This is a genomic window from Rhodococcus sp. C3V (assembly GCF_029269915.1).
Classification (GTDB): domain Bacteria; phylum Actinomycetota; class Actinomycetes; order Mycobacteriales; family Mycobacteriaceae; genus Rhodococcus_F; species Rhodococcus_F qingshengii.
The window spans coordinates 1-57,671 of sequence record NZ_JARJBE010000010.1; the positions used below are offsets into that span (position 1 = coordinate 1).

Annotated in this window: 53 protein-coding genes (1 of these 53 running past the window's edge); 25 read left to right on the forward strand and 28 right to left on the reverse strand. The window is 62.9% G+C overall.

What is annotated here, in order from left to right; genetic code table 11:
• Positions 1-70: 70 nt before the first annotated feature.
• The 4 genes from P3G66_RS23485 to P3G66_RS23500 are packed head-to-tail and all read right to left on the reverse strand — an operon-like array spanning position 71 to position 3,607.
• Entirely contained in the window at positions 71-889 is an 819-nt protein-coding gene (locus tag P3G66_RS23485) for an alpha/beta fold hydrolase (RefSeq protein ID WP_003944129.1), read from the reverse strand.
• A 53-nt stretch (positions 890-942) separates the two neighbouring features.
• Entirely contained in the window at positions 943-1,857 is a 915-nt protein-coding gene (locus tag P3G66_RS23490; protein WP_003944127.1) for a DUF5926 family protein, read from the reverse strand.
• Between the two features lie 11 nt (positions 1,858-1,868).
• Positions 1,869-2,633 carry a glycerophosphodiester phosphodiesterase gene (locus tag P3G66_RS23495; protein WP_003944175.1) on the reverse strand — a complete coding sequence of 255 codons (765 nt, stop codon included), beginning with the start codon at positions 2,631-2,633 and terminating at the stop codon, positions 1,869-1,871.
• Positions 2,630-3,607, reverse strand: coding sequence for a DUF4328 domain-containing protein (locus tag P3G66_RS23500; protein ID WP_230359366.1), 978 nt, complete (start codon positions 3,605-3,607; stop codon positions 2,630-2,632). The genes P3G66_RS23495 and P3G66_RS23500 overlap by 4 nt, the downstream gene beginning before the upstream one ends.
• A 415-nt stretch (positions 3,608-4,022) precedes the next feature.
• Between P3G66_RS23500 and P3G66_RS23505 the strand changes: the two genes are divergently transcribed.
• Positions 4,023-5,798, forward strand: a complete 1,776-nt coding sequence (locus P3G66_RS23505) for a hypothetical protein (protein WP_276117165.1) — start codon at positions 4,023-4,025, stop codon at positions 5,796-5,798.
• Between the two features lie 21 nt (positions 5,799-5,819).
• Positions 5,820-6,749, forward strand: a complete 930-nt coding sequence (locus P3G66_RS23510; RefSeq protein ID WP_003944174.1) for an LLM class F420-dependent oxidoreductase — start codon at positions 5,820-5,822, stop codon at positions 6,747-6,749.
• A gap of 15 nt (positions 6,750-6,764) precedes the next feature.
• Here the strand turns inward: P3G66_RS23510 and P3G66_RS23515 are convergent, their stop codons facing one another.
• The 3 genes from P3G66_RS23515 to P3G66_RS23525 form a co-directional block, all read right to left on the reverse strand.
• On the reverse strand, positions 6,765-7,295 hold the full coding sequence (locus tag P3G66_RS23515) for a hypothetical protein (protein WP_003944143.1): 531 nt from the start codon (positions 7,293-7,295) through the stop codon (positions 6,765-6,767).
• A 177-nt stretch (positions 7,296-7,472) separates the two neighbouring features.
• Complete coding sequence (gene msrA / locus P3G66_RS23520; RefSeq protein WP_020905733.1) at positions 7,473-8,186, reverse strand: peptide-methionine (S)-S-oxide reductase MsrA; 714 nt, start codon at positions 8,184-8,186, stop codon at positions 7,473-7,475.
• A complete protein-coding gene (locus P3G66_RS23525) occupies positions 8,125-9,303 on the reverse strand; it encodes an acyltransferase (RefSeq protein ID WP_276117166.1) in 1,179 nt (392 codons plus the stop codon). Before P3G66_RS23525 ends, msrA begins: the two co-directional genes overlap by 62 nt.
• 260 nt (positions 9,304-9,563) lie before the next feature.
• On the opposite strand from P3G66_RS23525, the gene P3G66_RS23530 reads away from it, so the two are divergent.
• Positions 9,564-10,187 carry a superoxide dismutase gene (locus P3G66_RS23530; RefSeq protein WP_003944189.1) on the forward strand — a complete coding sequence of 208 codons (624 nt, stop codon included), beginning with the start codon at positions 9,564-9,566 and terminating at the stop codon, positions 10,185-10,187.
• Here P3G66_RS23530 and P3G66_RS23535 read toward each other — a convergent pair.
• From P3G66_RS23535 to P3G66_RS23550, 4 genes are all read right to left on the reverse strand, one after another.
• On the reverse strand, positions 10,184-11,533 hold the full coding sequence (locus tag P3G66_RS23535; protein WP_007735988.1) for a hypothetical protein: 1,350 nt from the start codon (positions 11,531-11,533) through the stop codon (positions 10,184-10,186). The genes P3G66_RS23530 and P3G66_RS23535 overlap by 4 nt on opposite strands.
• Positions 11,534-11,576: 43 nt before the next feature.
• Complete coding sequence (locus P3G66_RS23540; RefSeq protein ID WP_007735985.1) at positions 11,577-12,725, reverse strand: AI-2E family transporter; 1,149 nt, start codon at positions 12,723-12,725, stop codon at positions 11,577-11,579.
• Between the two features lie 4 nt (positions 12,726-12,729).
• On the reverse strand, positions 12,730-13,302 hold the full coding sequence (locus tag P3G66_RS23545; RefSeq protein WP_003944155.1) for an HdeD family acid-resistance protein: 573 nt from the start codon (positions 13,300-13,302) through the stop codon (positions 12,730-12,732).
• 156 nt (positions 13,303-13,458) lie between these two features.
• Positions 13,459-14,808 carry a DUF1254 domain-containing protein gene (locus P3G66_RS23550; RefSeq protein WP_003944160.1) on the reverse strand — a complete coding sequence of 450 codons (1,350 nt, stop codon included), beginning with the start codon at positions 14,806-14,808 and terminating at the stop codon, positions 13,459-13,461.
• A 165-nt stretch (positions 14,809-14,973) separates the two neighbouring features.
• Here P3G66_RS23550 and P3G66_RS23555 point away from each other — a divergent pair, with 165 nt between their 5' ends.
• Both P3G66_RS23555 and P3G66_RS23560 read left to right on the forward strand, forming a co-directional pair.
• Entirely contained in the window at positions 14,974-15,501 is a 528-nt protein-coding gene (locus P3G66_RS23555; RefSeq protein WP_003944138.1) for a hypothetical protein, read from the forward strand.
• A 294-nt stretch (positions 15,502-15,795) separates the two neighbouring features.
• Positions 15,796-16,509, forward strand: coding sequence for a TMEM165/GDT1 family protein (locus P3G66_RS23560; protein WP_007735982.1), 714 nt, complete (start codon positions 15,796-15,798; stop codon positions 16,507-16,509).
• A gap of 3 nt (positions 16,510-16,512) precedes the next feature.
• On the opposite strand, the gene P3G66_RS23565 is transcribed toward P3G66_RS23560, so the two are convergent.
• Complete coding sequence (locus P3G66_RS23565; protein ID WP_047272740.1) at positions 16,513-17,547, reverse strand: Lrp/AsnC family transcriptional regulator; 1,035 nt, start codon at positions 17,545-17,547, stop codon at positions 16,513-16,515.
• A 99-nt stretch (positions 17,548-17,646) separates the two neighbouring features.
• On the opposite strand from P3G66_RS23565, the gene P3G66_RS23570 reads away from it, so the two are divergent.
• From P3G66_RS23570 to P3G66_RS23580, 3 genes are read left to right on the forward strand one after another with little or no spacing between them, the layout of a single operon-like run.
• A complete protein-coding gene (locus P3G66_RS23570; protein WP_276117167.1) occupies positions 17,647-18,855 on the forward strand; it encodes an MFS transporter in 1,209 nt (402 codons plus the stop codon).
• Between the two features lie 13 nt (positions 18,856-18,868).
• Positions 18,869-20,131: an amidohydrolase gene (locus P3G66_RS23575; RefSeq protein ID WP_276117168.1), complete on the forward strand. Its 1,263-nt coding sequence runs from the start codon at positions 18,869-18,871 to the stop codon at positions 20,129-20,131.
• Positions 20,132-20,164: 33 nt separating this feature from the next.
• Positions 20,165-21,616, forward strand: coding sequence for an amidase (locus P3G66_RS23580; RefSeq protein ID WP_276117169.1), 1,452 nt, complete (start codon positions 20,165-20,167; stop codon positions 21,614-21,616).
• Between the two features lie 12 nt (positions 21,617-21,628).
• Here P3G66_RS23580 and P3G66_RS23585 read toward each other — a convergent pair whose 3' ends face one another.
• Both P3G66_RS23585 and P3G66_RS23590 read right to left on the reverse strand, forming a co-directional pair.
• Positions 21,629-22,642, reverse strand: a complete 1,014-nt coding sequence (locus tag P3G66_RS23585) for an ABC transporter substrate-binding protein (protein ID WP_276117170.1) — start codon at positions 22,640-22,642, stop codon at positions 21,629-21,631.
• Complete coding sequence (locus tag P3G66_RS23590; RefSeq protein ID WP_050655965.1) at positions 22,639-23,661, reverse strand: ABC transporter substrate-binding protein; 1,023 nt, start codon at positions 23,659-23,661, stop codon at positions 22,639-22,641. The genes P3G66_RS23585 and P3G66_RS23590 overlap by 4 nt, the downstream gene beginning before the upstream one ends.
• A 166-nt stretch (positions 23,662-23,827) precedes the next feature.
• Here P3G66_RS23590 and P3G66_RS23595 point away from each other — a divergent pair, with 166 nt between their 5' ends.
• The 4 genes from P3G66_RS23595 (at position 23,828) to P3G66_RS23610 (ending at position 27,003) form a co-directional block, all read left to right on the forward strand.
• Positions 23,828-24,550, forward strand: a complete 723-nt coding sequence (locus P3G66_RS23595; RefSeq protein WP_042920615.1) for a GntR family transcriptional regulator — start codon at positions 23,828-23,830, stop codon at positions 24,548-24,550.
• Entirely contained in the window at positions 24,547-25,197 is a 651-nt protein-coding gene (locus tag P3G66_RS23600; RefSeq protein WP_276117171.1) for a sterol desaturase family protein, read from the forward strand. The genes P3G66_RS23595 and P3G66_RS23600 overlap by 4 nt, the downstream gene beginning before the upstream one ends.
• 144 nt (positions 25,198-25,341) lie before the next feature.
• On the forward strand, positions 25,342-25,500 hold the full coding sequence (locus P3G66_RS23605; protein ID WP_003944172.1) for a hypothetical protein: 159 nt from the start codon (positions 25,342-25,344) through the stop codon (positions 25,498-25,500).
• A gap of 90 nt (positions 25,501-25,590) precedes the next feature.
• A complete protein-coding gene (locus tag P3G66_RS23610; RefSeq protein WP_276117172.1) occupies positions 25,591-27,003 on the forward strand; it encodes an amidase in 1,413 nt (470 codons plus the stop codon).
• Between the two features lie 19 nt (positions 27,004-27,022).
• Here the strand turns inward: P3G66_RS23610 and P3G66_RS23615 are convergent, their stop codons facing one another.
• Genes P3G66_RS23615 through P3G66_RS23635 form a run of 5 tightly spaced genes read right to left on the reverse strand, consistent with a single transcriptional unit; the run spans position 27,023 to position 32,681 of the window.
• The gene (locus P3G66_RS23615) at positions 27,023-29,221 is read right to left on the reverse strand and encodes an acyl-CoA dehydrogenase (RefSeq protein ID WP_065456361.1); all 2,199 of its coding nucleotides are present in this window, start codon (positions 29,219-29,221) and stop codon (positions 27,023-27,025) included.
• A gap of 4 nt (positions 29,222-29,225) precedes the next feature.
• A complete protein-coding gene (locus P3G66_RS23620; protein ID WP_276117173.1) occupies positions 29,226-30,092 on the reverse strand; it encodes an SDR family oxidoreductase in 867 nt (288 codons plus the stop codon).
• Between the two features lie 41 nt (positions 30,093-30,133).
• Entirely contained in the window at positions 30,134-31,009 is an 876-nt protein-coding gene (locus P3G66_RS23625) for a MaoC/PaaZ C-terminal domain-containing protein (protein WP_276117174.1), read from the reverse strand.
• Positions 31,010-31,016: 7 nt separating this feature from the next.
• Positions 31,017-31,448 carry an SRPBCC family protein gene (locus P3G66_RS23630; protein WP_030535858.1) on the reverse strand — a complete coding sequence of 144 codons (432 nt, stop codon included), beginning with the start codon at positions 31,446-31,448 and terminating at the stop codon, positions 31,017-31,019.
• A 42-nt stretch (positions 31,449-31,490) separates the two neighbouring features.
• Positions 31,491-32,681 carry a lipid-transfer protein gene (locus tag P3G66_RS23635; protein WP_007735955.1) on the reverse strand — a complete coding sequence of 397 codons (1,191 nt, stop codon included), beginning with the start codon at positions 32,679-32,681 and terminating at the stop codon, positions 31,491-31,493.
• Between the two features lie 102 nt (positions 32,682-32,783).
• Between P3G66_RS23635 and P3G66_RS23640 the strand changes: the two genes are divergently transcribed.
• Both P3G66_RS23640 and P3G66_RS23645 read left to right on the forward strand, forming a co-directional pair.
• A complete protein-coding gene (locus P3G66_RS23640; protein WP_276117175.1) occupies positions 32,784-33,467 on the forward strand; it encodes a TetR/AcrR family transcriptional regulator in 684 nt (227 codons plus the stop codon).
• Between the two features lie 104 nt (positions 33,468-33,571).
• A complete protein-coding gene (locus tag P3G66_RS23645; RefSeq protein ID WP_276117176.1) occupies positions 33,572-34,015 on the forward strand; it encodes a GNAT family N-acetyltransferase in 444 nt (147 codons plus the stop codon).
• Here the strand turns inward: P3G66_RS23645 and P3G66_RS23650 are convergent.
• The 3 genes from P3G66_RS23650 to P3G66_RS23660 are packed head-to-tail and all read right to left on the reverse strand — an operon-like array spanning position 33,993 to position 36,719.
• Positions 33,993-35,450 carry an HNH endonuclease signature motif containing protein gene (locus P3G66_RS23650; RefSeq protein ID WP_276117177.1) on the reverse strand — a complete coding sequence of 486 codons (1,458 nt, stop codon included), beginning with the start codon at positions 35,448-35,450 and terminating at the stop codon, positions 33,993-33,995. The two genes, P3G66_RS23645 and P3G66_RS23650, sit on opposite strands and share 23 nt — an antisense overlap.
• A 35-nt stretch (positions 35,451-35,485) precedes the next feature.
• Entirely contained in the window at positions 35,486-36,136 is a 651-nt protein-coding gene (locus P3G66_RS23655; protein WP_276117178.1) for a DUF6308 family protein, read from the reverse strand.
• Positions 36,129-36,719 carry a hypothetical protein gene (locus P3G66_RS23660; RefSeq protein WP_030535862.1) on the reverse strand — a complete coding sequence of 197 codons (591 nt, stop codon included), beginning with the start codon at positions 36,717-36,719 and terminating at the stop codon, positions 36,129-36,131. Before P3G66_RS23660 ends, P3G66_RS23655 begins: the two co-directional genes overlap by 8 nt.
• Before the next feature lie 158 nt (positions 36,720-36,877).
• On the opposite strand from P3G66_RS23660, the gene P3G66_RS23665 reads away from it, so the two are divergent.
• A complete protein-coding gene (locus P3G66_RS23665) occupies positions 36,878-37,645 on the forward strand; it encodes an SDR family NAD(P)-dependent oxidoreductase (RefSeq protein ID WP_003944195.1) in 768 nt (255 codons plus the stop codon).
• A 55-nt stretch (positions 37,646-37,700) separates the two neighbouring features.
• Here P3G66_RS23665 and P3G66_RS23670 read toward each other — a convergent pair whose 3' ends face one another.
• Together P3G66_RS23670 and P3G66_RS23675 are read right to left on the reverse strand one after the other, a co-directional pair.
• Positions 37,701-40,028: a bifunctional diguanylate cyclase/phosphodiesterase gene (locus tag P3G66_RS23670; protein WP_276117179.1), complete on the reverse strand. Its 2,328-nt coding sequence runs from the start codon at positions 40,026-40,028 to the stop codon at positions 37,701-37,703.
• A gap of 138 nt (positions 40,029-40,166) precedes the next feature.
• Positions 40,167-41,723 carry a TM0106 family RecB-like putative nuclease gene (locus P3G66_RS23675; protein ID WP_058227446.1) on the reverse strand — a complete coding sequence of 519 codons (1,557 nt, stop codon included), beginning with the start codon at positions 41,721-41,723 and terminating at the stop codon, positions 40,167-40,169.
• Between the two features lie 124 nt (positions 41,724-41,847).
• Here P3G66_RS23675 and P3G66_RS23680 point away from each other — a divergent pair, with 124 nt between their 5' ends.
• From P3G66_RS23680 to cysC, 8 genes are all read left to right on the forward strand, one after another.
• On the forward strand, positions 41,848-42,501 hold the full coding sequence (locus P3G66_RS23680; protein ID WP_003944178.1) for a DUF6474 family protein: 654 nt from the start codon (positions 41,848-41,850) through the stop codon (positions 42,499-42,501).
• Between the two features lie 14 nt (positions 42,502-42,515).
• The gene (locus P3G66_RS23685) at positions 42,516-43,031 is read left to right on the forward strand and encodes a hypothetical protein (RefSeq protein WP_003944165.1); all 516 of its coding nucleotides are present in this window, start codon (positions 42,516-42,518) and stop codon (positions 43,029-43,031) included.
• Positions 43,032-43,083: 52 nt separating this feature from the next.
• Positions 43,084-43,758 carry a YcnI family protein gene (locus tag P3G66_RS23690; protein ID WP_276117180.1) on the forward strand — a complete coding sequence of 225 codons (675 nt, stop codon included), beginning with the start codon at positions 43,084-43,086 and terminating at the stop codon, positions 43,756-43,758.
• The gene (locus tag P3G66_RS23695; protein WP_003944137.1) at positions 43,758-44,276 is read left to right on the forward strand and encodes a copper resistance CopC family protein; all 519 of its coding nucleotides are present in this window, start codon (positions 43,758-43,760) and stop codon (positions 44,274-44,276) included. Before P3G66_RS23690 ends, P3G66_RS23695 begins: the two co-directional genes overlap by 1 nt.
• 4 nt (positions 44,277-44,280) lie before the next feature.
• A complete protein-coding gene (locus P3G66_RS23700; RefSeq protein ID WP_214887208.1) occupies positions 44,281-45,222 on the forward strand; it encodes a CopD family protein in 942 nt (313 codons plus the stop codon).
• 122 nt (positions 45,223-45,344) lie between these two features.
• Positions 45,345-46,154, forward strand: a complete 810-nt coding sequence (locus tag P3G66_RS23705) for a Stf0 family sulfotransferase (protein ID WP_007735934.1) — start codon at positions 45,345-45,347, stop codon at positions 46,152-46,154.
• Positions 46,151-47,065 carry a sulfate adenylyltransferase subunit CysD gene (gene cysD, locus P3G66_RS23710; protein WP_047272728.1) on the forward strand — a complete coding sequence of 305 codons (915 nt, stop codon included), beginning with the start codon at positions 46,151-46,153 and terminating at the stop codon, positions 47,063-47,065. The genes P3G66_RS23705 and cysD overlap by 4 nt, the downstream gene beginning before the upstream one ends.
• Entirely contained in the window at positions 47,065-48,945 is a 1,881-nt protein-coding gene (gene cysC, locus P3G66_RS23715) for an adenylyl-sulfate kinase (RefSeq protein ID WP_276117181.1), read from the forward strand. The genes cysD and cysC overlap by 1 nt, the downstream gene beginning before the upstream one ends.
• Here cysC and P3G66_RS23720 read toward each other — a convergent pair.
• From P3G66_RS23720 to P3G66_RS23735, 4 genes are read right to left on the reverse strand one after another with little or no spacing between them, the layout of a single operon-like run.
• A complete protein-coding gene (locus P3G66_RS23720; protein WP_003944134.1) occupies positions 48,942-50,312 on the reverse strand; it encodes a sulfatase in 1,371 nt (456 codons plus the stop codon). The genes cysC and P3G66_RS23720 overlap by 4 nt on opposite strands.
• Positions 50,313-50,368: 56 nt before the next feature.
• Positions 50,369-53,566: a carboxyl transferase domain-containing protein gene (locus P3G66_RS23725; protein ID WP_276117182.1), complete on the reverse strand. Its 3,198-nt coding sequence runs from the start codon at positions 53,564-53,566 to the stop codon at positions 50,369-50,371.
• The gene (locus P3G66_RS23730) at positions 53,563-55,260 is read right to left on the reverse strand and encodes an AMP-binding protein (RefSeq protein ID WP_276117183.1); all 1,698 of its coding nucleotides are present in this window, start codon (positions 55,258-55,260) and stop codon (positions 53,563-53,565) included. Before P3G66_RS23730 ends, P3G66_RS23725 begins: the two co-directional genes overlap by 4 nt.
• 25 nt (positions 55,261-55,285) lie before the next feature.
• On the reverse strand, positions 55,286-55,921 hold the full coding sequence (locus P3G66_RS23735; protein WP_019746323.1) for a TetR/AcrR family transcriptional regulator: 636 nt from the start codon (positions 55,919-55,921) through the stop codon (positions 55,286-55,288).
• A gap of 150 nt (positions 55,922-56,071) precedes the next feature.
• On the opposite strand from P3G66_RS23735, the gene P3G66_RS23740 reads away from it, so the two are divergent.
• Together P3G66_RS23740 and P3G66_RS23745 are read left to right on the forward strand one after the other, a co-directional pair.
• On the forward strand, positions 56,072-57,448 hold the full coding sequence (locus tag P3G66_RS23740) for a M20/M25/M40 family metallo-hydrolase (protein WP_276117184.1): 1,377 nt from the start codon (positions 56,072-56,074) through the stop codon (positions 57,446-57,448).
• Positions 57,445-57,671, forward strand: the 5' end (the start) of a protein-coding gene (locus P3G66_RS23745) for a TRAP transporter large permease subunit (RefSeq protein WP_276117185.1). 1,336 nt of this gene lie beyond the right edge of the window; only the first 227 of its 1,563 coding nucleotides appear in the window; its start codon is at positions 57,445-57,447; its stop codon lies beyond the right edge, outside the window. The genes P3G66_RS23740 and P3G66_RS23745 overlap by 4 nt, the downstream gene beginning before the upstream one ends.

Below are 57,671 nucleotides of genomic sequence, written 5' to 3' on the forward strand. Positions count from 1 at the left end.
ACTTCGTGTCCCGCGAGATGAGCACCGTCGGTGACACCACCGGTGCACCGAGCGCGGCCGGCGGAACCATCTAGCCTGCAGCACTCACGGATTTTGCCCTCGAGCCGAACGGTTCGCTTCCTGCCAGCAGGATCGAACTGATCAGCTCGGGGGCATCTGTCATCGGTACGTGCCCCAGACCGGGTAGAACCATCAACTTTGCCTGCGGGAACGGCTTTTTCACGCGCTGCGCCTGATACACGGGCAGGATGAGATCGCGCCGACCCCACGCAACCGTCACCGGCACAGTGGGATCCACGATGGGCGGCAGCACGAAGTCCATCTCGAGACCGAGATCGACGAGTTCGTTCGACACGAGCGAACGGCAGTCGGCCAGCGCCGCCGCATAACCGACATGACTCGGGTGAGCGAAGAACGCGGCGAGCGCCGGATAGCGAATCAGCTTGTACCGCAATGCGCGTGGCAATCCGTCACCCATGAGCTTGGCCGTGCCGCGCAGTGCACGGAACGTGTTGATCGCTCGCACCTGATCGAGGTGATTGACAAAGAACCCGGCCGGCGAAAGAGCTGTCGCCGACGCGACATCTCCGCGCGCTGCCAGCGAGAGGGCAATCCAGCCGCCGAGGGAGTTTCCCGCGACGTGGGCACGCTCCCCCGCCGGCGTCACTTCCTTGACGAACTCACTGACATCGTCGATCAGCTGTCCCATGACGTCCGGACCGAGTTCGGGCAGCAGCGACTCTCCGTGACCCGGCAGGTCGACGGTGACGACGCGGCGGTACGGCGTCAGCTGGTCCAAAAGCGAATCCCACGCCTGCCGTCGATGGACGATGCCATGGACGAGCACAAGCGTGGGACCACTACCGGAGATGTCATGCGACAAGGTCATGTCGCCAACATTAACCGTAACTTTGCGTAACGCCTATAGTTCGGGCGAAAAAATCAGCGCAGCGTGACCTGACGACCACGAAGTCCGTCGCGCGAGCGAAGCTCGGCCGAGGTCAGCGGAGCATCTACGGCCAGAGCCTCGGCAAGACGCTCACCGAGCTCGACGGTTGCCGCTACCCACTCGTTTGCATGCTTTTCGCGGTCGAGGTCGAAGACGGGAACCAACAGGCCGTGGGTGCGGAACGAGCCTGCGTAGCGCGAGCCCTCACCCAGATGCAGTCCACCGGTCGCGTGCACGCGCGCCAGCGCGAGCATCAGGTCGTCTTCGCTCTCGGGACGAACCCAACGCAGGTGCGCCTTCTCGCCGGCGTCGACCCACCACGCGGCAACGAGGCCGTCGCCTTCGAGGCGTGCAGAGGGCATGATCGCCGAGTTGGCGTGCTGCACGGTGGCGGCAACCTCGGGATCGGTTTCGACGCCCTCGGGGATCCACCAGTTGAAGTTCTGGTGCACGGTGATGTCGAGCAGTGCCGAGGGATCGACGACAGCGGTGACTGCGGGGGTCTCGGAATCGGGGTTCGCGGCAGAAAGCGCGTCGCCGGGGGCCGCGTCCTTGATCCAGTTCACCGAAGCGGCGAGGTCTGCGCCGAGGTCGGCCGAGTGCGCCTGAACCTGGACACCGACAAATCCTGTGGCCGTCTCGCCCTCGTCGCGGACGAGTGCGGCAACAGCGCCGGGGAGGACCGTTGCCAACGTGACGGGACGGTCGGAGCCGATGACCGGCAACGGAGCCGTGGCGGACGGAACGAATTCACGCAGCGCGACCAGATCGCACTCGGCGGCAAGGCCCTCGAACGGGCGGCTGACTACGCCGGCAGCGGCTTCACGCTCTGCTTGGCGTGCCGCCAGCTTCTCTGCGCGTGCGCTGCCCTGCTTCGGTCCACTGTTTCTTTTGCTCTTCTTGGCCACGAGGGCAAAATCTACACGCTGCCCAGCCATTGCTTCGTGCGCCCGGGATGGTTGGTGGCAACCCAACTGACCCCGAGCTCACGACACAGGTCCACATCCGCCTTGTCGTCGACGGTCCAGCAGTACGTCGCGCGACCCGCAGCGGCGGCCCGATCGACCAGATCGGGATGTTCGCGCAGCGCCTTGATCGACGGCCCGATCGCCGTAGCGCCCACAGCCGTCGACGCACCGCCGCCGAGGTACCGCGACGCGTCACCGAGCAGGACCGTCGGCAGCAGCGGTGCCGAACGGCGCACTCGCCAGACCGCACTCGCCGAGAAAGACATGACCACTGCACGCGAGTGGTCGGCCGACGGCGGCGACGCGATCCCGAAGCGGTGCAGTTCGGCGAGAAGTTTGGCCTCGACCAGTCCGCCGAAGCGCACGGGGTGCTTGGTCTCGATGAACAGCTTCACCGGTCGCGCAAAATCCAGGGCGAGGGTGATGAGATCTGAGAGCGTCAGCAGTTCAGCCGGTTCGCTCGTCGACCCGTAGTCCAGAGCGTTCAGCGAATCGAGCGTCATCTCGCTGACGATCCCCGTCCCACTGGAGGTGCGGTCGACCTTGCGGTCGTGAACGCAGACCAGGTGCCCGTCGCGGGTGAGCCGGACGTCGCATTCGAGCCCGTCGGCACCCTCCTCCAGAGCTAGTTCGTACGCGGCGAGGGTGTGCTCCGGCCGCGCAGCCGACGCACCTCGGTGCGCAACGACGAGTGGACCTCGACGATCTGGGCTCACAGGGCAGCGGTTTCCTTCTCTTCCGACACCGTCTTCTCCTCGAGCACCGTCTTCTCTTCCAGCACCGAGCGTGGCACCGGCACCCACCGGGTTTCCGATTCGGGTTCGCCGCGCCAACTCTTGCGCTCGATCCGGCGGATCACGATGAGCGTCAATGCGGCGGTGACAGCGGCGACCAATGCGATGAACGCGTTCAGCAGAACCCCGTCGGCCATTGCCTGAATCCCCGGGCGTGATCGCCAGTACGCGTTGACCACCAGCAGCAGAGCGCTGAATCCCCAGAAACCCCACCAGATCTTGACCAGCAGGGTTCCGCGCGGATCGCGGCGGACCAACTCGAAGAGATAAACGGCCGGCATCACGAGGTTGAGGATCGGCACAGCGCAGCCGACGACCACTTCCGACGCTGTGCGTGGATCGGATTCCCGGACACCCGCAAAGTGTTCACGCCGCCGACGAAGCAGCCAGCACACAGCGGCGATTGCCGCGAACACCGAGATCAGCAGTCCACCCAACTGTGTGAAGTACACGGCGGCGTCGGAAACCGTGAGCAGAGGTTGCGGGATCAGCCTGGTGCGGTTGCGGACCAGGATCGCGTATCTGCCCAGTTCGGCGAACACTGCCAGTCCGTAGAGGATCGTTGCGAGCGTCAGCAACGGCCCGACTCGGTCGGCCATCCGGTCCGCTCGCGAGGGCGGCACCGGTGAGGTGTCGACGACGTCCTGGAGTCCCCACTGCGGGACAGCGTCGTAGCGCGGAGTGGAGAAGCTACGACGCACTGGTGCGTCCCCCACGCCTCGGGGGTCGGACGGCGAGCGCGCGATCCAGCGGAAGCCACGGCGGTTGGGCGGTTGGTAGATCTCGGTGCGGGTGGGGATCAGCAGGACGCCGCTGCAGCGCGGGCACCACTGCGTCGGGCCGCCGACGACAGGCCAGCGTGCGGCGCACCGGGCGCAGACCTGAACGACACTCACAACTTCGATTCTGTCACGCCGTATCGGTAACGGCAGCAAATGGATTCACTCCCGATTTGTGATCGAACCTCCACCGCGTTCACCTGCATTGTTCGAATAATGTGACCTCCGCCACTTAAAAACTCGAGTTATCCACAGTTTCCACAGGTTCATCCACAGTTCTGGATGAATGAATCGGGCTTTATCCACAGGTCACGGGCAAGACCCTGAGAATTTGCTGACAGGTGTTAGCGAACGATGCACAGGCTCGAGGATGAATTTGACACCGCAGGTCAGTGAACTTTCGGGCGTCGACGTCATTTATCCCGGCAAAGTTCACAATCCATTCAGAAATTGCTCCCGAAAAGACAGAAAAGACCGGTATCCCCTTTTTATGAGAAGTCGGTTTTTGACACACCTGGAAGCATGACCGTCGATGACTTCTCCACAGCCCGAGCCAACTCTGACGTTCACCCCGAGACGGGTCACGCAGCTCGCGTTCGTGTTGATCGGATGTCAGCTCGTCATTCGCGTCTGGGTTGCCGCGAGCAATTACTTCTACTGGGACGACCTCATCCTGATGGGCCGCGGAGGACGCTTCCCACTCTTCTCGAGCGAACTCCTGCTCTACGACCACGACGGTCACTTCATGCCCGCGGCCTTCTTCTTCACCGGGTTGATCGCCCGTATCGCGCCGTACAACTGGGCGCTGTCGGCAACGCTGCTCGTCATCGGTCAGGCCGCCGCGTCGTTGGCGCTTCTGCGCACTCTTCGGTTGGTCCTCGGCCGGCGACCGGCACTGTTGATTCCGTTGATCCTGTATCTGTTCGTCCCGCTGACACTTCCGGCGTTCTCGTGGTGGGCAGCCGCGCTCAATGCATTGCCGCTCCAGATCGCGCTGGCCTGGGCATGCGGCGACGCGATCAAGCTGTACCGCACCGGGCAGGTGCGCTACGTGTTCTCGGGCACCGCGGTTTTTGTCATCTCCTTGCTGTTCTTCGAGAAAGCAGTGCTCGTTCCGTTCGTGGCACTCGCTTTTCTGGTGCTGTACTTGCGCACACAAGGTGAAGGAACGCCGATACGAAGTGCGATCACGAAGTGCCGACTCCTGTGGACGGCCTGCGCCGCCGTGCTCGCGATCTGGATTCCGGTGTATCTGACAACTGTCGAATCTCCGATCACCGGATACGGCCGTTCGATGTCCACCGAACTGCTGCATCACGGAACGTCTTTGGGGATGCTTCCCACTCTTCTCGGCGGCCCCTGGCGCTGGGAGCGGTGGATCCCCAGCCCCGCCTGGGCCGATCCGCCGACGCTCTTGGTGGTCGCATCCTGGGCCGCGCTGCTGACGACGGCCGTGATGACAGTGCGTGCCCGACGCGGCGCTGCCTGGATCTGGGCTGCCGCGGCGCTGTACTTCCTGGCCTCCGTGGTGGCGATGACCGCTACCCGATCCGACGCCGACACCACTTACGAGTTGGCGCAGACCTTGCGTTACTTCACGGATTCGGCGACGGTGTTCGCCCTCGCCGCCGCTCTTATTCTCGCTGCGCCTCGGCGACGTCCGGCCCGTATACCCGTCGCAGTCGCCGCCGGCCTGTCAGTGCTCTTCGTGATCAGTTCGCTCGTCTCGACCGTCACGTTCGTCGACATCTGGCGCGAGAACCCGACCCGCGACTACCTCGCGAACGCGCGAATGTCGTTGTCACAGAATCAGGATGCTCCACTGCTCGAGCAACCCGTCGCGATCGAAGTGCTCCTTCCCGTCGCCTTTCCGAACAATTTGGCAAGCAACGTTCTCGCGCCGCTGCCTGATCGCCCCGAATTCTCTTCCAGCACTCCGATTCTGCGCACCATCGACGACAACGGTCAGATCGTCGATGCCGAAGTGACCTGGACGAGAAGGATTCCCGAAGGAACGGCGCCGAACTGCGGCACCCGTGCCGAAGGCCCGACCGAGCTCCCCCTCGACGGCCCCCTGGCCGGCTGGGAATGGACGGTTCAGCTCAATTACCTCGCCAGCGCCGACGGAACGATCGATGTTGCGTTGGAGTCCGGCGACGCAGTATCCGTACCCGTCACCCAAGGTTTGCACTCGGTGTTCGTGCGCCTGGTCGGCCACGGAAACAGTGTGAAGATCACGCCGACAACGCCGGGACCGACGCTGTGTTTCGGCGCCGGACAAGTCGGTGCCGTCGTCCCGACCAAGTGAAATAGTGGCAGAGTAGAACTCATGGAGCTGCGTATATTCACCGAACCCCAGCAGGGCGCTACCTACGAACAACTACTGACTGTTGCCCAGACCGCCGAAAAACTCGGCTACGGCGCATTTTTCCGCTCGGACCACTATCTCGCCATGAATTCCGACGGCCTTCCCGGGCCCACCGACGCGTGGATCACGCTCGCCGGAATCGCCCGCGAAACATCCACCATCCGCCTCGGCACTCTGGTGACGTCGGCTACGTTCCGTCACGCCGGACCGCTGGCCATCTCGGTCGCACAGGTCGATCAGATGAGTGGTGGCCGCGTAGACCTCGGCATCGGTGCCGGCTGGTACGAGGAAGAGCACCAGGCGTACGGCATCCCGTTCCCGGCGCTCAAGGATCGCTTCGAACTGCTCGAGGAAACTCTCGACGTCGTGACCGGTCTGTGGCGTACGACGGTCGGCGACACGTTCGACTACGACGGTAAGCACGTGCAGATCAAGAACTCTCCCGCGCTTCCCAAACCGCACCAGGTCGACGGTCCGCCGATCCTGATCGGTGGCACAGGCAAGAAGAAGACTCCAGCGCTCGCCGCTCGGTTCGCAAACGAGTTCAACATCCCGTTCAAGTCCCTCGAGGAAACGAAGGACATCTTTGCGCGGGTTCGTCAGGCTTGCGTCGAGCACGAGCGCGATCCGAACGAATTGGTGTACTCCAACGCTCTCGTCCTGTGCTGCGGCCGCGACGAGGCGGAGATCAAGAAGCGCGCCGAGGCTATCGGACGCGACGTCGACGAGCTACGTGAGAACGGTCTGGCCGGAACACCTTCGGAGCTGGTCGACAAGATCGGCACTTTCGCCGACGCCGGTTCACAGCGCGTGTATCTGCAGACTCTCGATCTCGCCGATCTGGATCATCTCGAACTCGTCGCAAGCGAGGTCATGCCCCAACTGCAGTAAGGAATGGGCCGGGATCTACAGCGCGTTCGCGTCGAGGAACGCGCGTAGGTCTCGGTCCCACTGGGCCGAGCGGGAACGGTCGAGAAAGACGCGCACCAGCATGAAAGCGATGACCAGCAGCGACATCACGCTGAACCAGGTGAAAACCCCGGTCACCACGGCTGCGACGTCGGCAGCACTCTGAGTGATCGGAGCTACGGTCTTGTCGCCCTGATCATTGACGTAGATGGGGACCTCGGTGCCGGCGGGCGTCGCCGAGTCGACAGTGACATCACCCGTGTGAACCTGGCCGTTCCAGTTCCACTGCGCGCTGGCCATTTCGGTGGTCGGCGCAATGTAATCGGCTGTCGAGGCGGTGGTCTGCGTCGAATCTGCTGTCGTCGTCGCCGAAATACTGTGTAATTCGGCGGATTGTTTGGCGATCAGTGCGTTCTGGCTCGAAGCAGTCGCAGCCCCTGCCCATACCGCGAGAGGCAGCAGAAGAATCGCGAAAATGATCAGACCGAAGGACATGAACCCTTCGATCCGATCACTGCGGCGAACCATCGGATCGTGGCCTACATGAATTGTGCGTCGGAGCAGCGACGCAGTTCCTCGCGTACTACCTGACATTGTGAGCTCAGTTCTCTCGACGACACACTCTTACATCGAGATTCCCTTTGTTTCGATCTAGTTGCAAGTGTTAACGAGCTGAATCACATGTGTCCTCCAACACCTGTCCAGTTATTCGCTCGGCGGAAGGATGTCCGTCTGCGCCGGAACCTGATCCTGACGGAGCAATCCGACCGGGCAACTGACGCCCGTGGCATGCACCGGGCAGTAACCGCCGGGATTCTTCGCCAGATACTGCTGGTGGTAATCCTCCGCGTAGAAGAAGTCGCGCAGCGGGCCGATTTCGGTGGTGATCGCTCCATATCCGGCTTCGGCAAGCCGTTCACCGAAAGCGACGGCCGACGCATGAGCGATTTCTTCCTGCTCCGCGGACGTCGTGAAGATCGCCGAACGGTACTGCGAGCCCTGGTCGTTACCCTGACGCATCCCCTGCGTCGGATCGTGGTTCTCCCAGAAGTGCGCCAGGATCTGCTCGTAGGAGATCACTGCGGGATCGAAGACCACCAGCACGACTTCGGTGTGACCCGTACGTCCGGAGCACGTCTCTTCGTACGTCGGGTTGGGCGTGAAGCCGCCCGCATAACCCGCAGCGGTCGTGTACACGCCGGGAAGCTGCCAGAACTCCTTCTCGGCGCCCCAGAAACAACCCATCCCTACGACGACGGTCTGCAGTTCGGCCGGAAACGGCGGCGTCAACGGATGCCCGTTGACGTAGTGCGCGGTCGGAACCGGCATTTTCTGCTCTCGGCCCGGGAGTGCGTCCTCAGGCGCGATCAGCGTGGATTTTGCGGACGCTCGTCCCAGAATGTCGTCGTACCAGCTCATGCTTCGATGCTACGCGCGAGCGACTGTTTCGCCACGCCGTGATCGCGCGGGCGCCGGGCAGCTCCACCCACCGGTAGCCGATTTCTGCTACCGCGGCCGTGGCCAGAAGGAAGAGCGCAAACGCCAGCGTCGGTCCGACGTACAAAACAGTGTTCTCGACGACGCGGTACAGGATCAGGGTGTGCACGAGATAGATGACGTAACTACGCGTCGAGAGCCACTTCACGACCGGCCAGCGCGTCGGGACGCCGTCGTAGCGGCCGATGAGAACTACCGCTGCGGCGACTACCGAAATGGTCCACAGATAGTGCTCACCGGCCCAGTAGACGCGGAACTGGGTCGCCACGATGATGACGTGCATCTGGACGAGGACGGCCGCGATCATCCAGCGGCCGGGAGCGAGCTTCGCCCACGCGAGGTACATGATCTGGCCGAGGAAGACGGCCGGCAGCGTCGCGGCGATCTTGGACAGCATCGGCACGGTGTACGGCAGCGGCGCGTAGACGTTGTAGAGCAGCACCAGCGAGCACAGCGCACCACCGGCGAGCGGCATGACGATCGGTCGCAGCCGCAGTATCGGGCGAGCCGCTACGCATGCGAGATAAAAGAGGAATTGGACGGTGAGTGTCCAGGTCACTCCCAGAACTGCCACCTCGGGCTTGAGAAAGAATCCGCCGAGAAAAAAGCTCATCAACGCTTCGGTATCGGAAATACATTCCTGACCGCTGAACATTCCGTTGATTCCGAGGCGGACCAGAAGAATGGCAATCGCGGTCGCCACCCAGAATGCGGGCAGCAGTCGACTGAATCGGTTGGTCAAGAACTTTCCGGGGCCGTCGCGAATCGCGGATCGCGTCACCAGAGCACCGGTAAGCATCATGAATACTGCGACGCCGACAAAAGAGAGGTGCTGGTTGAGTTCGGCAGGCTCGATCAAAACGCCGTAGACGACGTCGATCACCCACCAACCCGAGCCGAGATCGTCGATGACGTAGAAAGAGATGTGGGAGTAGATCACGGCGGCAACCGCCAGGGCTCGCAGCAGGTCAGCGCCCGGAAGATTCACCCGAGGCGCGGCCGCCTCTGGTGATTCCGGGAGGAAAACTGGTGCGGGCATCGCGCAAGTTTAAGGTTCCGTTCACCTTTACGACGAATTTGCGCATATTAGCTTACCCTTAGATCGGGGCAAGTTCGGTTTCCCAAACTTTATTCTTTGGTGATTACTACCTGAGCCGGACTGTTGCGGACGGTGTACGAATGTTATTGGGTGGAAACCCGAAGAATGATTTGCACATACGCGAGTGACGTCACGCCGTGACCGGTGATCGACGCACTCTAAAGCACCAGGGCTCACCAGCCCGCAAAGAAGGGACCCTCGTGTCTGTTTACACGCTGCCGGAACTCCCCTACGACTACGCAGCCCTCGAGCCGCACATCTCGGGCAAGATCATGGAGCTGCATCACGACAAGCACCACGCGGCTTACGTCGCCGGTGCCAACGCTGCACTCGAGAAGCTGGCCGAGGCTCGTGAGAACGACACCATCGCAGCGCAGGCCAACCTGCTCGAGAAGAACCTGGCGTTCCACCTCGGTGGCCACACCAACCACACCGTTTTCTGGAACAACCTCAGCGCTGACGGTGGCGACAAGCCCGAAGGTGAACTCGCCGCAGCGATCGACGACAACTTCGGTTCGTTCGATCTCTTCCGCGCTCACTTCTCCGCGAACGCCAACGCCATCCAGGGCTCCGGCTGGTCCATCCTCGCGTGGGACTCGATCGGACAGCGTCTGATCATCGTCCAGCTCTACGATCAGCAGGGCAACATCTCCATCGGCCTCACGCCGCTGCTGCTCCTCGACATGTGGGAGCACGCTTTCTACCTCGACTACCAGAACGTCAAGGGCGACTACGTCAAGGCATTCTGGAACATCGTCAACTGGAACGACGTTTCGGCTCGCTTCGACCGTGCACGTACCCAGACCGCAGGTCTGATCGTCTAGTCACGCTCTTCTTTCGAACGGCGGCGCCTCACCAGGGGCGCCGCCGTTCGTGTCAGCAGAGCACCACCGAGCAGGACCGTCGTGGCTCCGAAGACCAATGCCAGTGTGCGAGTTCCGGAGTCACCGCTGCTCGCGGTGGTCTGATTCACGGCCACCGGATCCGACAGCACCGAGGTCAGCTGAACCTGCTGCGGGGTGGTCATCGCGGGAATACCGGATTTTGCGCCGTCGAGGCCCGTGACCAGTGACTTGGCGATTCCTTGCAGCGTCGTGAATCCCTGGGTGATCTGATCGGTCACGTCACCGAGCATCTGCGGCGCCTGATCAGCGATGGGAATGAGGCCGTCGTTCAATTGTCCGGCAGCACTGCTCAGTTGATCGCTCGCGCCTTGCAGCTGCCCGACAGCGGTGCGGACTAGATCACCGAGCTCCGTATCGGGCCCGACCGAGCCACCCAACAGCGCCGGAACGGTGCCCAGTTGCGCATTCAGCGCACCGAGATCCGAACTCACACCGGCCAGTTGCGCTGTCACGTCAGGCGGGATCGGAAGGCCGTTCAGCGCAGTCTGCAGCGCGTCGATTCGTGTCTTCAGTTCCGCGGTCGAGGTCGACGCCTCCCCAAGCGTCAGGCCCAGTGAGTCCGCGCGCGTGGCCAGCTCTTCCGCCGACCCCGACGCCTGATCGACAACACCGGACACCTGATCCGCGACGCTCATCAGCTCCAACGCCCCGGACCGTGCGGTCTCGAGGTACGGCAGCAGAGTGCCTGCGCCTGCTTTCACCTGATCGATGGACTTTCCGGCCTCGTTGGTTCCGGCGACCAGAATCTGTGCGGTGGTGAGGTTTTGATCGATCGAGCGTCTGGCGGCCGACGTCTGAGCCAGCAGGCCCTTGATGCCGTCCGCGCCGACCTGCGCCGATACGGCCCGAGTCAACTCGGCCGACTTCTCCGAATCCGAGCCCTTCACCTCGAGGTCGACGCTCGCCTGCCGTGGATCCATGCCGAACATCGACGCGACGGTTTCGCTGAAGTCCTCCGGCACGGTCAACGTCGCGAAGTAGTTCCCGCCGGGGTTGTCGACCACCTGGAAGTCGAAGTCTTCGTTCTTGCCCAACGTGTCCACCAGCGTGTCGCCGGCCCGAAGTTCCTTGCCGTCGAGCGTGGTTCCCGCGTCGGCGTTCACGATCGCGACGGTGTTCGAGGTGTCGGCACCGCCCGCGAAGATCACGAACCCGATCCCCGCCACCGCAGCCGCGACGATCGCGGCCACACCACCGACTGCCAGCCGTCGACCGAGTCGTGACGGCCGGCGATGGGAGTTTTCTGTGGTGTTCTCGGCGCTCATGGGCGAGACGATAAAGCAACAACTTGTAGAAACACTGAGAGCCCTAGCCTGCGGGCGTGGTCGGCTTCTCAGACTCCTCTGGTTCCTCCTTCGGCATGTCCCGAGGGCCACTGATCAGGATGTCGGCCCAGCGCGTGGCTGGGTCGATATCGAGCAGGACGGCCTTCACCAACAACGAGAGCGGGATCGCCAACAGCGCTCCGAGCGCCCCGAGAACCCACGACCAGAAGACAAGTGAGAGGAACGTCATCGTCACCGACAGTCCGACGGCGTCGCCGACGAACTTGGGTTGGATGATGGACTGGATCACGAAGTTGATGACGGAGTAGACGACGATCACCCACAGCATCAGCCACGGCCCGCCCTGCAACAGTCCCAGGAGCGCCGGTGGAATCACGCCGATGACGAACCCGATGTTGGGGATGTAGTTGGTGATGAAGGACAGCAACGCCCACAGGACGGGCAGCTGAATGCCCATGAGCCACAGCGCGCCACCGTCGAGTACCGCCACGATGAGACCGAAGACCGTCGAGACCACCAGGTATTTGCGAGTTCCGGCGGCAAAGGTGGAGAGCGCGTAGGAGATTTCGGGACGTTGCTCGGACAACACATGCAACCGCGAGCGGATGCTCATGCCGTCGAAGGCCATGAACAGCAACAACGCGAGAATGAACACCAGATCCGACAGGATGCCGAGCAGGCCCTCCAGTCCGCTTTCGAGGACGCCCACAACCTTCGTGAGATCGACACTGCTGAGCGTGCTTTGGATCTGTTCGGTGCTCACTCCGAAGTCGGCCAACTTGTCGCGGCCCTCGTTGAGGAGGTTGGTCATCTCCTCGGAGTACTGCGGCAGGATCGTCGCCAACTGAGCCGTCGACACGATCAACGACGCCGCCAACCCGAGCAGAATCAGGTACACGGTGACCAGTGAGCCCAACATCCCGACCCACTTGGGCCACCCTCGGCGCTGTGACCAATCCTGAATGGGCTGAACGGCAATCGTCAGCACCAGGGCCAGGAATACCGGTCCGAGGATGCCGCCGAACACCTTCATTCCGCCGACGGCGACCACGGTGGCGGCAATACCGAGCAGGACGATCAAACCGCGCGGGATCGACCAGTTCTCACTACCGGACAGCGTGGGGATCGGAGTGGGAGCCTCGACGGCCGGCTTTCCCTTCTTAGAGAACACCGGCTTAGAGAACACCGGCTTCCTTTGCCCGGCTCCTGATCTGGAATGCTCCCACGATCATGAAGAGGCCGAACAGGATTGCGTACCAACCCAACAACCAGATGAGGCTGATGATGCCTTCGCCGGGCGCGATGAGAAGAATGATGCCGAAGATGACAGCAAGCACCGATGCGGCGAGCAACCATCCCCAACTGGATCCGGGCAGCGCCTTCATCTTGAAGGCGCCGACAATTCCGAAGATTCCGAACATGATGGCGTAGAAGGCAATTATGTACAGCAGCACCAGCGCAGTGATGCCCGGCCAGACCAGCGCGACGATGCCGGCTCCGACCGAGACGACGCCCGTGAACACCCACCAACCCCACGAGCTCAGATGCTCGCGGTCCCGGATGGCGCGAACTATCGTGATCAAACCGTCGGCGATGGAGTAGATACCGAACAGGAAAACCAAGGCCACCACGGTAATTCCCGGCCACACGAGCGCGATTATTCCGAAGATCACGCCGAAGATTCCGCGGATCAGGATCATCCACCAGATCTCTTTGCCGTACTGCACGAACGGATTCTGCGTGACCATCAGTAGCCTCCGAAACAAGCGGGTGTCTCTGACCGATTCAACAGCTCTTCAAACAGGGCAGTACCGACAGATCGTATGACTCTTGTGACCTTTCCGCCCATCGAAACGCGCGGCTGATACCGAGTTGTGCTCTTCGGGTACGAAGCGAGGGGACTTTCAGCCTGCTTCTCGAATACTTGCTTCTCGAATACCGGGCGCAGTCCACGATCCCGACAGCACTGCCGCCTTCGGCCAGTACAGGCGCAGAAAGACGTTGAAGTCGCCGGACGGAGCCGGCAGCCAGTTCCGCTCCTTCTCACCACCAGGGGATTCGTGCTGAAGATAGATGTCGAGGGAACCGTCGTCGGCAAACACCAGATCGCTTCGATCGCCAATCGCGTATCGGTCGATCGGGTTGTCCACGAAGAACTGCCGCTCGTTCATCATCGTGAGCGACCAGAAGCCCTCGACCGGTGGCAGCTCGTCCTTCTCGAAGTGCAGGACGTACTTCTTCGCCCCGGTCAGCGGCTTCCCGTCGACGTCCGTCGTGGCATGCGGGTACACGGCATCAGCATCGAGATTGGCCCCGAAACCGAGCCAGACGATCAGAGCCCGCTGAGCGTAATGGGTTCCGTAGTGCCCCAAGCCGCGGTGCATCGTCCAGCCGTTCTTCGGACTGCCCTCGGCCTCTTCGGCGATCTCGCTCAGCACGTCCATACCGGTTCGCGCAGCTCTATCGAGGGCATCACGTACCTCCTGCGGACGCGACCTCCAGGGCAAGGAGGAGCCGATTCCTATGTCGGACAGTTGTTTCATCATCTCGGTGTCCTCCGGACGCGGAGGATTGTCGTCGAGAAGTGCGTCGAGTCTGGTGAAGAATGCCTCGCCGTCCATGGCGGCCACCTGGTCCACCGGCGGCGTCCGCGTGTCGACGGCAGGGTTCACCGGCATTTCACCAGGCGTGTAGTCCTGCGGGTCACCCGTCCACTCCGACAGAGGAGTGAGTCGCGTCCGGTCCTGCAGGCTGTGCACTTCTGCCAGGTCTGTTCCCCCCGACGTCGCGTAGCGGGCGACTATCCAGTTCATCGCCGTCGGAGACCGCAGCAGCGTCAAACCCTTGGGCACGTTGCCTTTCCAATTCGGCCCGGCCACCAGGTACGGTCCCCCGGTCCGCCCGACTGTCCGAGATCCCGGAACCGTGAACACGTCGCTCCACGCGTCGAGGATGGGGACCAGCCAGTACCGCGTGCCGAAGTCCGGCAGTGAGAGCACCTGCGGTTCCGTCGAGACGTCCAGCCACCCCGACGAGTAGAGAGTGTCCGCGTTGGGTGAGACGACATCGGTGAAGGTCGCATCCGGCGTCGTACGCGCGTAGGCGAACTGGTTGAGCGGGGCTTTCATCGCCACCGGCGAAGGCACCGCCGTCATGACATCCCGCGATACCGCAGCAATCAACAGGGGATATCCGAAGATCCACGCCTGCGTTGCCAGGTCTTCCAGCCGAGAACGGTTCTTCGACAGAGTCATGTCTGCGCATACCACCGCCCTCACCAGCGCAAACCTGGCTGGCACTCTCCCTGTCTTGTGTGCCAGTACCGAATGGGTGCATATTTCGATTACCCAACGAGGTGTGCCGGACCGACGCATGCGCGTCTGCCCGAGATTTGCCCCAGCACCGAGGGAGGAACAGAAATGAACAGAAACGAAGCAATAGGCATTTCTCCGTTCCAAGCCGCTGGGTCTTTGCAGGGGTTCGTCATTTCCGGTCGTTGGCCGGACACCACCCAGGAGTGGGCGCAGCTTCTCGCATTGGCTGTCCGCGTGGCCTCGATGCCAGGTTTGTTGCCGACCACGACGGTCTTCGGGGTCCGTGAAGACGTTCCCGAAGATCCGCAGCCGGGCACCGTCGGTCTGGTGGTTGCCGAAGGTCCGGTACTCGGCGATTTCGCCTTGACACCCGGCCGTTTCTCCGACCATCAGCCACCGGCGCTGATCATGCTGCACCCACCGTCGGAAACCACGCCCAGCCTGCCGGAATGCGAGGGCAGCGCGTCGGGGTGTGTACTGCTGCCAGGCCTTCCCTATCTGGGTTTGGAGCATCGTGCGGCGTGGGTCGAGGCTGAGCCGGACGGCACAGTCGTCTCCATGATCAGTCGTGTCGGCATCGATCCGATCAGCGATCCCGACACCGCTGTTTTGGCCATGCTCCTCGCCTCGTGACGGCCCCGGTAAGCGATAAGTTCGGACTCCCAAACTTGCTGTGCGCTTTGCCAATTCGTTTCAGGCGCGCTAACGTGGGCAGCAACGAAGGGGAGTAGCCCCCAATCGCCCGTGTCGACATACTGGTTCGACGCGCTCCGCCTGGTGCGGATCGCGAAGCACCCGGCCTGGCGAACCGAAGGTCTTGTGGCCTCGGTGGGCGAGACCTTCGGCCGGACAAGCGCACCCACTGCGCCTGCCCAGGCCGGAGGCTCGCATTTTTCCTCCGACCTACACCGACCGGAGGAGTAAATCTTGCTTGCCGCAATACTTTTGAGTTTCGGCGTCATTTTCGTCGCAGAACTCGGTGACAAGTCGCAACTGATGGCAATGACGTTTGCCTTGCGCTATCGCTGGTGGGTCGTCCTCGGCGGAATCACCGTCGCCACCACCCTTGTTCACCTCGTCTCGGTCGCCGTCGGCCACTACCTGGGCGTCGCCCTCCCCACCGCGGCGATTTCCATCGTCGGCGGTATCGCTTTCCTGATCTTCGGCCTCTGGACCTTGCGCGGTGACGATCTCACCGACGACGAGCAGAACAAGGCCGGTCGCGTCACGCGATCCGCCTTCATCGCCGTCGCCTCGGCCTTCTTCCTGGCAGAACTCGGCGACAAGACCATGCTCGCCACCATCACCCTTGCCACCGACAACGACTGGATCGGCGTCTGGATCGGGTCGACGGTAGGCATGGTGGCGGCCGACGCTCTCGCCATCATCGTCGGCTCGGTGCTGGGCAAGCACCTTCCGGACGGATTCATCAAGATCGGCGCCGCGGTGCTGTTCTTCGTCTTCGGTATCTGGCTGCTGCTCGAGGGCATCTTCCCGGACTCGTCGGCTGGCATCATCGGCGGTGGCGTTGTCCTGGCCGTGTCCGTGCTGGGTGCACTGGCTCGGATGATCTGGAAGCGCTCCCGTGCGACCGACTCCGCTACGCACCTCGTCGACGACAATCGGACGCCGATCGACTGACGCTCAACGAATAACGTCGCCGGCGCCCCAAATTGCGACCGGGACATGACCTTCCGCCACTCCGCTCGGTCCGAGTAGCTGCCCGAACCGCTTCATCGGGTACAGCGAGACACGTCGATCGAGGATCCGCACACTACCGATTCGGCGGAGTCGATCCTCGACGACAAGACTCTGCGCGAGGCTGCTCAGCCACACGCTGATCAACATGTTCGCTGTTCCGGTGGTCGCTACCAACAATCTGATCTCCGGCCAACTCGACACAAGATTGCCGAGTTCGTCGGTGGAACCGTCCACAGCGACGTCGAAGATCACTTCGAACGGTGAACCGACGGCCTGTTGCGAGACATCGCAGCGGAAAATCAACTGTTGCGACGCAGTCAGTTGGGCCAAGCGCCGTCGAATCGCAGTCTCGTTCGTTCCACAAATCGCGGCGAGACGCGCATAGCTGGCACGTCCGTCACGGCCGAGCGCCTCCAACAGGGCACCGTCGGACTCGCGGAACTCTGTCGGATCTGCCGGCACCGCAGCGCCCTTTGTCGATGCCGTTGCCAGCTGAGCCCGACCCGCTTGCCCCAGAGCGCCCGGCTCCCAGCTGAACCCGTCCCGGTACACCTTCACCCCGACCCGGCTTCTGATCGACAGAATTCCAGGATCGGCGGCAAGGTGCTCACACACCAAAGCGTCCAAACTCTTGTGGTCGGCGGCCACGACTCCGACGAAATATTCGTACTCGCCTTCCGTCCTGGCCAACAGATAGGCACAGGAGAGTTGACGTAACAGCTCCCCCACGTCGGCAACGGAATCCTGTGTGGTCCTGATCAGGAGATAGCCGAATATGTGGGTTCGACCGATTGCGACCGCGTTGACCCACGAATGACCGTTCGAAACGAGGCGACGCCACCGGCGGGCGATCGTCGTCGAATCCATGTCGAGCACTGACGACAACTGCGTCCACGACGCGCGGGGGTTGAGCTGAAGTGCATTGATGATCTCCAGATCAGATTCCGCGATGACAAATGCGTCGGATTCCGGCTTCATCGGCCCAGTATTGCCGGATTACTGCATTCTGGTCGGTGATCCCTGCCTGTTTGCCAAAGATGTGTGAATCACTTCACAGGTTCACCACTTGGAGGCCCAGTGCTTCGCTCCACCAAAGTCACGGTCGCGTTGCTGTTCGTCGCGTACGCGATCGACTACATAGATCGGCTGGCGATCAACCTCGCTCTCCCCTTGCTCGGTGAGGAGTTCGATCTCGACTACTCCCAGCGTGGATTGATCATCTCCACGTTCTTCATTGCATACACGCTGGCCCAACTGCCTGGTGGACTGCTCGCCGATCGATACGGCGCAGTCCGGATGGCTCTGATCGGGTTGGTGGCGTGGAGTGCCTTCACCGGCCTCACTGCCCTTGCCTGGTCGTTCGGGACGCTTCTGGTTGTTCGCTTTCTCTTCGGTCTCGCGCAGGGAGTGTTTCCGGCAGCTGCAGTAAAGCTCGTTGCCGAGCGGAGCATCCCGGAGCAACGTGCCACTGCCACAGGATGGATGAACAGTTCCAACGCCGTCGGTACGCTTCTTGCCATCGTTGTTGCGGCAGCACTTCTCCCGTTGATCGGCTGGCGTGGAATGTTTCTGGCCGTCGCGGCGCTCGGCGTACTATCGCTCGTCAGCATCAAGTTGTGGCTCCCGCCGGCACTTCCGGCGGAGAACGACCACGGTCCGGATTCCTCCTGGGACAACATGCGCACCGTACTTCGCTCCCGCGCGATGTGGCTCTTCGCCTTGATGTTCTTCGGATACGACTTCGTGATCTGGGGGATGTCGTCGTGGGTTCCGTCGTACCTCCATGACGAACGTGGAATCGCCCTCTCGAGTGCAAGCCTCCTTCTGATTCCGGCTACCGTGGTGGCCGCCGTGACCACCGTCATCGGCGGGCGAATCTCCGATCGGCTGGCTGGCAACAGTCGTGTCGTCGTGGTGCCGTCCATGCTCGCGTGCATCGTGATGCTCGTTTCGATTCCTTTCGTCTCCAACACGGCCTTGTTCGTCGTTCTCGTCACCCTCGGATCTGCCGCTGCCTCTTTCGCTTTCATGCCGTGTTTTGCACTGCCCCTGCGGGCTCTGCCTTCTTCGGTGGTCGGGGCCGCCTCGTCGATGATCATTTTCGGCGGCATGGTCGCCGGAATAGTCGCACCGCTTGTATTCGGATTCATCGTGAACCATCTCTCCTGGTCAGCGGCGTTCGTATCGCTCGCACTCGGGCCCGTCGTGGCGATCGTCGCGGTCATGGCAGCACCACAAACCCGAGAAAAGATGCTGAACCTGGTGCAACTGAAAACCGCCAACTGAAAGAAGATCAACCATGAATCAACTGCTTTCGAATCTCGAGTTCGGAGACCCGTCGCGGTTGCGAACCGTCGAGCCGCACTGGTTCGAGCTCTACCGCGACCTACACGCACACCCCGAGTTGTCCGGCGACGAAACTCGCACCGCCGCAATTGTTGCCGAGGAACTTCGGCGAATCGGCGGCTGGGACGTCACGGTCGGGGTCGGCGGTACGGGTGTCGTCGGTGTTCTCGAAGGGAGCAGCGGTCCGGTGATCCTGCTACGCGCCGACATGGACGCGTTGCCGGTGGCAGAAGACACCGGGCTGTCCTACGCCTCCAGAACTGATGGAGTCATGCATGCGTGTGGCCACGATGTCCACGTAACCGCGCTACTTGCCACGTGCGCCGCACTTTCCGCGGATCCGACATCGATCACCGGGACTGTTGTCGCGGTCTTCCAGCCTGCCGAGGAGACCGGCTCCGGCGCTCGTGCGATGGTCGACGACGGAATCTTCGACCGCTTCCCACGACCGGACCTCTGCCTGGGACAGCACGTGGGCCCGACTCCTGCGGGGATGTTGGTCAGCAAACCCGACATCTTGATGGCAGCATCCGACACGATACGAGTGGTCTTTCACGGCCGTGGTGGACACGCGTCCTCACCGTACGCATGCATCGACCCTTTGTTGATGGCAGCGTCTTTCGCGCTGCGCATTCAAAGTCTGGTCGCTCATGAAGCGGCAACCCCGACAGCACCTGTGCTCACGGTGGGAGCCTTGCACGCCGGCACAGCTGCGAACATCATTGCCGACGACGCCGAACTGCTACTCAGCCTGCGAACTTTCAGTGCATCGTCGCGAGATCACATGCTCGAATCGGTGGGCAGGATCGCTCGCGCAGAAGCTGACGGGGCAGGCGCCGTCGAACAGCCGGACGTTCATGCGTACAACGGCTTTCCGGCCACGGTCAACACTCCGGACGCCACGTCCACGGTGATGTCCGACCTGCGACAGGCTGGCTTGGGAATGCATACTCTGTCACAACCACTTTCGGGTAGCGAGGACTTCGGCATCTTCGGCACCGCCGCCCAATGCCCCTCCGTATTCTGGCATTTCGGCGGAACGGCACTTCAAAGTTTCGACGGAATCGCCCTTGCCGCGCTCGCTGAGGGACGGATACCACCCGGCACGCCGTCGAATCATTCACCGCGCTTCGCCCCAGATCCCGCCGCGGCCCTACCCGAAGGTGTTACAGCCATGACCGCGGCCGCGCTGGGAGCCCTTGCGCGGAGCGCGTGATTCCCACGCATACTGTCCCAGGGAGATAACGTCATGTCAGACGAACTGCACTACCTCAGCGCCACCGAAGCCATTGCTCACTTTCGCGCGCGGGAATTGTCTCCGGTCGAACTGCTACAGGCAATCATCGACCGAACTCAGAAGTTCGAACCTCACATCAATGCCTTCACCGAAGAGATGTTCGACGAGGCACTCGCAGGCGCCCGGGATGCCGAGAGCCGGTATCGCGGCCAAGGACCCGACCCGCGGCCACTGGAGGGAATTCCGGTAGCTGCCAAGGAAAAACATGCCATTGCCGGAAAGTCGCTGACCGAAGGCTCTCTGGCGGGGCGCGGCAACATCGCCCGCGAGAACGCACCGGTGATCGACCGAGTTCTGGCAGCAGGCGGTCTGATTCACGCACGCACGACGACACCGGAATTCTGCGTCGCGGCATTCACACACTCTCCTTTGTGGGGCGTGACCCGCAATCCCTGGAACCTCGATTACAGCCCCGGAGGTTCATCCGGAGGAGCCGGCGCCGCACTGGCCGCCGGAACTACCACTCTGGCAACAGCATCCGACATCGGCGGGTCGACGCGAGGCCCGGCAGGCTTTACCGGCACCGTCGGTCTCAAGGCCTCGTACGGGCGTATCGCCGGGGTCGCCCCGCTGTCCATGGATTCCTACCGTGGCGACGGTCCGATGGCCCGAACTGTCGACGACGCAATTCTTTTGGCCAACGTTCTGATCGGGCCGGATCCGCGTGACCATTCTTCCCTGAGGCCGGCGATCACGCTGCCACACGAGTACCCGTCGGTCGAGGGAATGCGAATTGCCCTGTGCCTGCGGCTCGGTGACTTCCCCGTCGAGCCTGACATCGAGGCGAACACCCGGGCTCTCGCACAGTCGTTGGTCGATGCCGGCGCGATCGTCGAGGAGATCGAGTTGCCGTGGACTCGTGATTCGATGGCAGCAGCGGTGAAAGTCCATTTCGGAACGATCATGGGTGCATCCGTCGCGGAAGTTGCTCGCGTCCACGGTGATCTTCTTGCCGACTACACGCTCGACAACGTCGCGATCACGTCGAAGGGCGCTGCGGAAATGTCATTTCTGGACGGCCTTCGCAAGGAAACCCAAATACAACGAGAGCTCGCCGAGGCGATGGCTCCCTTCGATGCGCTGATCTGCCCGACTTCGGGCACCATCGCCTTCCCGGCAGGCGAGTCTTTGCTCGACGGCCTCACTGTGGCGGGTCAGCACGTGAACACCACCGCCGAAGCACTTCTCACATTGCCGTTCAACGTCGCCAATCGGTGCCCCGTATTGGCGGTGCCGAGTGGACACGCACACAACGGTGTTCCCACGGGCGTCCAGATCGTCGGCCATACGTACGACGAACCGACCGTGTTCCGGATCGGCAAAGCACTGGAGAAGATCCGCCCGTGGGCATACACCGACCAGCATCAACCGAAGCTGAATGTGGTGACGCCGGCGTCCTCTTGATTGCTGAGGAGATCAGAGCTTGGCTCTGATCTCCTCAGCGATCGGCTGGAACTGCTCGAGGAATGTCAGGGCCCAACCGAAGGACGCGACGCCCTCGTAGTCGAACGAGTACACCTGATCATTCTTGACGGCGCGCAGACGCTGGAAGATGGTGTCGTTCGCCAACTTCTCGTTGATGGGGCCCTTGCCACTGTTGGTGATGATGACGTCGGCTTCGTCGAGTAGCTCCAACTGCTCCTTCGGGAACCACTCGTTGCTGCCGGCGGGAATTGCGAGTGAGCGGTCGTTGAACTGGAACCCGGCCTCGCTGATGACCGTCGTCTGATACTTGGTCGGCGAGTACAGCGAGAAACCACTCTCCTCGAAGTACGTGGTGTAGACGACCTTAACCTTGCTCAGCACATCAGCGTTGTCGCTGCGGAACCTGGCGATCCGCGCCTCGTACCGATCTGCCAACTCTTGAACCTTCGCGCTCTGGTTCAGCGCGTCCGCGACTCCGAAGGCGCGCTCCTTCCATGCGTACTGCCCGTCTTCGGCAAAAACCGCGGTCGGTGCGATCGACCGGATCTGCTCGTAAAGATCCGGGTTGTTCTCCGACAGCAGGTTGGTCATCACGATCAGGTCGGGAGACAAAGCCGCTATCGCCTCGGCGTTGGGCTCGTACCAGCGTCCCACCTTCGGGAGAGACCGCAGAGCGGACGCATAGGGTTCCGGGACGCCGTCGGCGTTCTCGTAGTCGACCGGCAATCCGACCGGTGTGAACCCGGCGTCGAACATCGCGGGGCCCGTGTAGTAATCGGCGCTGACCACCCGTTGCGGGTTGGTGGGCACTTCCACCTGCCCCAGAGCCGTGTTGATGGTGCGCATCGAACCCTCGGCCGATTCACCGGAGCTGGTTCCACAGGCCGTGAGCAATCCGATCCCCGCCAAGGCACCGGCTCCGAGGAAACCGCGTCGGGTAAGTGCTGCGGTGATGCGAGCGAATTCGGCATCGGTGTCAGCGGTGGGCAATAGAAGTGATGTCATGAAAGTGCCTCCAAGGCGCCGGTTTCGAGTTCGTTGAGCCAGTTGATTGCAGTGCCGTAGTCGGTGACCTGAGTGCTGATTCCGAATACCCGGCCCGAAGCTGCTGCCGGAATGCGGCTCCACAGCGGGCTGGCGAAGACGGATTTCATTCCTGCAGAATCAGTTCCGTTCGGCTGCTTCGGGTAGATGACGACGGTGACGTCCCGCAGCATTTCGAGTTGTTCGAGCGGGAAGGCTTCGAAGCCGGTGGCTGGGCGCAGGTCCGGGATGAATTCGCCGCGGGTCACGTTCAGGTCGGCGAGCATCGCGCCGGTCACTCCGGTTGGATACAGGATGGAGAAGAGCCCTTCCGAACCACCGATAGCAACCTGGGCCCACCGATTCTCGCCAAGCTGCGCGGCGTATTCGGTGCGGATTCGCTCTTGCATCGCCTGATACTTCTCGCGATTCGACGTCAATGCCGAACCCTTGTTGACCGCGTCTGCGACACCCTCGGCGACAGCGCGCCAATCCGATCGGTTCGTGCCCGAATACACCGCTGTCGGAGCAATTTTCGAGAGCTCGCGGAACATGTCCTCGTCGATCTCGTACGCATCGCCGACGATGAGATCAGGCGCGGCAGCCACGACGGCTTCGCGGTTGACCTCGAGGAAAACCCCCACCGTGGACAAGCCGTCGATGAACTTCTGCTGTGTCGGGGTGAACTGGTCGATGTACGCGCTGTAGTCGAGCGTCGCGACGGGTCGGGCGCCGACGGCTTGCAACTGCCACGGGGTGTTGTATGAGACGGCGACGATGCGCTGCGGATCGACGGGAACATCCACGGATCCGTAGTGCGTCTGCACAGTACGAGTTGCGCCGTCCGCACCGTCACCGCCCTCCCCACTACTGCATCCGACGAGAGCAAGTGTGGACAGCGCGGCGGCACTTCCGCCGAGAAAGCCGCGTCGAGTCAGGGCAGCGGTGATGCGAGCGAACTCTGCATCGGTATCTGGAGTCGGTAACAGGAGTGATGTCATGGGTTTCCTGACGGTTATCCGAATTAGGGCTACCTAAAATTACTCTCACCTGCGCCGTTACGGTGAAGCCTCTTGGCCAAGACGTATCTCTTTCGCGCCAAGCCGCCAATCGTTGAACTGGTATTACCACTTGACCTCTTACCGATAAGCGCGTTACGGTCGGTACATGTTTCAACCCGTTGCACGTACCTCGGCCTCCGGCGCAGTCTTTGACCAGATTTCGGTGAAAGTGCTGGCCGGAGAGCTGGCTGCGGGTGAGGCACTACCCAGCGAGCGCAAGCTCGCCGAGGCATTCGGCGTCTCGCGGCCCGCAGTCCGCGAGGCAATTCAGAAGCTCGCCCAAGCCGGACTCGTCGAGGTCCGCCAGGGCGAGTCCACGTCGGTGCGCGATTTTCGACGCCAGGCCGGACCCGAACTTCTCCCCCAGCTGCTGGTGCGCGACGGCGTCCCCGACCTGAGCGTGGTGCGCAGCGTCCTGGAAACTCGCGAGTTGATGGGACCGCAGATCGCTGTGCTGGCCGCCCGTCGCATCTCCGCGGAATCCGCCCGAGAACTCGACACGGCCGTTGATCAACTAGGCGCCACCGAAGATCCAGTGGAGTTGCAAGACCGCGCTCTGGCGTTCTGGGACGTCGTCGTCGACAGCGCAGATTCCATTGCCTTCCGTTTGATCTTCAACAGCCTTCGGGCCGCATACGAGCCGGCTATGACTGCACTTGCATCCGTCATGGTCGCCGAAGTCGGCCAGACCGACCTGTATCGAAAACTGGCCTCCGCCATCACTTCACACGACGAGCCAACTGCCGAGACGTCAGCCGCACAGCTCCTTCACACCGGCACGACGGCAATCGGCGACGCTCTCACCTTCCTGGAAGGACTGAAACCATGAGCAAGCCTCTCACTCTCGCCGATGCCGCACGGACGTTCCGCAAGTCACCGACGCCGTGGATGATCGGCACCATGCTGCTGGCCGCCGCGGCGGCGCGCATCGCAGTGGGCAACTGGCAGATCACCGACGCCCTCGTTCCGCTCGTGATGCTTGCCGCATTCCCCTTCGTGGAGTGGATCATTCACGTCTTCGTTCTCCATTGGAAGCCGCGAACCATTGCCGGCGTCACACTCGATTCACGGCTGGCGCGCAGCCATCGGGAACACCACTTTGCGCCGCGAACCGTCTCACTCATCTTCATCCCGTGGCAGACGCTCCTGATCGTGATTCCCGTTCTGACAGCCGTCGCCCTCCTGGCATTTCCCCGCGTCGAACTCGGTCTGACGTTCCTGACCTTCGTTTCCGTGCTCGGCCTCGGTTACGAGTGGACACATTTCCTCATCCACAGTGACTACAAGCCGAAAACTGCTCTCTACCGGTCGGTTTGGCGCAATCACCGCAACCACCACTTCAAGAACGAGCACTACTGGTTCACCGTCACCACCGCGGGAACTGCCGATCGCGTACTGGGCACGTACCCCGATCCCAAATCCGTCGAGACCTCCCCGACAGCCAAGAACCTGCACGGCGCAGCGTCCAAGCTGTGAAGGAAGACCGATTCCTGGCCCCCAGCTGGCAATGAACTTGAACTTGACTGTGTATCAGTGATTTTCGTTGAAACTCACCAGAACTGTGCTTAGTGTCGATGGAGTCAGAAGTTCGAAAAACGCTGTAACCGAAGGACACAACACATGTTCAACGATGTATTCAACAACGTCATCCACCCGATGGTCACGAACTTCCAGCAGTTGGGCCCCCAGCAGTTCATTCCGCAGCAGTTCATCCCCCAGGGAGTGTTCCAGCAGGCGCCGCAGGCGGCCGAGCAGGCAGTGACGATCTTCGGTAGCTGATACCGCAATCCACAGATAGCGCCACTCAGGGGTCGTCCGTCCAATATGCTGGACGGACGACCTGAGTGCCTCCGCCTGACAAGGATCCCCATGACCGCGAACACCCCCATCCACGCTTTCACCGACGACGCCCTGGGCGACCTCGATGCCACCGGCGTCGCCGCCCGGATCGAATCAGGCGAGGTGACCGCACGGGAAGTCGTGGAGGCATCGATCGCCCGCGCCGAGGCAGTGCAGGGGCAATTGAACGGTCTGGCCTGCACTGATTTCGATCGTGCCCTCGCCAGGAGCAACCGGCCCGCCAAGGGCGTCTTTGCCGGTGTCCCCACCGCGATCAAGGACAACACCGACAGCGCCGGCCTTCCCACCCAGCAGGGCAGTACCGCCTTCACCGCGATCCCCGCCAAAGCCGACAGCGATTTTGCGAAGCAGTTCCTCTCCACCGGGGCCATTTCGATCGGCAAGACCCGACTGCCCGAGTTCGGGTTCAGTGCGTCCACCGAGTACATGACGGAAGAACCCGTCCACAACCCGTGGAATCCGGCGTACTCGTCGGGCGCTTCCTCGGGAGGCGCAGCCGCGCTTGTTGCTGCCGGCGTACTCCCGATCGCGCACGCCAACGACGGCGGTGGATCGATTCGCATTCCCGCCGCTGCCTGCGGACTCGTCGGACTCAAACCCACTCGCGGACGCACCATCGCCGATCCAGCCGACAAGTCGATGCCGATCCGGTTGATCGCCCAGGGCGCCGTTACTCGCACTGTTCGCGACACTGCACGATGGATGTCTGCGGCTGAGAACTACTACCGCAATCCGCGACTCGCACCGGTTCGCTTGATCGAAGGACCCAGCTCAACCCGCCTGCGCGTCGGCGTGATCGCCGATTCCGTCACCGTCACCAAGACGGACGACGAGACGCGCAAGTCCGTCGAAGCTACGGCCGAACTCCTTGCAGGCCTTGGCCATCATGTCGAGGACGCGGCACTGCCCGTCGGCCCCGAATTCATCGACGACTTCAGCATTTACTGGGGCTTTCTGTCGTTTGCCATCTCCACCGGTGGCAAACAAATGCTCGGACCCGACTTCGACAAGTCCGGCACCGACAATCTCACCAAGGGCCTCTACACGCTGTACCGGAAGAACCTGGTGAAGACGCCGCGCGTGCTCTACCGTCTGCGACGGCTCCAGCAGCAGTACAGCGCCATGTTCTTGAAGTACGACGTCGTGCTCTCGCCGGCTCTGGGGCACACCACCCCCGAGCTCGGATACCTCTCTCCCGCTCAGCCTTTCGAGGAGCTTTTCGACAAGTTGATCGCGTACACGTCGTTCACACCGCTCAACAACATCTCCGGTGGTCCCGCGATTTCGCTACCGATGCATCAGACCAGCAACGGTTTGCCGTTGGCTTCGCATTTCTCCGCCGATCTCGGCGACGAGCGCACGCTCCTCGAATTGGCCTTCGAACTGGAAGAGGCTCAGCCCTGGAGAAGAATCCAGGACTGAGCCTCACCGGTAAATACCCTCAGTCTCGCGGCAATCCGAGCATGCGCTCACCGATCACGTTGAGTTGCACCTCGGTTGTGCCGCCGTAGATGGTGGTGGCACGGCCCGAAATGAGCTGCTCCATCGCCTTGTCGCTTGGCTGACCTGGGATGCTGACCGCTCCGGCAGCACCCAGTTCGGCGACGACGAACTCGGCGATCGACTGGCTGATCTTCATCGCCAACAGCTTGCCGACGCTCGACGTCGTACTCACGTCGATCCCCGAAAGTTGCTTGAGCACAACGCGGGAGCCGATGAGGTCGATCGCCTGACTCTCCGCAACCAGCTCGCCGACACGGTAGCGTCCGATCGGGCTCAGGTCTGCCGACTTCGCGAACTTCAGCAGATCGGAGTCCGAGGCATACGCCTCCATCTTCTGGCTCAGTGCGACGCGTTCGCCGGCCAGCGTCGTACGTGCGACGTTCCAGCCGTCGTTGACCTCGCCGACCACGTTCTCGTCGGGGATGAACACGTCGTCGAGGAACACCTCGTTGAACAGCGCCGAACCCGTCATCTCACGCAGCGGGCGGACGGTGATGCCCGGTGTCGACATATCGAGCACGAAGTAGGTGATGCCCTGATGCTTCGGCTTGCCGGCGTCCGTACGGGCGATCAGCATCGCCCAGTCGGAGAACTGAGCAACCGTGGTCCAGATCTTCTGACCGGTGATCTTCCAACCGCCGTCGACCTTTTCGGCCTTCGTGGACAATGACGCAAGGTCGGAACCAGCACCGGGCTCGCTGAAGAGCTGGCACCACACCAGCTCACCCTGCAGGGTCGGCACGGCCAGCTCTTGCTTCTGCTTGTCCGAACCATGCGCCACGACGGCCTGCACTGCCCACGTTCCCATCAGAAGCTGCGGCATCGAGATACCGGCAGCCTTGATTTCCTGGGAGATGACGATCTGCTCGAGCGGAGCGGCGCTGCGCCCGTACGGCTTCGGCAGGTGAGGCTGAACCCAGCCGCCGTCGCCGAGCGCGATCAGCTGGTCGTCCTCGTCGAGCTCGACCAACTTGGCAAGCTCGGCCGCGATGCCGCCGCGGATCTCCTCCGCCTCTGGCGGCAGTTCGAGAACCGAAGCCCGGCTGACACCGTCAAGTGCCTGCTGCGCAACACGGTTGGCACGATCCTCGCGGGTACCGAGAATGCCGCGGATCGAGAGCGCGCGCCGGTAGTACAGGTGGGCGTCGTGCTCCCACGTGAAGCCGATGCCGCCGTGGACCTGCACACAATCCTGCGCTACCTGCACTGCGGCGTCCGGCACGATGACTGCTGCGATATCGGCGGCAAAATCTGCCGTGTCGTCGCCCTTGTCCAATGCGCTTGCCGCATCCCACACAACGGCGCGTGCCTGCTCGAGCGCAATGCCCATCTGCGCACACTTGTGCTTGACGCCCTGGAACTGGCCGATGGGTCGCCCGAACTGCACGCGTGTCTTGGCGTACTCCGACGCAGTGGAAACACACCAGGACATGACGCCGACGTCTTCGGCGCCGAGAACGACTGCGGCAATGGACCGTACCCGCGCCTCGGTGAGACCGTCGAGTATCCGTTCGGCGCTGATCTGAGCATTGTCAGCTTCGATCCGCGCACTACCGCGCAGCACGTCGATGCTGTCCTGAACGGTGATCGCGACTGCGCTGCTCTCGAGCACCGCGTAGCGAACGCCCTCGGGCAACTGGATCGGAACCAGCAGTACGTCGGCGTGCTCACCACCGAGCACACCGTCGAGTGCGCCCGTGATCTTGTACCCACCGTCCGACGACTCGGCCGCCAACGGTGCACCCAAGGCGACTGCTGCCGTACGACTTCCGTCGATCAGACCGGGCAGGAACTCGGGTCCCGCCTTGGAATCGGCGACACCGAGAACGGCACTTGCCAATACCGTCGGAACGAACGGGCCGGGAGAGACTGTGCGGCCCAATGCTTCCAGTGCCACCGCCAGGGTCAGCAGGCCGGCGCCGTGACCACCTTGCTCTTCCGGAACCGCGAGCCCGAGAAGGTCCTGCCCGACGAGCGCCGTCCAGAACTGGGGGAACTTGTCCTCGGTCCGCGACTCCACGGCCGCGCGCACCTGCTCGGTGGTGATGGTGCGCTCGGCGAAGGAGCGCACCGAATCTGCAAGCGCGGTGTGCTCCTCACTCAGCCCGAGACCGAGTTCGTATGCGTTGCGTGCCATGCGCTTACAGTCGTTCTGCGAGGTCGGCGGTGGTCCAGGGACCCTCGCTCTCGATGGTGTTCACACCGTGCCAGCCGGCGAGTTCCGTGATGGCCCCACCCTGAACGGCATACACCTTGCCGGTCAGCTTGCAATCCGCTGCCGCTAGATAGGCCACCAGCGGGGAGATGTTGGACGGCGCAAACGCGTCGAACTCACCCTCGGGGACCTCGGCGGCGAACAACGCGCCCATACCGGGTGTCGCCAGCGTCAGCCGAGTACGCGCGATCGGCGCAATAGCGTTGACACGCACGCCGTATCGATCGAGCTCGTCAGCGGCCACCAGAGTCAGGGCTGCGATGCCCGCCTTGGCGGCGCCGTAGTTGCCCTGGCCCGCGTTGGGCATGAAGGTACCCGAAGCCGAAGCGGTGTTGATGACCGAAGCGTGGACGGTCTCGCCTGCCTTGCTCTGGTCCTTCCAGTACGCGGCAGCGTGGTGCAGCGTCGCGGCGTGCCCTTTGAGGTGCACGGCAATGACTGCATCCCACTGGCTCTCGTCCATCCCGGCGATGAAGGCGTCACGAAGAATGCCGGCGTTGTTGACCAGTACGTCGAGTCGGCCGAACTCGCTGACGGCCTGCTTGACGAGGCCCTCGGCGCCGTCCCAGGTGGCGATGTTGTCGGTGTTGGCAACAGCCTTGCCGCCTGCAGCGACGATCTCGTCGACTACCTGCTGCGCGGGGCCGGCATCTGCACCGGAACCGTCGTTTGCTCCGCCGAGATCGTTGACCACGACGCTCGCACCCTCACGAGCGAAGAGCAGCGCATGCTCACGGCCGATGCCGCGTCCTGCTCCGGTGATGATCGCTACGCGACCGTCGAGACTTCCCATCAGTTCAGATTCCCATCAGTTCAGTTGTCGGACATGAAGACTCATTTGTCGGCGATGACCGCCAGGCCGTCCTTGATCACGAGGTCACCGACCGCACTGGTTTCGTACGAGTACGACGTGGCTCCGTCTGCCGAACTCGACTTGTAGAACACCGTCTCGATGTCCTGGGTCGGGAGCACAGGCTTCGCGAATCGCACTGCGAGACGGCGCAACCGCTCGGTCTCGCCGCCTGCCAGTTCGGTCAGGGCTCCCCACGACGTGAACGCCATCGTGCACAGTCCGTGGTTGATGATTCCGGGGAGCCCGGACATCCGAGCGATCTCCTCGTCAAGGTGGATCGGCATCGGATCGCCGGAAGCCGGTGAGTACCGGAACGTCTGGTCCTCGTCGATATGCTGGTTCACCACCGCTGCGGGACTACCAGCGCGAAGAGCGTCGTCGAATCGGTGTTCGGGAGCCTTCTCGCCCAGTCCGGGGCCCGCGTCGACCTTGCGGAAGAACGCTGTCATCCATTGCTCGTTGACCAATTCACCCTTGTCGGTTTTGGTTTCGACGTAGATGACGACGGTGGACCCGTTGTCCCGGCCCTCGAATCCGATGGGCTTGGCGCGAGCGACCAGATGGTCGCCAGGGTAGATCGGACGGTGGAACAGGAAGTCCTGCTCACCGTGAACGAGCTTCATCAGCAGTTCGACCGGCGCCACCGACAGCGCAGCGGGTGCCATCGACATGAAGACGGGTACCACCGCGAAGACCGGCGGAGCGATCTCGCCTTTCAGGTGTCGCTCGATGGGGTCGTTTGTGGCAGCGGCATATTCGGCGATGCGCTCGGCTGTCACCTCGAAGTGCTCCGGATCGGTCCATACGTCCAGCCCGGACGTATCGAATTCGACCGCGCTGGTCTTCGGTGTCGTCATCGAGCCGTTACCCGACCAGCTCGGCGAACTTGGCCAGCGAGGCCTCGAGATCAGCCTTGGCGTTCTTGGCAACTGCCTTGCCGATCGGCCCGACGATCATGGTGCCCTTGAAGCTGGCGTCGACGGTTGCCTTCGAACCCGCACCGTCGGCCTCGACCGAGAGGATGAATTCGACGGTGACGCCGGCCATTCCGGTACCGGCAATCTTGACCATCTTCGGAACCTCGACCTCTTCGACGGTCCACTCGATCTTGTTGGCCATACCCATCACGGAGACGACCTCGGTGAACTTGGCGCCCAACGCGACCTCGGTGGGGAGTTCACTCTTCCAGCCCTGGTGAATGGTGAGCCACTCTTCCCAGCGAGACAGATCGGAGAGCGCATCCCAGGTCTTCTCGGGGGATGCGGGCAGTACGGCGGAGACGGAAACGGAAGCCATGATGAAACTCCTAGTGGGTAGCTGGCGGGTTGAGGGTGTGATTCAGCGTGCGTAGGGCTTGTATGCGGTCACGACAACTGCACCGCCGAGTCCGATGTTGTGCTGGAGGGCGACCTTCGCGCCGTCGACCTGACGCTTGTCCGCGGTTCCGCGGAGCTGCCAGGTGAGTTCGGCGCACTGCGCGAGGCCTGTTGCTCCGAGGGGGTGGCCCTTCGAGATGAGGCCGCCGGACGGGTTGACCACCCAGCGTCCGCCGTAGGTGGTGTCGTCGGCGTCGACGAGCTTGCCGCCGTCACCTTCGGCGCACAGTCCAAGTGCCTCGTAGGTCAGCAACTCGTTGGTGGAGAAGCAGTCGTGGAGTTCGATGACGTCGACGTCGTCGGCGGTGATCCCGGCCTGGGCGTATACCTTCTCGGCGGCCTTGCGGGTCATGTCTGCGCCGACGAGGCTGATGGCGCTCTTGTCCTCGAAAGTGCTGTTCATATCGGTGACCATGGCCTGCCCGACGATCTCGATCGCCTGAGCAGCGAGTCCGTGCTTCTCGACGAATGCTTCGCTGGCGATGATCGCCGCGCCGGATCCGTCCGAGGTGGGCGAGCACTGGAGCTTGGTGAGCGGCCCGTGGATCTGGCGTGCTTCGAGGATCTGCTCGAGGGTGTACTCGTCCTGGAACTGGGCATACGGGTTGTTGAGCGAGTGCTTGTGGTTCTTGACGGCGATCTTCGCGAACTGCTCTGCAGTGGTTCCGAAGCGTTCCATGTGCTCGACGCCGGCCGCGCCGAACATGTACGGAGCGGGCGGCATCGCGAACTCCTGCAGCTCGGCGAGAGCGAGGAGGTGCCGCATGAGTGGCTGTTCACGGTCGTCGTAGGTGGATCCGAGGGACCCGGACTGCATCTTCTCGAAGCCCAGCGCCAGTGCGCAGTCGGCCTGACCACTCTTGACTGCCTGCGTGGCGAGGTAGAGCGCGGTCGATCCCGTCGAACAGTTGTTGTTGACGTTGACGATGGGGATGCCCGTCAGACCCAGCTCGTAGACAGCCCGCTGACCTGCGGTGGACTCGCCGTAGACGTAGCCGACGTATGCCTGCTCGACCTCGGTGTAGTCGATACCCGCATCTTCGAGCGCCTTGGTACCCGACTCGCGTGCCATATCCGGGTAGTCCCACTCGCGGGCTCCCGGCTTCTCGAACTTCGTCATGCCGACGCCGACGACAAAAACCCTGTTACTCATTGCCACTCCTGAAGAGAACGGTATCTGTGTGTGACACGCTGTCCCACCAAAGTATGTGAGACATCTTGTCCAGTCAATGGCGGGGTGAGTATCGTTCGATTTATGACAAAAACAGCCGAGTCGGCGCAGCCCGACGGGCGCAGCACTCGCTGGAACGATCACAAGGAGCAGCGCAAAGCGCGGATCCTCGACGCAGCACTCGATGCAGTCAACGAAGGTGGCGCCGACGTCGGCGTCCAGCAGATCGCCGAGCGCGCCGACGTCCCCCGTTCCGTTGTCTACCGGATCTTCAAGGATCGAGCCGACCTCGACGAGCAGCTGCGAGTCCGCATCCTCGAGATGATGATGACCGACCTGGCCCCCACTCTCACGCCGCAGGGCACCGTCGGCGAGGCCATCTCACGGGCCGTCGAGACCTACCTTCAGTGGATTGTGAAATATCCACGACTGCACCACTTTTTAGGCAAGGGCTCGCCGAGTACGCGGGCCACCGGTTCGAAAGTGGTGACCGGAACCAAGACGGCCATCGCCGTCCAATTGGGAAATTTGTTGGGCACGATCCTCACCAGCCGTGGCAAACCGTCGAAGATGGCGGAGCCCTTGGCTTTCGGCGTCATCGGATTGGTCGACGTCAGCGTCAACCGTTGGCTCAGCCAGCCGGGTTCCGATGTGTCCAGTGCGGAATTGGCCGAGTTCCTGGGGCGCTCCATCTGGCAGGTTCTCGACGGCAATCTCCGGAGCATCGGCGTCGACATAACGCTGTCGACTCCGATCGCCGAACTGTGACAGTCACCGAACTACCCTGGACACTCGGCGGACGTGGACTTCAACTGGTCCAGGTTCCATCACTCGCCCTCCACGCACTTGGTGAAGACAACGCTAATCTTGCAATGGAACTCGCACCCGACCTCCTGACCCCGTATCTCCTCGGCGAAGAATGCCAGGGCTTGTGGCGCTACCGTAGCAAGCAGATAGCAGAGAATCCCCTCGACAGCGCGTGGATCACCCGCATCGCAGTCGATGCCCGCACCTCGACGCCGGTGGGGTTGGCCGGATTCCATGGTCGTCCCGATGCGCGCGGGATGGTGGAGGTCGGATATCGCATCGACCCGGCGTTCCGGCGCCAGGGATACGCACGGGCCGCCCTCGAGATACTTCTCGACGTCGCAAGTCGCGAATCCGAAGTACACACCGTTCGAGCGACCATCAGTCCGAACAACATCGCATCACGAAATCTGATCAGCCAGTACCGTTTCAACGAAGTCGGTGAGCAGTGGGACGAAGAAGACGGTCTGGAAACCATCTTCGAAGTCAGTGCCTCTCCGGAACCGTGACAGCCGTCAACCCGCTGGTTTTATCGGTCCAGTGAATGGCACGGTCCTCCAGCATCACCGGCGTCCACAACCTGTATGTCTTCACCTGATGGTGATGACGACACAGGCATTGGAGGTTGCTCGCAATGGTCCACCCACCACGTCTCGGATCGGAAGGATCGAACTCGGTGATGTGGTCGAGTTGGCACCTGTTCGCGGGCACCGAACAGCCAGGGAACCGGCAGTGACCGTCGACGGCCCGCACCAATGCGGCCAGAGCCGCTCCCGGAGCATAGGTCAGCGCGCCGGGAGGCGGATCGGGTTGGGTGCCATGCCCATCCGATCTTCGAACGATGTCCGGTGATCGCGCGACCAACCGTTGCATTGCCCGAATCCGATCCCCGCAGCCGTTCGGTTCGCGACTTGGGCGATCACGTCGGGTGACAAGCGGCAGGACAGTCGGAGCATGCTGCCGACGCGGTCGGTTCCCCGCGGCCTGGGCGCGGAAATCAACGAACAAGGCCTGCCAGGTGGAATCAGCGGCGAGCTCGCGAGCAAAATCAGGATCGATCGGCCCGTATCCGTCGATGCTCGCGGGATCTGACATCAATCCGAGGAGCGTCGCCAGATCACACACGATGTGCAACAACGGCTTCCGACGTGAGGATGCAGTCGATCGAGCTGCTGTGGATGCTGCCTCGCACGTTTCGCTGCCACACTGACAAGTCAGCCCCTGTTCGCCGTGCAGCAGAGCGACCAGTGCGTCGGCCCTACGGGTCGAGACATTTCGTGGATCGTGGTTGCAGACGCTTCCGGCGGCCTCGTTGATCAGGCCAAGCGCTTCGACGGCCTCGGTCGCGCTGAGTGTTGCCTGCAACTGGGCGAGTCCGTGACGGTCTGCTCGCGTGCGAACATCGCGGTGTTCCAGCATCTTCCGGCGACGTTCGGCGGCAGCATCCGGATCGTAGGCAAAGAGCTGGCGCTCGATGTCGCGCTCCAGTTGCCCGGGCGGAAGACGGTGCGCCGAGGCAAGTACCCGGCGCTCGAGTGCTGCGATCGCCTCGGTGTCGGCCCCGGTGAGTCCGTCGACAATCTTGCGCACGCGCGCATAGTCCAGCTCGCCGGCAGCGAAGGCCGCCTTGGTGAACGGAAGGAACTCCCGCAGGGCATCACCGATCTCGATGTGGACTTCGGCAGTACGACGCGAGCACGTGAGCATGACCGCGATCTCGTTGCATGCGATCCGCCACGCCTTGTCGACATCACCGGACACGTCGAGTTCGGCGTTGAATCTCGACTCCGACAACATGGATGCACCGAGCACCTTTTGCGCGGCAAGCATGTTCTCGCTCTGCGCCGTCGCAAAGAGCATGTCCGGCAACACGAGTGGGTCGACGACAGGACGGCCGTCATCGACGGATGTGCCCACACCGCCCGTCGATCCGTTATCGAACATACATTCGACAATAAACCCACCCACCGACAAGAAAACTAGAGTGCCGGTTTGTATCCCTTACCCTGCATCCACGCCAGCACGTCCAACACCCTGATGACCGGAACGGATTCGTCGAGACCTGCTCGTGCACGTAGATCGAGGAGTCGACTCTGCAACTCGTCTTCCCGCATGGCTACGCGAACGGGTTCCAGGTGGGCCGACTTCGTTCCCAACTCCCGCCCGACGACGTCGTCGTAGATCGGGAAGAGTCGCGGACGCTTGCGCGCGATCAGTTTGGACGCCATGGTTCGCCCGACGCCGTGAATCTCTCGAAGCGCCGTCTCCAACCGCCACACCGGGGATTCCGGAGTGAAGGGATCGGGTTCGTTCGACAGATCGCGATCCGGGCCCACGTCCGCCAGGAGTCGGTTCAGTTCGGCATTGTTCTCCCCGAGCAGGAAGAAGGCTCCTTGCGCCGGAACCTGAACCGACAGAAGCGTCACCGCAACAAGATCTTCCGCGGTGAAGATGTTCGCATCACGATCGCGATTGCCACTGGGATCCCAGGAATCCCACAACGCACCGGTTCGGAGATAACCGGTCTTTCGGAGCGGCCTCGTGAAATATTCCTGCAGCACGTCGACCGCGCCGGCATCGTCCCCGTCTCGCAGCACACGCGGGAGTCGGATGGGCAGCTGATCAACCATGGTCGAGCGACCTTTCCAGTACATATTTGGCGAACCCGGCGTTGTGATACTGCCGAAATGGGCCCTTGCCCTTGGCAACAAGATGCTCCGCGAGCGGACGAACCGTCGTCATGTCGACGGGCAGTTGAGCGAACTGTTCCAACGCATCCGAGTCCTCGAGACTGCAGTCGATCACGGTCCCGTCGCCGTCGGCGGACGCCAACTCGGTGCGTCTGATGGCGACCAGATCGTGCTTGGCGTCGAGTTCTTCGATGCTGCAGCCGGTTCGCGATTCCAGTGCCGAACTGGATACGTAGACGGACATGACGTGCTCGATCGGCTTACCGCCGACCAGATGGCACTCGACGCTCAGAATCTCCATCGGACCGATATTGAGCGTGAACAAGCGATGGCGCTCCGCGGATCGGTTGGTCGACGGCAGGCAACTGATCGTCCACTGTTCGATCTCGACGGCGGCCGGAGCGTCGAACGCGTAGGAGAGAACCTCGGCAATCAGTTCGGCAAGATCTTCGAAGAGCGGGTCGCGCTGCAACCGCTCGAAATTCTCGACAGAAGCGGCGGGACGCACAGGCGCCTTGCTCACGCAGGTCCCCTCTCGTCCGGTGCTTTGCTCTCAGACCTCGCGTCCAAGGTACCCAGCCCTACGCGGGTCTCGCGCGTTCGCCCTCACATACACCCTCGCGTTATGGTTCTCGACACGTACCACCGCCTTACCGATCGCTAACTCGAGGAGCACACGAAGTGGAAATCAAGGGAACCGCAGCACTGGTCACCGGAGCGGCATCAGGCCTCGGCGCCGCAACAGCCAAGCGCCTCGCCGACGCCGGCGCTACCGTCTTCGGCCTGGATCTGCCCGCGTCGATCGAGCGCGCAGGCGACAACGTCCCCGCCGGCGTCACCCTCATCCCCACCGACGTGACCAGCGGCGAAGAGGTCGAAGCAGCGATCAACCAGATCGTCGAGTCGGGCTCCCCGCTGCGCATCGTCGTCAACTGTGCCGGTGTCGGCTGGGCCGGACGCATCCTGTCCAAGAAGGGTCCGCACGACCTCGAGCTGTTCCGCACGGTCATCACCGTCAACCTGCTCGGCACCTTCAACGTCATGCGCCTGGCCGCCGACGCCATCGCCAAGACCGAGGCCGTCGACGAGTCGGGCCAGCGCGGCGTCGTCATCAACACCGCTTCCGTTGCTGCCTTCGAAGGCCAGATCGGCCAGATCGCGTACTCCGCCTCCAAGGGCGGCGTGCACGGCATGACGGTTCCGGCTGCCCGTGACCTTGCGCAGTTCGGCATCCGCGTCAACACGATCGCTCCCGGCATCATCGACACCCCGATGCTCGCAGGCGTCACCGACGAGTACCGCAAGGGCCTCGAGGCCGGCGTTCCGTTCCCGTCCCGCCTGGGCCAGCCGTCCGAGTACGCGCAGCTCGCGCAGATGATCGTCGAGCACGACTACCTCAACGGCGAGACCATCCGCATGGACGGCGCACTGCGCATGGCGCCGCGCTAACCTCCCTGCTGTGCGCCTTTATTAACCGCCCGCGGTTAATAAAGGCGCACAGTTGTCAGAACGAATGAAAATACCCACCGTTGGAGTGGGCAGTTGCGCTGAGGTACTCGGCCACTTCCTTCGCCGGCATCGGTCGGCTGATGTAGTAACCCTGAACCAATTCGCAACCGGCGGTAAGCAAGAGCCTCAGCTGGTCGGCCGTCTCCACGCCTTCCGCCAATGACTGCATACCGAGCGCCTTCGCCACCTCGACCACCGAAGTGACAACTGCCGAATCACCCTCGCTCAGTTCGGTGATGAACGACCGGTCGATCTTCAGAATGTCCAACGGCAGTTTCTTCAAACTCTCGAAAGACGAATAGCCGGTTCCGAAGTCGTCCAGGGCGATCGCAATTCCGGTGGCACGCAGGCGATCCAACTCGGCGACGGCAAGCTCCTCCACTGCTCCCGTCTCTGTGATTTCCAGCTGAAGCCGTTTGCCGGAAAGACCGCTTGCCTCCAGCGCATCGTTCACGGCCGATCCGAACCCGGACGACATCAGTTGCACCGGAGAGACGTTCACCGTCACGTAAGTGTCGTCGGGCCACGTCGCGGCTTCGGCGCACGCCATGTTCAGTACCTGAAGCCCCAGAGGGACTATCAAGCCGGTCTCCTCCGCGACATCGATGAAAATGTGCGGTGCAAGCACGCCCCGCACCGGGTGATTCCAGCGAAGCAGTGCCTCGAAACCCTCGACGCGGCCGGTGTCCGCACGAACCTGCGGTTGGTAGTACAGCTCGAACTGCCGAGACTCGATCGCAAGCCCAAGTTCTTGCAGGGCCGATGCTCGCTCCCTGGCCCGCGCCCGCAGCACCGGTGAGTATCTTCCTACCCGGTTCTTACCGGCGGATTTTGCCGCATACAGCGCCAGGTCGGCGGACATGACAAGCGTGTCCGCGTCTTCGGAATCTGCGGGTGCGCCGGCATAGCCGATCGATGCACGAACCTCGATGCGATTCCCCCGCACGTAAAACGGCTCACGCAATGCATCCAGATAGCGAGCGAACACCTCTCCGCCGTCCCCTGTTTCCCGCAAGACGACGCCGAATTCGTCACCACCGATTCGCGCACACATGGCGCCGTCGACCACCCGATTGAGCCGTGCAGCAACGGAAATCAACAATTTGTCACCGACAGGGTGCCCTAACGTGTCGTTCACCGACTTGAAATTGTCCAGGTCGAGGATTCCGACAAGGACTTCCTCGCCGGTTCGGACGGTGCCGAGCGCGTCGGACAGCTCCGAGCCGAACGTCCGGCGATTCGGGAGCCCGGTCAGTCCGTCGGTTGCAGCAAGCCACAGAATTCGCCGCTCGTAGTTGTACTTCTCGGTGATGTCCGAGCCCACGCCTCGCCAACCCACGAACTCCATGGCCTCGGAAAGCCTGGGATGACCCGACAGAGACCACCATCGGTCGACGCCGCCGACACGAACGGGAATGACGACCTCTCGAAACGGCATGAGGCGGTCGAGGTGATCTCCGATGACGTGGACCGCGGCTCGTCCACTCTTCGTCGAACCGACGTCGAGCCGATCCAACAATCCGCGCAGCGACAGCGTTCGCAGGTCGGAGACGGAGACTCCCGAGATCTGTGACAGCCGAGCGGAGGTGTGCGACAACGTCCCGGTGGTGTCGACTTCCCACAGCCAGTCGCGTGACCCACCCTCGAAATCGTCGAGAAGCAAACTGACCGTCTGGCGCTCGGCAGCAGCCTCGAACTCGGCGAGACAACGACTTCGGAACGACGCCCAGAGGTACACGACGCCGATAATCAGTGTCACCGAGTAAACGACCAACTGGAACGAGAGGACAGCATATTCCGTAGTTCTCTTGGGCAGGATAACGACGAGCAATCCGATGCTGTGCACCAGAATCCACGCTACCGCTATCGACCGAACCGTCGACAATGCTACGGCGCCGGCGCCCATGACTCCGGCGAATGTCGCTATAAGCACAAGCTTTCGCGAGTTGTCCGTCACGGGAAGCATCGCGGCGGCGAGAACGACAAGCAGAAGCCCAAGGAGGATCACCTCGAGCATGAGCGCCCAGTAGTCGTACCTCGTCGTATGTTTGGGCGTGTACCGGCCCTTCAGGACGACTCGCGGTATCCAGACGCGCACCGAATTGAGGACGACCAAGAAGGCCGCAGAACCCCAGATCACCCGAAACTCGTTGTGACCGGGGGGTACGACATACACAAGCAAAGCGCACACGCTGAGTACATTGACCATGTTGGCCAGTGGCGCGACCGTCGTCACCTGCAGTATCTGGCGTGCGAAGAGGTCGCGCCGCTCGACGTCAGACAGTTCGGCGTCACTCGCACTCGAAGCCAGCCTGCTCAGCATGCAACACCCTCCATCGTGGAGCCGACCAGATGAAGGTAGCGCGGATGCGGGTTCCGGACACACGATGACGAGAAACTACGAGTTGAAACATACTGTTAAATAGGATGTTTCAGACAATCGCGACAGAACGGATCAGCGCTACAACTCGGAAGCCAGCGGAATTTCCTTCTCCGCGCGGTCCGTCATCCACTCACGGAGGACCTTGGTGGCAATGACGTCGTCTTCGTTGTATTGCAGGATGCGTGTCCGTTGCGTCTCGTCCGGCTCACCGTCGTAGCCGACCGCCTCGCGGTACCACGCCATCGACGCCTCGCCACCGGCTTCGGCGTCACGCCAGTTGAATCCGGCAACGGGGGCAATCTTCTTGAGCCCCTTGCCGTTCGGGCAGATGAACTGATCGCTCACCGCCTGATAGATGTCGACCCACTGCGGACTGTCGATGAACTCACGGATCTCGTCCTTGCTCGGAATCCCGGGTTCACCGGCAAACCTGCGAGCCGAGTCCAACAGCCACTTGTCCTCGGCTGAACGCGAATAGCAGTACGCGGCAAAGGTTTTACCCGAAGCAGCAGCCGCGGCGCGCTCCGCCATCAGCCAGCCCCAGAACTCCGCGAACGACCGCGCCTCGTCACGCGTCGGCAGCGGATCCCACGTCGCAAATCCTCGATACATCGAGAAGCCGCCGACATTGAGCAACGTCCCCCACAGGTACGCGCCGTGCTCCTGATAGCTCTCCATGTCGACGTCGATCTCGATGTCCGCCCGAGTCACCGAGATCTTCTCGAACCGCCGCACCAACGGAGCATCTGCCAACCACGCCTTGGCGATCACGACTGCGTCGTCGAAATTTCCGTGCGGCCAATCTTCGAGCGGCTCGCCGTCCCAGGCGGCCAACTGATCGATCGTGTTGCAGCCGACGTCGCGCAGAAGCTCGGCCCGCGATCCGACAGCGACGAGGCTGACGTCGCGGTTGCGGACCAACTCCTGCTTGCATTCGGTCCACCACGGGCAGGACTTGCACTCGCTCACCTGTGACGGAGACGTCAGCACCTCACCGCGGGCCACAGCGATACGGTCGGCGAAACGCTCGTCGTAATCGTCGAGAATCGCGCTGAGGTCGTGGACGAGGATGCAGTCTCCGTTGTATCCGATCGCGCCTGCCGTCAGCGACGGGCTCGCCAGCCCACGACGCTCGAGCATCCGATAGACCTGCGCGACGCGCATCTGATCGCGGACCTGACTGCGGACCTTGCGTTTGGGATCGGCCGCGGGCTCCCATTCGAAGAGCCCCGAGGTGATCGCGCCCTGGCCGGGATCGGTCACCTTGTGATTGACGACAATGACGGGGATGTACCCGCCACCCTCGTCGTCACGGATGAGCATTTCGCAGCGGCCCTTGCGGCCGGTGTCGCGCTCGACCGGCAAGACCGCGCCCCAGATCCGGTCCGCGCCGGCCTCACAGGCAGCCAAGGTGTCGCGAGCCTGAGCCGACGCCGATTGATCGGGGTTGATCTTCACCCAACGCTCGGGAGCAGCGCCGATCACGAGTTCGGCGATCTCCGCGCGCTTCGCGATCGCGGCGTCCTGGCGCTGCTTGACGCCGGTGTCGACGGGTTCCGAAGCCGATTTCCCGGGAAACAACCCGTCCAGACGCACCCGATGACGGCATCGGGTCAACGCCCCCGAATCGATGATCGGGAGCTGGGGCGCGGGGTTGTTAACGGAACACACGATGACGAAGATTATGTGCTCCCCTAGGCTGAAGCCGAAGCGCAGGTACCTGGCAACACACAAACACCTGGAAACGGGGTCCTTTTCGATGGGGTTGTTCAAGAAGCGAAAGTCTCGTGCCACCCGCAAGGCGGAGGCAAAGGCTCTCAAGCACAAGGCTGAGGTCGAGGCGAAGCTCAACGCCAAGAGCCAGCGTAAGCGCGACAAGGTCGAGACCAAGTCGCTCAAGAAGCTGGAGAAAGCCGAGATCGAGTCACAGCACAAGATCGAAAAGGCGCAGATCGCGACCCTGAAGGCGCAGGAGAAGGCCGCTGCGAATCAGGGCCTGACCGTCGCCAAGGTGCGTAAGTACCTGGGAGTGGCACGTCTGCTTGCCCCCGTTCTCCTGCCGATCGCCTACCGCGCAGCCACGGCGGTGCGCGCCCAGCTCGACACCACGCGTGCACAGAAGATGGGCATCGCCGTAGACCAGCTCGGTGACTACACCGGTCACGGCGCGAAGTTGAGCGCTCGTATCGCCGGTGCCGAGAGCTCGGTCACCGAGATCCTCAGCCGCAAGCCCGACGACGCGGAGACGCAGCGTTTCGCCGCCGCCATCCGTGAGCGCCTCGGCGACCTCAGCACGGCAGTTCGCGCTGCCGAGCAGATGCCGCAGGCTCGCCGTAAGGCAGCTCACCAGGCGATTTCTTCCGAACTCGACGGCGTCGAAGCAGATCTGCTCGCACGTCTCGGCGTGCGCTAGACCTGAGAACGCCAGTGAGAGCAGCCGAGCAGACCGCGACCCTCCGGGGGACAGCTGTCGGTTCCGCTTCGGCTGCTCTCGCTGTCGCCGCGCACGGGATCGGCGGAGGCGAGCTGCCACAGTCGTCGTCGCTGACCCTGTTGCTCGCCGTCTGCGCAACCGTCGGTGCCGTGACGGCCACCCTTCCCGCCCTCTCTCGGGGGCCCGCTGCCCTGATCGTGGCCCTTGGCCTGGGTCAGCTCGCCGCGCACACCACCATGACGCTCTCCGAGCACGCTCATTCGCCCGCTCCGGGATTGGTGATGCTCGGTGCTCACGCCGGTGCCACCGTCGCTTGTGCGGTGGCGGTCCTGGCCGCCGAGCGCCTCTACCGAGTTGTCACCCACGCTCTCCACGTCGTCCTGGCGTCTCTGGCTCCCGCCGCTGTCACTTCCCGCGGCCACACCGTCTCGACCGGAATCCATCACGGACCTGTCGACGCTCTACTTCGCGCCAGCATCTCGCGGCGCGGTCCTCCTGCCCTGGTCTGAAGATTCGTAGAACGCCCCACCCCTTCACCAGACCAAGAGGACACTTCCCGACATGAAGAACACCCTGATTTCGCGCGCGGTTGTCACGACCGTCGCTACCGGCAGCGCCGTGCTGCTGGCCGCCGGAATTGCTTCAGCACACGTCAGCGTCGTCGCACCAGGAGCTGCGCAGGGCGGATACTCCGTTCTCACGTTCCGCGTGCCCACCGAATCCGACACCGCTTCGACCACCAAGCTGACGGTGGCGCTCCCCGACCTCAAGTCGGCACGCACCGAACCGATGCCCGGCTGGACCGCCGTCGTGGAGAAGGACCCCACCTCGTTGGTCGCCAAGTCCGTGACGTGGACCGCCGACCCCGGCGTCGGAATCGCCCCCGGCCAGTTCCAGCAGTTCGTCCTTTCTGCCGGCCCGCTGCCGGAGCAGGACGAGGTCGAGTTCAAGGCCGTCCAGACGTACAGCGACGGCAACGTCGTCAACTGGGATCAGGAAGAGCTTGCCGACGGCAGCGAGCCGGACAAGCCCGCCCCGACGCTGACTCTCGCCGCGTCCACCGGCGATGCCCACGGAGCCCCCTCTGCCGATAACACTGCCGAGACGTCCGCCGCATCCGAAGCCTCTGACTCTTCGTCGGACAACACCGCCCGCTGGCTCGGCGGCATCGGCCTGGTGCTCGGTGCTTTGGGCGCTGCACTCGGCCTCGGCGCACTGGTCAGGAGCAAGCGCTGATGAGTACCCGGATCAAGGTCATCGCCGTCGGCATGCTCGCGATGCTGGCCACGATGCTCGGAATGGGCACGGCCAGTGCACACTCCGCGGTCGTCGGCTCCAACCCGGAAAACGGTGCGTCCATTCAGGTTGCGCCTGACACGGTTTCGGTCACGTTCAACGAGGCTCTGCAGGCGCAGTTCGCGGCGCTGACCGTCACCGGTCCCGACGGCAACCTCTGGACCAAGAGCGATCCGTCCGTCGAAGGACCCACTGTCAGTGCAGACCTCGGCGATCTCGGGCCGACCGGCGTCTACACCATCGCGTACCGCGTCACCTCCGCTGACGGTCACCCCGTCAACGGAACCCTGACGTTCACCCTCACCGAGGCGGGGTCGGGCACTCCCGGCGCTGCCGCCGCGTCGAGTACGGGTGAGTCGGAGTCCGGCAGCATGCCGGTGTGGATCTTCATCGTCGCCGGCGTCGTCGTGTTCGGCGGTGCGCTGTTCTTCGTGCTCCGTAAGCCGAAGTCGAGCTGATCGCGTGACGGGTACGGCAAACAGGTGGTGGTTGCTGTTTGCCGTACCCACAGCTCTGCTGGGAGTCCTGATCGCCTGGGGCCTCGCCAGCCCGTCGGGACCCGAATCGTCGAGCACGGTCCGCGTTCTCGCGATCGGATGTGGTTCGTTGACGCTCGGCATCGCGACGCTCGCCTGGATGGGCCGCAGTGAACGCCGCCCGGCGACAACCCCCGCCGTCATGTGGACTCAGCTCACCGCGGTGGCAGCAGTGTGGCTCGTCGCCGAGATCACGCTCCTCGTGCTCAATGCCGCAGCGGCCGACGGCGCCCCGGTCACCTCGCTGACCATCGGGCACTTCGGCGCATTCGTCTCCGAGGTCAACGTCGGCCGCGTCGGCGTCGCGATCATCGCGTGCGCGTTTGCCGTCGTCTGTTACGGCATCTACGGATTCACCAATCCCGAGACGGTGCCCGTCGCACCGGCATTGGTCGTCTCCGCGTTGGCGCTCGCTGCCCGCCCGATCACCGGGCACATGGCGCAGCAGAGCTTCGGATCGATCCTCGACGCCGTTCACGTCCTCGCTGCGGCCTTGTGGTTCGGCGTGCTCGCCGCACTCGCGCTTGCCGTACCGTCGCGCGGTGCCTGGGCGATCTGGTTGCCCAAGTACTCCGCTCTCGCCTGGCGATGCGTCCTCGCGCTGGTCGTCACCGGTATCGTCAACGCCGTCGTGCGACTCGACTCACTCTCCGCCTTCTACGACACCGCGTACGGCCGGGTGATCCTCGCCAAGATCGTGGCGATCGCACTGCTCGTCGCCCTGGGATGGTGGTGGCGCCGGACATGGGTGGTCGCAAGCGCTGCACACCGCATGAGTTCGGACGGATCCCTGCGTCGCGCCATCGGTGAAGTTGTCTTCATGGCCATCGCATTCGGGCTTGCCGCGGCCCTTGCGACAACTGCGTAAGACGTGCCTCAGCGCGACATTTCGTGACCCGCACATTTAACGTTTCACGTCGAGATTTAACCTCTGCGTGAGTTTATTTTCCCAGCTTGCGGCGGTTTCCGGCCCCCCTTAGCGTTGCTCGCATGACGGAGGCCCAACGCTCGTTTCTCGTCTGCGCTTCGCAGCGCAGCGGCAGTACTTTGCTGGTCGAATCCCTGCGAGCAACCGGGGTTGCGGGTGAGCCGGAAGAGTTCTTCCAGTACCTCCCCGAGACCTCGCGATCGCCGCAACCGAGGCAGTGGTTCGAAGACGTCACGGACGAGTCCGTCCTGGGTCTGCTAGCCCCGTTCCACCCGGGCACGCCGGACACTCGCACCTCCGAACAGTGGCGCACACAACTTCTCGAACTCGGCCGAACCCCCAACGGAGTCTGGGGTGGCAAGCTGATGTGGAACCAGACGCCGCTCCTACTCGATCGCGCGGCCGGATTGCCCTGGCGCAGTGGGACGGACCTACGTTCTGCACTCCACGACACCCTCGATCACGACCTGCAGTTCATCCACGTCTATCGAGAAGATGTCGTCGCTCAAGCTGTGTCGATGTGGCGCGCCGTGCAGACACAGGTCTGGCGCGACGACGCGACTCCACCGAATCTCTCGGACGGTGCGCAGTACAACGCAGTCGGAATCGCGCACCTGGTGACGATTCTCGGTGAGCAGGAACGCCAATGGAAGCGCTGGTTCGAGGAAGAGGACATCTCTCCCATCGAAGTCGGGTTCCGCGATCTCACCGAAGACCCGCAGTCCGTGGTCGCAAAAACCCTCATCTCCCTCGGCCTCGACGGACAACTGGCCCCGCCACCGCCGCTGCGTCGTCAGAGCGACGGACGATCCCGCGAATGGGTGCAGCGTTATCGCATCGACGCCGAACAGAACGGATATCCCGTCACATGAGCACCGTCACCGATGTCGTCGACGAACTCCGAGTTCTCGAATCTGAAGCGGTTCACATCATTCGAGAGGTGGTGGCAGAACTCGAGAGACCGGTACTGCTCTTCTCGGCCGGCAAGGACTCGATAGTCCTGCTTCGTCTGGCCGAGAAGGCGTTTCGGCCCTCCCCACTCCCTTTCCCGGTCCTGCACGTCGACACCGGTCACAATTTCGAGGAGGTCATCGAATTTCGCGACCGCCGAATCAAGGAGGGCGGGCACACACTTCTGGTTGCTTCCGTTCAGGATTCGATCGACCAGGGCAGAGTGCAGGAGTCGACCGAGACCAGCGGATCGCGAAACCGCCTGCAGACCAGAACCCTGCTCGACGCTCTCGAAGCTGGAAGGTTCGACGCCGCGTTCGGCGGCGCCCGCCGGGACGAGGAACGTGCGCGCGCCAAGGAAAGAGTCCTCAGCTTCCGTGACGAGTTCGGCCAGTGGGACCCGCGAGCGCAACGGGCCGAACCGTGGTCGCTCTACAACGGTCGGATCAGACGCGGCGAGTCCGTTCGTGTCTTCCCGCTGAGCAACTGGACCGAGCTCGACATCTGGCGCTACATAGCCCAGGAGGAACTGGAACTGCCGTCCATCTATTTCGCGCACCAGCGGAGGGTATTCGAGCGCGACGGAATGCTCCTCGCTGCTTCCGAATTCAGCACCGACGCCGAGAACGCCGCGGCAACGACCGAGTGGGTGCGATATCGAACCGTCGGCGATCTGACCATCACCGGCGCCGTTCGATCGCACGCCACCACTATCGACGACGTCGTCACCGAAATCTCGGCCGCGACGGTTTCCGAACGAGGCGAGACTCGCGCAGACGACCGAACGTCGGTCGCCGCGATGGAAGACCGAAAGCGTGAGGGCTACTTCTGATGACGACCACCATCACTCGCCAACTCCTGCGACTGGCCACGGCGGGTAGCGTCGACGACGGCAAGAGCACGCTGATCGGCCGACTGTTGCACGACACCGACAGTCTGCCAACCGATCACCTCGATTCCGTCACCGACGAGCACGGTGTCGCCGACCTGGCTGCACTCTCCGACGGACTACGTGCCGAGCGTGAACAGGGCATCACGATCGACGTCGCGTACCGATTCTTCTCCACTCCGACCAGAAGTTACGTACTTGCCGACACCCCGGGGCACGAACGCTACACGCGCAACATGTTCACCGGAGCATCCAATGCTCACGTAGCGGTCCTGCTGGTCGACGCGAGGACCGGCGTGCTGCGTCAGACCCGTCGGCACGCCAGAATCGCCGCACTGCTCGGTGTTCCGAACCTTGTAGCCGTGGTGAACAAGATCGATCTGGTGGACTTCGACGAAGCGAGATTCGCTCAGGTGCAGGAAGAATTACGGACCTTGGCGCGGCAAGTCGGACGCGAGGACGTACTCGCCATACCGGTCTCCGCGAAAGCCGGCGACAATGTCGTGACGCGGTCCGAGAACACCGCGTGGTACGAGGGGCCGACGCTCCTCGAGTACCTCGAAGGCGTCGAACTCCATGCGCCCGCGACCCACATCGAGGAGCTTCGGCTTCCCGTGCAATGGGTTTCGCGCCCCGATCCGCAGAATCGTCGCCGGTACACCGGCCGGATCTCGGCAGGCACACTGAGCGTCGGAGACGAGGTAGTGGTCCTGCCGTCCGGATCGAAGAGCACCGTGATCAGTCTGGACACTCTCGACGACAACCGCAGTACTGCCGTTGCACCACTGTCGGTTTCGGTGGAACTGGCCGACGACATCGACGTCGGACGTGGCGACGTTCTGGTCAGTGGCGGTGCGCAGGCTCATTTGCCGGTTCTGGCCCGAGAACTCGAAGCCACCATCTGCTGGTTGTCCAACACACCGTTGCGCGCGGGCGATCGGATAGCGCTCAAACACACGTCCCGGACCGTGCGAGCGACCGTCCAAGAACTGCACACCCGTCTCGATCCTGAAACGCTCGACGAGCAGGACAGCCCAGTCGAACTGGGGCTCAACGACATCGGAACGGTCACGCTCCGAACCAGTTCCGTGGTGGTCGCCGACACCTACGACCACAATCGGGACTCCGGCGCCTTCATCCTGATCGACGAGCAGAGCAACGACACCGTCGGCGCCGGCACCATTCTCGAGCCACGCGTCGTCGTTCCCGGTGAGCAGACACGCAACGACATCAAGTGGCATCCGTCTTCACTCGAACGTCAGCGGCGGTGGGCGTCTACCACCCAGAAGGGCGCGACGATCTGGCTGACCGGCCTTCCTGCCTCCGGAAAATCCACCGTCGCTGTGGCTGTCGAACGTGCGCTGGTCGACGCGGGACGCACCGCGTATCTCCTGGACGGTGACAACGTCCGCCACGGCATCTCCGACGATCTCGGGTTCTCGCCGGGAGACCGGGCCGAGAACATCCGGCGCGTCGGGCATCTCACTCGACTGTTCGCCGACGCCGGCGTCGTTGCCATCGCGTCGATGGTCTCACCGCTGCGTTCGGATCGAGCAATTGCGCGTGCTCTCAACGAAGCTGCCGGGCTCACTTTCCTCGAAGTTGCCGTCACCACTCCCGTCGAAGAATGCGAACGTCGAGATCCCAAGGGCCTGTACGCACGTGCGCGGGCGGGTGAACTGAAGGGGCTCACCGGAATCGACGCGCCTTACGAGACGCCGGAGGATCCGGACCTGGCATTCGACACAACCGGCGCTGACATCAACGAGCTGGTCGAGCGGGTCATCGCATTGTTGGAGGAGCGCGAGACCGCACGAACCTAAGGGTTTTCGGTGTCCGACTCGAGGTAACCGCGGTCCGCACTGTAGGCGGACCGCACGTTGGGTCGGACACCGATCTTCTCGAGGTACGCCGCCATGCGGTGCACCGCCATCGCGCTTCCCAATGCCTCGTCCGGGAGACGATCATCCGTTTCGGCGCGCCACGTGTGAAGCTGCGAGGACAATTCCGCCTGTATTGCCGAGACTTCCGGTCGATCGATCAGATTGATCTTCTCGTCCGGGTCGGCACGGAGGTCGTACAGCTCCCGGGGTGCGCGTACCGCAAGATGCTCGGTGCCGAGCGCCTTTCCGGAAAGACTGTCCTCGATGTCGAGCGGTAGATCCAGAGCGGGGCGGACGGCGTAGTTCTCGATGTAGCTGTAGTCCTTGGTGCGCACCGCACGAATGGGATCGAAGCTGTCGTGAAAGGTCTTCTCCGTGAACAAGGAGGTACGAACGGGCTCGGACGGTTCGGTTCCGCGGTCGACGAGGGCATCGGCGTGCGAGCGCCCTTCCACCTCGGTGGGGACGTCGATTCCGAGCAGATCGAGAATGGTCGGAACAAGGTCCACACCGCTGAACAGTGTCTCGTATTCCTTTCCGCCACTGCGATACCGCGCGGGGGGCCGGGCGATCAAGGCAATACCGGTACCCGGGGCGTAGAGCGTCGACTTGGCACGCGGGAACGCCGCGCCGTGATCAGTGAGGAAGAAGACCCAGGTGTTCTCGTCGAGCCCCTCTTCCTCGAGCGTCGCGAGCAGTTCCCCCACCGCGGCGTCGGCCACCTCTACGCTGCCGTGGAATTCGGCCAGATCCTCGCGCACCTGTGGCACGTCCGGAAGGTATCCGGGGACCTCCAGGGCTGCGGTGTCCGCCGGGGTATAGCGATCGGCGGGGTACGGGCGATGCGTTTCGAAGAATCCCGTGGTGAGCAGGAACGGCTCGGGCGGGAAGCGTCGTAGCCAGTTCTGGGCACGCGGAACCACGTAGTCGCAGAACGAGTTGGTGACGTCGTACTCGTGATAGCCCAGTCGCTTCGGATACGCAGTCTCGTGCTGCATGCCGAACAGCGAGGTGTACCAACCGTTGTCGGAGAGGATCTGCGGGAGCGTCTGCACCTCCGCGTGGTACTCCCAGCCGTGGTGCGCCAACCCGATCAGACCGTTGTTGTGCGGATACCTGCCCGAGAAGAGCGATCCGCGCGAAGGCGAGCACAGCGGCGCCGTCGCGTGTGCGTCGGTGAACCGGATGCCTTCTGCCGCCAGTCGGTCGAGATGGGGGCTGTTGACCCCGGCGACACCGTAACTCGCGAGGTGTCGCCCCAGGTCGTGCCAATGAATGATCAGGACGTTATCTCGCGCAGCCGACACGTGGGCAAGGCTAGTTGCCCCGCCCACGTGCGGCAACAGCTCGAATCAGCAGGATCTCAACTGTTTCTGCCGAGTTGTCTGATCCATCCACGGGTATCGGCCGGGTCGATGACGTCGTCCAGTTCGAACGTGGTCGCCGCCATCAGCGCCTTGCCCTGTGCGTAGGCCAGTTCCACGAACTGACCGAACAGCGTTTCCCGAGCCACCGGATCTTCGACGGACTCGAGTTCCTTGCGGAAACCGAGACGCACGGCACCTTCCAGACCCATCGGCCCGATCTCGCCCGTCGGCCACGCCACCGTGAACTCGGGGGCGTGGAAGGAACCACCGGCCATTGCCATGGCGCCCAACCCGTAACCCTTGCGCAGGATGATCGTTCCGAACGGCACGGTGAGGCGAGCACCGGCAACGAAGAACCGGCCGAACCTTCGGACCGTCGCCTCCTCCTCCGAATCCGGACCCACCATGAATCCCGGTGTGTCGCACAGGGTCACCAGAGGGATGCGGTGCGCTTCGAGCAGTTCCAGGAAATCCGAAGCCTTGTCCGAGGCTTCCGCGTCGATCGCGCCGCCGAGATGCTCGCTGCTGTTCGCCAGCACACCGTACGGAACTCCTTCGACACGAACGAGTGCGGTGACTACACCGCGTCCGTAGTCTCGACGCAGTTCCAGGACGCTGTCGACGTCCGCGATTGCGTCGATCGCTCCACGAACGTCGTACGAGCGCAGGCGATTCTCCGGCACCACATGCCGCGAGAGCCGCGGATCCGGAGCCGTCCACTCTCCGCTCGCACCCTGGAAGTAGCCGAGGTACTGCTTGGCCAGCGCCACCGCATGAGCGTCGTCGTCAGCGACCAGGTGTACGACGCCGTTGCGGCGCTGGACGTCGATCGGGCCGATGTCCTCGGGGCGAAAGTTTCCGAGCCCGCCGCCCTCGACCATGGCAGGACCACCCATCCCGATGTTGGCGTCCGGTGTCGCGATCAGGACGTCGCACGCGCCGGCCAGGGCCGCGTTGCCCGCGAAACAGCGCCCGGACACGACGGCGACCATGGGCACCCGCCCGCTCAGCGCCGCCATGGCGCGGAAGGTTCCCAGCTCGAGGCCCGCCCCGGCGCCGGCGTCGGTGTCACCGGGGCGACCGCCGCCACCTTCCGCGAACAGCACTACCGGAACTCGCTTGCGATCGGCGATCTCGAGCAGGCGGTCGGTCTTGGCGTGATTGCGCATGCCCTGGGTACCGGCGAGCACCGAGTAGTCGTACGAGATCACGACGCTCTCGCCGCCGCTGATGGTCGCCACTCCGCCGATCAACCCGTCGGCAGGAGTGTTGGCGATCAGGTCTTCCTCGCTTCGCCGACTGCGCTGCGCCGCCAGCGCGAGCGCGCCGTACTCGACCAGGCTGTCGTCGTCGACCAGGTCGTAGACGTTCTCGCGAGCAGTCCGGCGTCCCAGCTTGTGACGCTTCGCCACGGCTGCGGGCCGGGCCGGGTCCAGGGTCACCTCATGGCGAGCGATGATTTCGGCGAGGTCGGGACGGACGTCGTCGAGGTCCACCTCGTCGACCTCGGCGAGCTTCGATCCTGCGCTTGCACTACGGACGACGAGCAACGGTTCGCCCGCGCCCACCGACCTGCCCGGTGACGACAGGACCCGGACCACTTCGAGATCACCGGGCGCCGAGAGAACATGCTGCATCTTCATCGCCTCGAGGACGGCAACCTGGCCACCCGCATGGATGCCGTCACCGACTGCCGCGAGTTCGACGACGATGCCCGCCATCTGTGCACGGACCACATCCTCGTCCGGTGCCACGTCCACAGACGAGGAGGGCGTTTGTGGGCCCACTTCGGGGACGAGGTCCGCCAATCGAGAACCCAACCAGTCGACGTCGACCAGGCCGTCGCGGAAGTCCTTGTCCGACAGTATTGCCTGCAGAAATTCGAGGTTGGTCGCTACACCGTCGATGGCGAACTCACTGAGAGCAGCAATCGACTTACGCACCGCGGCAGGGAAATCCGCTCGACGCGTGTGGGTGATCACCTTCGCCAAGAGCGAATCGTAACGCGCACTCGGCGAGAGTCCGACCGTACCGAAGGTGTCCACTCGCACGCCGGGCCCGCCCGGAGGAGTGAAGTTGTCGAGCGTGCCCGAGGAGGGCAACGCATTGCCGTCCGGCGTCATGGTTTCCATGTTGACGCGGGTCTGGATCGCGATTCCCGAAGCGTTTGCCACGGATCCGACTGTCTCCGAGCCCTTCTCGACAGCGATGATCCCTGTTGGCAGTTCCAGGTTCTCGAACGGAACTCCGTCCGCGATCGCGAGCTGCACGGCGACGAGGTCGACTCCGGTGACCTCCTCGGTCACCGTGTGCTCCACCTGAATTCGGGGATTGACCTCGAGGAAGACGAAGCCGCGTTCCTCGACGAGGAACTCGACCGTCGCGATGCCGCGGTAGCCGACCTCGGCGCACAGCCTCGCCGCCGCAGCGTGAAGACGCTCGCGCAGGGCCCCCGACAGCCCCTGCGCGGGTGCAACCTCGATCAACTTCTGATGGCGACGTTGGACGCTGCAATCGCGGTCACCCAGAGCGAGCGCGTGGGTTCCACCTTGCCCCGGAGCCGCCACGATCTGCACTTCGATGTGCCGAGCGTGCTCACTGAGTACCTCGGCGAACAGTGCCGAACTGCCGAATCCCGACTGGGCTTCGGCCGCACACACACGGTACGCGTCGTCGAGTGCTTTCGGGTCACGCACCGCGCGCATGCCGCGGCCACCGCCGCCGCTGAGCGCCTTGATCATGATCCCGCGGGAATTGCGCTCGAAGAATTCACGCACCTCGTCGAGGTCGGCGTTCGCCGATGTCGACGGCAGGACCGGTACGCCGGAGTCGACCGCCGCAGTGCGGGCGCTGGCCTTGTCGCCGAAAGTCCGGAGAACCTGGGCGTCCGGGCCGACGAAGACGATGCCCGCCTCGGTACACGCCTGCGCGAATTCGGCATTCTCACTGAGGAATCCGTAGCCCGGGTGCACGTGCGTGGCGCCCGTTTCGGCCGCGATCTTCAGCAGTGCGCTCTGATCCAGGTACGCGGATGCGCCCGACGCTCCGAGCGGCACCGACTCCGTGGCCGCCGCGACGTGCGGACTGGACGTGTCGTCCTCGGCGTACACCGACACCGTCTCGATCCCGAGTTCACGGGCAGTTCGAATGATCCGCAGCGCAATTTCGCCGCGGTTCGCAATCAGCAGTCTCACTTGTCCCCCTGAGTGCGCTCGAACAGATCGCCCTTGCGCACCTTTCCTGTCGCTGTCATCGGAAGCGCCTCGAGCACTTCCACTTCGGGAACCTTGTACGTGGCCATGTTCTCCTTCGCCCACGAGACGATCTCGTCGGCCGCAGTGTCGGAACCCTCGACCAGTTGGACAAACGCAAAAGCCACCTGCCCCTTGTCCGGGTCCGGTTTCGGCACCACCGCAGCCTTTTCGATCGCCGGGTGCAGCATGAGCAGCGCTTCCACCTCGGAGGGAAAGACACTCATGCCGTTGGTCTTGATCATTTCCTTGTTTCGCGCCAAATAGTGCAAACCGCCACGCTCACTGAACTTTCCGACGTCACCGGTCTGCAGCCAGCCGTCACGGATGGCGTCGGCGGTGGCCGCCTCGTTGCGGTAGTACGCGGAAAGGATGGACGGGCTGCGCACGATGATCTGCCCGTGCTCGCCGACGGGAACCGGCCTGCCGTCGTGATCGACGATCAGAACGTCGGTGCCGGGCACCGGAATTCCGCAGAACACCGGCTCGCTTTTCAGGTCGTAGTCGCCGTCCTGGAAGCCGAGGGTGATCGTGTCCGCGGTGTGGGTTTCGGTCATGCCGTAGCTCGCTTCGCGCAGAACGCCGCCGGTAGCCTCGCGCCACCGCTGGCGCGTGGCCGGATCGAGTTTGAGAACGAACGAAACTGCCATGACGTTCCGGAGTGTCGAGAGATTTCGCTCCGCGAATCCTGGCGTGTCCATCAGTTCGACGTAATTGTCGACAGTTCCGACCAGCGAGGTCACGCCGTAAGCCTCGACAGCGTCGAGCGTGGTCTCCGCATCCCAACGATTCAGCAGGACCACGGTTCCGCCGTTGACGAGCGGAACCAGGATGCCGAAGTCCTCACCTGCGATCCAGAAGATCGGCAGAAACACCAGGGACACCGGCGGATTGGCACCCACCTGGTCACCGCCCGCAAGCGTCGCGGTGGCCGCGGTGTAAACCATGTGGCGCTGAGTGTGCTCACAGCCCTTGGGCATTCCCGTCGTTCCGCCCGTGTAGTTCAGGGCGGCGAGGGAATCGAGTTCGGTGGCGACAGGAGTCGCCCGCTCACTGGTGATGATCGACTGCCAGTCGCTCAGGCGCGGATCGTCGACCTCGAAGGGCAGTTCGACGGTCGGGATCGCCGTCAGCATGTCCGACACTGCAGTCTTCGCGACGTGTTCGAGTGGAGTCTGTGAGCGAACCTTCTTCACCAACTTCGAGAAGGTGTTCTGCGTCAGTAGGACCTTGACGCCGGCATCGTTGAGTTCGTGAATCAATTCATGTTCACGGAAGAGTGGATTGATCGGCACGTGAACCGCACCGACCTTGAGAATGCCGAGCATCGCGATATGGAACTGAGGGCAATTGACCAGGTGAACGCCGACGCGATCGCCGCGTTCGACTCCGAGTGACAGCAGCCATCCGGCAAAACGATCCGAAAGCTCGTCGTATTCGGAATACGTGATGACCCGACCGTAGAAGACGATGGCAGGAGTATCCGGCCGCTCGATCGCCCAATGCCGCAAGTAATCGACAAGCCCCCCACCTTCGAGCGGATACTCGACGGCGCGGGGAATGCCGGCGGGCCAATGCGCTTGTTGCAGCGCAGAGATCTCCGCCAGAGCCGCTTCGAGCACGTCTTGTTCTGCCACCGATCACTCCATTCGTAAAAGAAATCTATTTCGACTCTTCGAACCCGATCAACCGCTCGGACATCGTCGTCATATCTGCAATGAACTGGTTCTGCTCTTCGACACTCGCCTTACTCAGTCGTGCTCCACCGGCCATCTGTGCGTCCGAGATCATCTGCACGAGCACCGGAGGCGAAACGCAGGGATCTACGTCGTGAACCTGTCGAATACGTTCGACGAAGCGCACGTAGCGGCTCACGAGCTTTTCGCGGACCGCCGACCAACTGCGCTCGACCTCGGAATCCACCCGCGCCCGATGCTCGATCACCGCGAGCAGGTCACCGTAGGTGTACACGGCCGTGATGAACGCCGACGTGGTCGTTCGGAGAACTTCGCGTAGATCCTCGGCCGCCGGACCCTCCATGTGCTGAGCGTCGAGGAAGCGTCGGCACATCATTTCGGCGACGGCGCGGAAGACCTCGTCCTTCGACGAGAAGTACGCGTAGAAGGTCGCCCGGGACACATCAGCCCTGGTCGTGATCGTCTCGACCGTCACGGCGTCGTATCCGAGTTCGCCGAAGCAGAGGGCAGCGGTGTCGAGCAGTCCGGCACGGCGTGGACCGTCCCCGAGCTTGCGGGCTGTCCGCGCTCGCTCCTGCGTTTCGCTGGTGGTCACCGTCACAGTGTGTGTTGACGTTGACGTCAATGTCAAGAATCGCAGCCCCGACGACCGACTTCGGCCTTTTGTTCGGGTTGCCCTTTCACAGCCCATATATCGGGTGTAAGACTCTGCCTCTAATGCTTTTCGCCTTTTCCAGAAGGAGTCAGTTCCGTGCCGGAAGAATCCGCGTCACCCTCCTATTCCACGATCAAGGAAACAGTTGCAGCTTTGATGCCGACTCTGGAGTCGGAACTAGTCGAACTTGTTCGCATCCCGTCGATAGCGACCGAGGGTTTCCCCAGCGAACCCCTCTTCGAGGCTCACGATCTGATCGTTTCTCTACTGGAAAAATCCGGAGTCACGAAAATAGAGAAACTCGAAATAACAGGTAAAACCGCGCCCGTCATCATTGCGACAGTGCCCGGCCCCGCCGGATCCCCGACGGTATTGATGTATTCGCATTACGACGTCGTTCCCGCCGACGACGTCGAACTCTGGGATTCTCCGCCTTTCGAACCGAGCAAGCGTGACGGCGCGATTTACGGCCGCGGTACGGCAGATTCGAAGGCAAATGTCATCGGCATGATCGGTGCACTTCGAGTCTTCGACGGAAAGCCGCCGGTGACGGTCAAGGTCGTCATCGAGGGCCAGGAAGAATTCGGCAGCCCCTTCGACAACTATCCGCCGGAAGCCCCTGAATTATTTGCGGCCGACGCAATGGTCATCGCCGACGTCGGCAGCGTTCGCCCCGGATCACCGACCCTGACCGTCGCACTGCGCGGATCCGCCCAGGTGATCGTCGAACTCACCACTCTCGGCGCCGACAAGCACAACGGCCTCTACGGCGGCGCCGCACCGGACGCCCGCCTCGCGCTCATCCGCGCACTGGCGTCGCTGCACGACGACAACGGTGACGTGGCGGTCGACGGCCTCATGCGCGAACCGTGGACCGGCAGTTCATACACCGAGGACGAGTTCCGCACCCTCGCCGAGATCCAAGACGGGCTTCCGCTGCTCGGAACCGGCGGCATCGGCGAACGCATCTGGTCGGGCCCGGCCATCACCGTGACGGGAATCGACGCTCCCCCTGTGGACGGTGCGGTCAACGCCGTCGCAAGCACTGCCCGCGCCGTGATCAATCTGCGCGTACACCCGCGCCAACCTGCCACCGAGGCGCAGGCTGCTCTGGTCCGGCACCTGGAAGCCCTGCGCCCCTTCGGTTTGCAACTGACTGTCACCGCGGGAGAAACCGGCGACGGGTTTGCGGCAGCCGAAGGTGGACCGGCCTTCGACGCGGCACTGTCTGCACTATCGCAGTCGTGGGGTGAGCCGGCCGGGCTGATGGCAGGCGGCGGCTCGATCCCCCTCGTGATGGCCTTGGATACAGCAGTGCCCACCGCCGAGAAGCTGTTGTTCGGCGCCACCGACGGTTACGCGAACATCCACGGCCCCAACGAACGCGTCCTGCTCGACGAGCTCGAGAAGGCCGTCGTCGCCAAAGCACTGTTCTTCCAGGAGTACGCCGACACCTTCGAGGGGAAGAAATGAGCACCGAAACCGACACGGGGTCCGCACCTACTCCGGCCAAGAAGAAGTTCGAGTTCCCCGGCGCGGTCACGATGCTCGCGATCGTCACCGTCCTGGTATGGATTGCGGCACTGTTCATTCCGGCCGGACGCTTCGGCGTCGACGTGGACGGCTCACCCGTTCCCGGCAGCTTCGAAACCGTCACGTCTCCGCTGTCGTTCTGGGAACGAATCCAGCAACTGAT

Coding starts and splice junctions, on each gene's coding strand:
- P3G66_RS23680 (WP_003944178.1), top strand. CDS start 41,848: ATGGGGTTGTTCAAGAAGCGAAAGTCTCGTGCCACCCGCAAGGCGGAG.
- P3G66_RS23610 (WP_276117172.1), top strand. CDS start 25,591: ATGACCGCGAACACCCCCATCCACGCTTTCACCGACGACGCCCTGGGC.
- P3G66_RS23635 (WP_007735955.1), bottom strand. CDS start 32,681: ATGAGTAACAGGGTTTTTGTCGTCGGCGTCGGCATGACGAAGTTCGAG.
- msrA (WP_020905733.1), bottom strand. CDS start 8,186: ATGAGCTGGTACGACGACATTCTGGGACGAGCGTCCGCAAAATCCACG.
- P3G66_RS23590 (WP_050655965.1), bottom strand. CDS start 23,661: ATGACATCACTCCTGTTACCGACTCCAGATACCGATGCAGAGTTCGCT.
- P3G66_RS23545 (WP_003944155.1), bottom strand. CDS start 13,302: ATGGTCACGCAGAATCCGTTCGTGCAGTACGGCAAAGAGATCTGGTGG.
- P3G66_RS23515 (WP_003944143.1), bottom strand. CDS start 7,295: ATGGTTCGCCGCAGTGATCGGATCGAAGGGTTCATGTCCTTCGGTCTG.
- P3G66_RS23525 (WP_276117166.1), bottom strand. CDS start 9,303: ATGCCCGCACCAGTTTTCCTCCCGGAATCACCAGAGGCGGCCGCGCCT.
- P3G66_RS23595 (WP_042920615.1), top strand. CDS start 23,828: ATGTTTCAACCCGTTGCACGTACCTCGGCCTCCGGCGCAGTCTTTGAC.
- P3G66_RS23600 (WP_276117171.1), top strand. CDS start 24,547: ATGAGCAAGCCTCTCACTCTCGCCGATGCCGCACGGACGTTCCGCAAG.
- P3G66_RS23605 (WP_003944172.1), top strand. CDS start 25,342: ATGTTCAACGATGTATTCAACAACGTCATCCACCCGATGGTCACGAAC.
- P3G66_RS23650 (WP_276117177.1), bottom strand. CDS start 35,450: ATGTTCGATAACGGATCGACGGGCGGTGTGGGCACATCCGTCGATGAC.
- P3G66_RS23580 (WP_276117169.1), top strand. CDS start 20,165: ATGTCAGACGAACTGCACTACCTCAGCGCCACCGAAGCCATTGCTCAC.
- P3G66_RS23690 (WP_276117180.1), top strand. CDS start 43,084: ATGAAGAACACCCTGATTTCGCGCGCGGTTGTCACGACCGTCGCTACC.
- P3G66_RS23485 (WP_003944129.1), bottom strand. CDS start 889: ATGACCTTGTCGCATGACATCTCCGGTAGTGGTCCCACGCTTGTGCTC.
- P3G66_RS23505 (WP_276117165.1), top strand. CDS start 4,023: ATGACTTCTCCACAGCCCGAGCCAACTCTGACGTTCACCCCGAGACGG.
- P3G66_RS23645 (WP_276117176.1), top strand. CDS start 33,572: ATGGAACTCGCACCCGACCTCCTGACCCCGTATCTCCTCGGCGAAGAA.
- cysD (WP_047272728.1), top strand. CDS start 46,151: ATGAGCACCGTCACCGATGTCGTCGACGAACTCCGAGTTCTCGAATCT.
- P3G66_RS23620 (WP_276117173.1), bottom strand. CDS start 30,092: ATGGGAAGTCTCGACGGTCGCGTAGCGATCATCACCGGAGCAGGACGC.
- P3G66_RS23565 (WP_047272740.1), bottom strand. CDS start 17,547: ATGAAGCCGGAATCCGACGCATTTGTCATCGCGGAATCTGATCTGGAG.
- P3G66_RS23695 (WP_003944137.1), top strand. CDS start 43,758: ATGAGTACCCGGATCAAGGTCATCGCCGTCGGCATGCTCGCGATGCTG.
- P3G66_RS23555 (WP_003944138.1), top strand. CDS start 14,974: ATGAACAGAAACGAAGCAATAGGCATTTCTCCGTTCCAAGCCGCTGGG.
- P3G66_RS23655 (WP_276117178.1), bottom strand. CDS start 36,136: ATGGTTGATCAGCTGCCCATCCGACTCCCGCGTGTGCTGCGAGACGGG.
- P3G66_RS23575 (WP_276117168.1), top strand. CDS start 18,869: ATGAATCAACTGCTTTCGAATCTCGAGTTCGGAGACCCGTCGCGGTTG.
- cysC (WP_276117181.1), top strand. CDS start 47,065: ATGACGACCACCATCACTCGCCAACTCCTGCGACTGGCCACGGCGGGT.
- P3G66_RS23705 (WP_007735934.1), top strand. CDS start 45,345: ATGACGGAGGCCCAACGCTCGTTTCTCGTCTGCGCTTCGCAGCGCAGC.
- P3G66_RS23640 (WP_276117175.1), top strand. CDS start 32,784: ATGACAAAAACAGCCGAGTCGGCGCAGCCCGACGGGCGCAGCACTCGC.
- P3G66_RS23670 (WP_276117179.1), bottom strand. CDS start 40,028: ATGCTGAGCAGGCTGGCTTCGAGTGCGAGTGACGCCGAACTGTCTGAC.
- P3G66_RS23630 (WP_030535858.1), bottom strand. CDS start 31,448: ATGGCTTCCGTTTCCGTCTCCGCCGTACTGCCCGCATCCCCCGAGAAG.
- P3G66_RS23585 (WP_276117170.1), bottom strand. CDS start 22,642: ATGACATCACTTCTATTGCCCACCGCTGACACCGATGCCGAATTCGCT.
- P3G66_RS23535 (WP_007735988.1), bottom strand. CDS start 11,533: ATGAGCGCCGAGAACACCACAGAAAACTCCCATCGCCGGCCGTCACGA.
- P3G66_RS23510 (WP_003944174.1), top strand. CDS start 5,820: ATGGAGCTGCGTATATTCACCGAACCCCAGCAGGGCGCTACCTACGAA.
- P3G66_RS23615 (WP_065456361.1), bottom strand. CDS start 29,221: ATGGCACGCAACGCATACGAACTCGGTCTCGGGCTGAGTGAGGAGCAC.
- P3G66_RS23550 (WP_003944160.1), bottom strand. CDS start 14,808: ATGACTCTGTCGAAGAACCGTTCTCGGCTGGAAGACCTGGCAACGCAG.
- P3G66_RS23625 (WP_276117174.1), bottom strand. CDS start 31,009: ATGACGACACCGAAGACCAGCGCGGTCGAATTCGATACGTCCGGGCTG.